The sequence below is a fragment of the Arthrobacter sp. NPDC058192 genome, assembly GCF_042883665.1.
Classification (GTDB): domain Bacteria; phylum Actinomycetota; class Actinomycetes; order Actinomycetales; family Micrococcaceae; genus Arthrobacter.
In genome coordinates this window covers 1-56412 of the sequence record NZ_JBHVVJ010000003.1, presented here as the reverse complement: position 1 = coordinate 56412, position 56412 = coordinate 1, and the positions used below count along the sequence as shown (strand labels likewise).

At 68.7% G+C, this 56412-nt stretch carries 54 protein-coding genes and 1 riboswitch (1 of these 55 only partly in view); of the genes, 23 read left to right on the top strand and 31 right to left on the bottom strand.

Annotated features, from left to right (window positions below; all coding sequences use genetic code 11):
* The 3 genes from ACFVVK_RS03935 to ACFVVK_RS03925 all read right to left on the bottom strand — a co-directional run.
* Window positions 1-1847: the 5' portion of an ATP-dependent helicase gene (locus tag ACFVVK_RS03935; RefSeq protein WP_390263734.1), read on the bottom strand. It extends 1711 nt beyond the left edge of the window; 1847 of the gene's 3558 nt are visible here — the first part of the coding sequence; its start codon is at window positions 1845-1847; its stop codon lies beyond the left edge, outside the window.
* Window positions 1844-5224: an ATP-dependent helicase gene (locus ACFVVK_RS03930; RefSeq protein ID WP_390263732.1), complete on the bottom strand. Its 3381-nt coding sequence runs from the start codon at window positions 5222-5224 to the stop codon at window positions 1844-1846. Before ACFVVK_RS03930 ends, ACFVVK_RS03935 begins: the two co-directional genes overlap by 4 nt.
* A gap of 65 nt (window positions 5225-5289) precedes the next feature.
* Window positions 5290-5706 carry an MGMT family protein gene (locus tag ACFVVK_RS03925; RefSeq protein WP_390263730.1) on the bottom strand — a complete coding sequence of 139 codons (417 nt, stop codon included), beginning with the start codon at window positions 5704-5706 and terminating at the stop codon, window positions 5290-5292.
* Window positions 5707-5843: 137 nt separating this feature from the next.
* On the opposite strand from ACFVVK_RS03925, the gene ACFVVK_RS03920 reads away from it, so the two are divergent.
* From ACFVVK_RS03920 to ACFVVK_RS03905, 4 genes are all read left to right on the top strand, one after another.
* Window positions 5844-6554 carry a 3'-5' exonuclease gene (locus ACFVVK_RS03920; RefSeq protein WP_390263727.1) on the top strand — a complete coding sequence of 237 codons (711 nt, stop codon included), beginning with the start codon at window positions 5844-5846 and terminating at the stop codon, window positions 6552-6554.
* 440 nt (window positions 6555-6994) lie between these two features.
* Window positions 6995-7930 (top strand): ABC transporter substrate-binding protein, encoded by a 936-nt coding sequence (locus ACFVVK_RS03915; protein ID WP_390264347.1) that lies wholly within the window; start codon window positions 6995-6997, stop codon window positions 7928-7930.
* 3 nt (window positions 7931-7933) lie between these two features.
* Window positions 7934-8698 carry an amino acid ABC transporter permease gene (locus tag ACFVVK_RS03910; RefSeq protein ID WP_377985429.1) on the top strand — a complete coding sequence of 255 codons (765 nt, stop codon included), beginning with the start codon at window positions 7934-7936 and terminating at the stop codon, window positions 8696-8698.
* Window positions 8695-9432, top strand: coding sequence for an amino acid ABC transporter ATP-binding protein (locus tag ACFVVK_RS03905; RefSeq protein ID WP_390263725.1), 738 nt, complete (start codon window positions 8695-8697; stop codon window positions 9430-9432). Before ACFVVK_RS03910 ends, ACFVVK_RS03905 begins: the two co-directional genes overlap by 4 nt.
* 158 nt (window positions 9433-9590) lie before the next feature.
* On the opposite strand, the gene hemL is transcribed toward ACFVVK_RS03905, so the two are convergent.
* The 10 genes from hemL to hemE form a co-directional block, all read right to left on the bottom strand.
* On the bottom strand, window positions 9591-10922 hold the full coding sequence (gene hemL / locus ACFVVK_RS03900) for a glutamate-1-semialdehyde 2,1-aminomutase (RefSeq protein WP_390263723.1): 1332 nt from the start codon (window positions 10920-10922) through the stop codon (window positions 9591-9593).
* Between the two features lie 18 nt (window positions 10923-10940).
* Window positions 10941-11993 (bottom strand): LLM class flavin-dependent oxidoreductase, encoded by a 1053-nt coding sequence (locus ACFVVK_RS03895; RefSeq protein WP_390264344.1) that lies wholly within the window; start codon window positions 11991-11993, stop codon window positions 10941-10943.
* A gap of 95 nt (window positions 11994-12088) precedes the next feature.
* On the bottom strand, window positions 12089-13072 hold the full coding sequence (gene hemB, locus ACFVVK_RS03890) for a porphobilinogen synthase (RefSeq protein WP_390263720.1): 984 nt from the start codon (window positions 13070-13072) through the stop codon (window positions 12089-12091).
* Entirely contained in the window at window positions 13069-14115 is a 1047-nt protein-coding gene (locus ACFVVK_RS03885; protein WP_390263718.1) for a uroporphyrinogen-III synthase, read from the bottom strand. The genes hemB and ACFVVK_RS03885 overlap by 4 nt, the downstream gene beginning before the upstream one ends.
* Before the next feature lie 19 nt (window positions 14116-14134).
* A complete protein-coding gene (gene hemC, locus ACFVVK_RS03880) occupies window positions 14135-15133 on the bottom strand; it encodes a hydroxymethylbilane synthase (RefSeq protein ID WP_390263716.1) in 999 nt (332 codons plus the stop codon).
* Window positions 15130-16413 (bottom strand): ferrochelatase, encoded by a 1284-nt coding sequence (locus ACFVVK_RS03875; RefSeq protein ID WP_390263714.1) that lies wholly within the window; start codon window positions 16411-16413, stop codon window positions 15130-15132. Before ACFVVK_RS03875 ends, hemC begins: the two co-directional genes overlap by 4 nt.
* Window positions 16410-17156: a hydrogen peroxide-dependent heme synthase gene (hemQ, locus tag ACFVVK_RS03870; protein ID WP_390263711.1), complete on the bottom strand. Its 747-nt coding sequence runs from the start codon at window positions 17154-17156 to the stop codon at window positions 16410-16412. Before hemQ ends, ACFVVK_RS03875 begins: the two co-directional genes overlap by 4 nt.
* 106 nt (window positions 17157-17262) lie before the next feature.
* Window positions 17263-18090, bottom strand: coding sequence for a hypothetical protein (locus ACFVVK_RS03865; protein ID WP_390263709.1), 828 nt, complete (start codon window positions 18088-18090; stop codon window positions 17263-17265).
* 142 nt (window positions 18091-18232) lie between these two features.
* Window positions 18233-19738, bottom strand: a complete 1506-nt coding sequence (gene hemG / locus ACFVVK_RS03860; protein WP_390263707.1) for a protoporphyrinogen oxidase — start codon at window positions 19736-19738, stop codon at window positions 18233-18235.
* A gap of 4 nt (window positions 19739-19742) precedes the next feature.
* Window positions 19743-20891 (bottom strand): uroporphyrinogen decarboxylase, encoded by a 1149-nt coding sequence (hemE, locus tag ACFVVK_RS03855; protein WP_390263705.1) that lies wholly within the window; start codon window positions 20889-20891, stop codon window positions 19743-19745.
* Window positions 20892-21049: 158 nt separating this feature from the next.
* Here hemE and ACFVVK_RS03850 point away from each other — a divergent pair, with 158 nt between their 5' ends.
* Window positions 21050-22426, top strand: coding sequence for a glutamyl-tRNA reductase (locus ACFVVK_RS03850; RefSeq protein ID WP_390263702.1), 1377 nt, complete (start codon window positions 21050-21052; stop codon window positions 22424-22426).
* Between the two features lie 39 nt (window positions 22427-22465).
* Here ACFVVK_RS03850 and ACFVVK_RS03845 read toward each other — a convergent pair whose 3' ends face one another.
* Both ACFVVK_RS03845 and moeB read right to left on the bottom strand, forming a co-directional pair.
* Window positions 22466-23488: an SDR family NAD(P)-dependent oxidoreductase gene (locus tag ACFVVK_RS03845; protein WP_390263700.1), complete on the bottom strand. Its 1023-nt coding sequence runs from the start codon at window positions 23486-23488 to the stop codon at window positions 22466-22468.
* A 73-nt stretch (window positions 23489-23561) separates the two neighbouring features.
* Window positions 23562-24776 carry a molybdopterin-synthase adenylyltransferase MoeB gene (moeB, locus tag ACFVVK_RS03840; protein WP_390263698.1) on the bottom strand — a complete coding sequence of 405 codons (1215 nt, stop codon included), beginning with the start codon at window positions 24774-24776 and terminating at the stop codon, window positions 23562-23564.
* 151 nt (window positions 24777-24927) lie between these two features.
* Between moeB and ACFVVK_RS03835 the strand changes: the two genes are divergently transcribed.
* From ACFVVK_RS03835 to ACFVVK_RS03825, 3 genes are all read left to right on the top strand, one after another.
* Window positions 24928-25575 (top strand): TetR/AcrR family transcriptional regulator, encoded by a 648-nt coding sequence (locus ACFVVK_RS03835; RefSeq protein WP_390264342.1) that lies wholly within the window; start codon window positions 24928-24930, stop codon window positions 25573-25575.
* 58 nt (window positions 25576-25633) lie between these two features.
* Complete coding sequence (locus ACFVVK_RS03830; RefSeq protein ID WP_390263695.1) at window positions 25634-25858, top strand: DUF3107 domain-containing protein; 225 nt, start codon at window positions 25634-25636, stop codon at window positions 25856-25858.
* Between the two features lie 69 nt (window positions 25859-25927).
* Window positions 25928-26230: a hypothetical protein gene (locus tag ACFVVK_RS03825; RefSeq protein WP_390263692.1), complete on the top strand. Its 303-nt coding sequence runs from the start codon at window positions 25928-25930 to the stop codon at window positions 26228-26230.
* Between the two features lie 20 nt (window positions 26231-26250).
* Here the strand turns inward: ACFVVK_RS03825 and ACFVVK_RS03820 are convergent, their stop codons facing one another.
* From ACFVVK_RS03820 to thiO, 4 genes are all read right to left on the bottom strand, one after another.
* Window positions 26251-26937 carry a 4a-hydroxytetrahydrobiopterin dehydratase gene (locus ACFVVK_RS03820; RefSeq protein WP_390263689.1) on the bottom strand — a complete coding sequence of 229 codons (687 nt, stop codon included), beginning with the start codon at window positions 26935-26937 and terminating at the stop codon, window positions 26251-26253.
* A 90-nt stretch (window positions 26938-27027) separates the two neighbouring features.
* A complete protein-coding gene (locus ACFVVK_RS03815; protein WP_390264339.1) occupies window positions 27028-27786 on the bottom strand; it encodes a thiazole synthase in 759 nt (252 codons plus the stop codon).
* Window positions 27787-27872: 86 nt separating this feature from the next.
* On the bottom strand, window positions 27873-28109 hold the full coding sequence (thiS, locus tag ACFVVK_RS03810) for a sulfur carrier protein ThiS (protein WP_390263687.1): 237 nt from the start codon (window positions 28107-28109) through the stop codon (window positions 27873-27875).
* Window positions 28106-29398: a glycine oxidase ThiO gene (thiO, locus tag ACFVVK_RS03805; RefSeq protein WP_390263684.1), complete on the bottom strand. Its 1293-nt coding sequence runs from the start codon at window positions 29396-29398 to the stop codon at window positions 28106-28108. The genes thiS and thiO overlap by 4 nt, the downstream gene beginning before the upstream one ends.
* Window positions 29392-29513: riboswitch (TPP riboswitch) on the bottom strand. It overlaps the preceding gene by 7 nt.
* Before the next feature lie 26 nt (window positions 29514-29539).
* Between thiO and thiE the strand changes: the two genes are divergently transcribed.
* The 4 genes from thiE to ACFVVK_RS03785 all read left to right on the top strand — a co-directional run bounded on the left by thiE (window position 29540) and on the right by ACFVVK_RS03785 (window position 34736).
* The gene (thiE, locus tag ACFVVK_RS03800) at window positions 29540-30235 is read left to right on the top strand and encodes a thiamine phosphate synthase (RefSeq protein ID WP_390263681.1); all 696 of its coding nucleotides are present in this window, start codon (window positions 29540-29542) and stop codon (window positions 30233-30235) included.
* A 77-nt stretch (window positions 30236-30312) separates the two neighbouring features.
* A complete protein-coding gene (locus ACFVVK_RS03795) occupies window positions 30313-31812 on the top strand; it encodes an RNB domain-containing ribonuclease (protein ID WP_390263678.1) in 1500 nt (499 codons plus the stop codon).
* A gap of 305 nt (window positions 31813-32117) precedes the next feature.
* Entirely contained in the window at window positions 32118-33851 is a 1734-nt protein-coding gene (locus ACFVVK_RS03790) for a DEAD/DEAH box helicase (protein ID WP_390263676.1), read from the top strand.
* Window positions 33852-33860: 9 nt separating this feature from the next.
* Window positions 33861-34736 carry a DNA-methyltransferase gene (locus ACFVVK_RS03785; RefSeq protein WP_390263673.1) on the top strand — a complete coding sequence of 292 codons (876 nt, stop codon included), beginning with the start codon at window positions 33861-33863 and terminating at the stop codon, window positions 34734-34736.
* 72 nt (window positions 34737-34808) lie between these two features.
* Here ACFVVK_RS03785 and ACFVVK_RS03780 read toward each other — a convergent pair whose 3' ends face one another.
* On the bottom strand, window positions 34809-35654 hold the full coding sequence (locus tag ACFVVK_RS03780; RefSeq protein WP_390263671.1) for a PHP domain-containing protein: 846 nt from the start codon (window positions 35652-35654) through the stop codon (window positions 34809-34811).
* A 126-nt stretch (window positions 35655-35780) separates the two neighbouring features.
* Here ACFVVK_RS03780 and ACFVVK_RS03775 point away from each other — a divergent pair, with 126 nt between their 5' ends.
* Window positions 35781-37364, top strand: coding sequence for an aminopeptidase P family protein (locus tag ACFVVK_RS03775; protein WP_390263668.1), 1584 nt, complete (start codon window positions 35781-35783; stop codon window positions 37362-37364).
* Window positions 37365-37481: 117 nt separating this feature from the next.
* Here the strand turns inward: ACFVVK_RS03775 and ACFVVK_RS03770 are convergent, their stop codons facing one another.
* Complete coding sequence (locus ACFVVK_RS03770; protein WP_390263665.1) at window positions 37482-38375, bottom strand: general stress protein; 894 nt, start codon at window positions 38373-38375, stop codon at window positions 37482-37484.
* Between the two features lie 77 nt (window positions 38376-38452).
* On the opposite strand from ACFVVK_RS03770, the gene ACFVVK_RS03765 reads away from it, so the two are divergent.
* Genes ACFVVK_RS03765 through ACFVVK_RS03755 form a run of 3 tightly spaced genes read left to right on the top strand, consistent with a single transcriptional unit; the run spans window position 38453 to window position 41659 of the window.
* Window positions 38453-39736 carry a magnesium transporter MgtE N-terminal domain-containing protein gene (locus ACFVVK_RS03765; RefSeq protein ID WP_390263662.1) on the top strand — a complete coding sequence of 428 codons (1284 nt, stop codon included), beginning with the start codon at window positions 38453-38455 and terminating at the stop codon, window positions 39734-39736.
* Complete coding sequence (locus tag ACFVVK_RS03760; RefSeq protein ID WP_390263659.1) at window positions 39717-40520, top strand: DUF1003 domain-containing protein; 804 nt, start codon at window positions 39717-39719, stop codon at window positions 40518-40520. The genes ACFVVK_RS03765 and ACFVVK_RS03760 overlap by 20 nt, the downstream gene beginning before the upstream one ends.
* Window positions 40521-40531: 11 nt before the next feature.
* The gene (locus ACFVVK_RS03755; protein ID WP_390263657.1) at window positions 40532-41659 is read left to right on the top strand and encodes an Mrp/NBP35 family ATP-binding protein; all 1128 of its coding nucleotides are present in this window, start codon (window positions 40532-40534) and stop codon (window positions 41657-41659) included.
* Window positions 41660-41661: 2 nt separating this feature from the next.
* Here ACFVVK_RS03755 and ACFVVK_RS03750 read toward each other — a convergent pair whose 3' ends face one another.
* From ACFVVK_RS03750 to sigE, 3 genes are all read right to left on the bottom strand, one after another.
* Window positions 41662-42057 carry a twin-arginine translocase TatA/TatE family subunit gene (locus ACFVVK_RS03750; RefSeq protein ID WP_390263654.1) on the bottom strand — a complete coding sequence of 132 codons (396 nt, stop codon included), beginning with the start codon at window positions 42055-42057 and terminating at the stop codon, window positions 41662-41664.
* 81 nt (window positions 42058-42138) lie between these two features.
* Window positions 42139-43209, bottom strand: coding sequence for a hypothetical protein (locus ACFVVK_RS03745; protein WP_390263651.1), 1071 nt, complete (start codon window positions 43207-43209; stop codon window positions 42139-42141).
* 119 nt (window positions 43210-43328) lie between these two features.
* Window positions 43329-43976: an RNA polymerase sigma factor SigE gene (gene sigE, locus ACFVVK_RS03740; RefSeq protein WP_390263648.1), complete on the bottom strand. Its 648-nt coding sequence runs from the start codon at window positions 43974-43976 to the stop codon at window positions 43329-43331.
* A gap of 285 nt (window positions 43977-44261) precedes the next feature.
* Here sigE and ACFVVK_RS03735 point away from each other — a divergent pair, with 285 nt between their 5' ends.
* Entirely contained in the window at window positions 44262-44894 is a 633-nt protein-coding gene (locus ACFVVK_RS03735; protein ID WP_390263645.1) for an O-methyltransferase, read from the top strand.
* A gap of 108 nt (window positions 44895-45002) precedes the next feature.
* Here the strand turns inward: ACFVVK_RS03735 and ACFVVK_RS03730 are convergent, their stop codons facing one another.
* The 4 genes from ACFVVK_RS03730 to ACFVVK_RS03715 all read right to left on the bottom strand — a co-directional run bounded on the left by ACFVVK_RS03730 (window position 45003) and on the right by ACFVVK_RS03715 (window position 47788).
* On the bottom strand, window positions 45003-45170 hold the full coding sequence (locus tag ACFVVK_RS03730; protein WP_390263642.1) for a DUF3117 domain-containing protein: 168 nt from the start codon (window positions 45168-45170) through the stop codon (window positions 45003-45005).
* Window positions 45171-45414: 244 nt separating this feature from the next.
* Entirely contained in the window at window positions 45415-46647 is a 1233-nt protein-coding gene (locus ACFVVK_RS03725; RefSeq protein ID WP_390264337.1) for a hypothetical protein, read from the bottom strand.
* Between the two features lie 50 nt (window positions 46648-46697).
* Window positions 46698-47045, bottom strand: coding sequence for a DivIVA domain-containing protein (locus ACFVVK_RS03720; RefSeq protein WP_390263639.1), 348 nt, complete (start codon window positions 47043-47045; stop codon window positions 46698-46700).
* Between the two features lie 35 nt (window positions 47046-47080).
* Window positions 47081-47788 (bottom strand): TIGR00730 family Rossman fold protein, encoded by a 708-nt coding sequence (locus ACFVVK_RS03715; RefSeq protein ID WP_390264334.1) that lies wholly within the window; start codon window positions 47786-47788, stop codon window positions 47081-47083.
* A gap of 364 nt (window positions 47789-48152) precedes the next feature.
* Here ACFVVK_RS03715 and ACFVVK_RS03710 point away from each other — a divergent pair, with 364 nt between their 5' ends.
* The 4 genes from ACFVVK_RS03710 to ACFVVK_RS03695 all read left to right on the top strand — a co-directional run bounded on the left by ACFVVK_RS03710 (window position 48153) and on the right by ACFVVK_RS03695 (window position 51430).
* Window positions 48153-48908 (top strand): amino acid ABC transporter ATP-binding protein, encoded by a 756-nt coding sequence (locus ACFVVK_RS03710; protein ID WP_390263636.1) that lies wholly within the window; start codon window positions 48153-48155, stop codon window positions 48906-48908.
* A gap of 59 nt (window positions 48909-48967) precedes the next feature.
* Window positions 48968-49852: a glutamate ABC transporter substrate-binding protein gene (locus ACFVVK_RS03705; protein WP_390263633.1), complete on the top strand. Its 885-nt coding sequence runs from the start codon at window positions 48968-48970 to the stop codon at window positions 49850-49852.
* 97 nt (window positions 49853-49949) lie between these two features.
* Window positions 49950-50600, top strand: a complete 651-nt coding sequence (locus tag ACFVVK_RS03700; protein WP_390263630.1) for an amino acid ABC transporter permease — start codon at window positions 49950-49952, stop codon at window positions 50598-50600.
* The gene (locus ACFVVK_RS03695) at window positions 50597-51430 is read left to right on the top strand and encodes an amino acid ABC transporter permease (protein ID WP_390263628.1); all 834 of its coding nucleotides are present in this window, start codon (window positions 50597-50599) and stop codon (window positions 51428-51430) included. Before ACFVVK_RS03700 ends, ACFVVK_RS03695 begins: the two co-directional genes overlap by 4 nt.
* A gap of 98 nt (window positions 51431-51528) precedes the next feature.
* Here the strand turns inward: ACFVVK_RS03695 and dapE are convergent, their stop codons facing one another.
* Window positions 51529-52719, bottom strand: a complete 1191-nt coding sequence (dapE, locus tag ACFVVK_RS03690) for a succinyl-diaminopimelate desuccinylase (protein ID WP_390263625.1) — start codon at window positions 52717-52719, stop codon at window positions 51529-51531.
* A gap of 148 nt (window positions 52720-52867) precedes the next feature.
* Here dapE and dapD point away from each other — a divergent pair, with 148 nt between their 5' ends.
* Window positions 52868-53890 carry a 2,3,4,5-tetrahydropyridine-2,6-dicarboxylate N-succinyltransferase gene (gene dapD / locus ACFVVK_RS03685; protein WP_390263622.1) on the top strand — a complete coding sequence of 341 codons (1023 nt, stop codon included), beginning with the start codon at window positions 52868-52870 and terminating at the stop codon, window positions 53888-53890.
* A 99-nt stretch (window positions 53891-53989) separates the two neighbouring features.
* Window positions 53990-54841, top strand: a complete 852-nt coding sequence (locus tag ACFVVK_RS03680; RefSeq protein WP_390263619.1) for a hypothetical protein — start codon at window positions 53990-53992, stop codon at window positions 54839-54841.
* Window positions 54842-54921: 80 nt separating this feature from the next.
* Here ACFVVK_RS03680 and ACFVVK_RS03675 read toward each other — a convergent pair whose 3' ends face one another.
* Window positions 54922-55533, bottom strand: a complete 612-nt coding sequence (locus ACFVVK_RS03675) for a hypothetical protein (protein WP_090950596.1) — start codon at window positions 55531-55533, stop codon at window positions 54922-54924.
* Window positions 55534-55591: 58 nt separating this feature from the next.
* Window positions 55592-56260 (bottom strand): TetR/AcrR family transcriptional regulator, encoded by a 669-nt coding sequence (locus tag ACFVVK_RS03670; protein WP_390263616.1) that lies wholly within the window; start codon window positions 56258-56260, stop codon window positions 55592-55594.
* Window positions 56261-56412: the final 152 nt, after the last annotated feature.

The following is a 56412-nucleotide window of genomic DNA, read 5'->3' as shown; positions in this document are numbered from 1 at the left end:
GCGTCCGTGATGTCGCCCTCTATGACGGCGTCGTCGCCGGCCACATCTGTGTCATCGGCGGGGGTGTCGGCCCCGCCGCCGGTGCTTCCGGGGCGGCCCCGGCGCCGGGCGAGGTGACTGGACCAGTCCCTCAGGGCCATCAGGTCCGCCGGGCCGATCCGCCACCGCGCGCCAGCCAGCAGGCGCATGAGGGAGTCCGAACGGCCGGGGTCGGCCAGGACCCGGAGGGTGGCGACGAGATCGATGATTTCGGGCGTGTCCAGGAGACCGCCGAGCCCGACGATTTCATACGGAATGGCGCGGAGCTCGAACTCACGCCGGATGCACTCCATCTGGGCCCGCCGCCGGCAGAGAACGGCCATGGCAGGCGGCGGCGCGTCGGCGGCCTGCCCGGCGTCGAAGTCCGTCACGCGGAACTTCAGCACGTCCCCGGCGATCGCCGCGGCTTCGGCTTCGTCCGTGGCGAACCGTCCCATCACTACCCTGCCCTGAACCGCGGCCGGGCTGGGCTGCAGGGGCGGGACCTCGACGGTGTCGGTGGTTTCCCTGGCGCCGGCGGCACCGCGGTTCGCCGAGGCCTTGCTCAACGGCGCCGAAATCAGGTTGGCCGTGGCAAGGATGTTGCGCCCGTTGCGCCACGCGGTGGTCAGGTACGACGTCGGCGCCACGGCAAAGCGCGCGGCCGTGCCTGCCGGGCCGTTACTTTCACCGTCGCTGCTGTCTCCGTCAGTGTTTCTAGGGCTGGCGCGTTCTCCGCTGACGCGGACCGGGAATTCGCGGACGAAGTGGAACAGCTGCCCTGCGGACGCTCCCCGGAAACCGTAAATGGACTGGTTCGGGTCCCCCACTGCGGTGACGGCATGGCCGTCGCCGAAGAGCCGGGAGAAGAGCACCAGCTGGGCGTGCGACGTGTCCTGGAACTCATCGAGCAGCACAACTTTGTAGCGTTGACGCTCGGTCTGGGCCGCCACCGGAATCTCGTTGGCCACCCGCGCCGCCAGTGCCACGAGGTCGCCGAAGTCCAGGGCGCCCCGGGCCCGTTTCGCCTCGGCATAGCGGCCGACCATCTCCGCGACGCTCGCCCGGGTGCGCAGCATCGTACTGAGGTCAGCCGCCGCCTGGGTGGAATTCTTCTTGGCGTCGGCGACGTACGGAAGGGACTCGAACGCCGCGATCCGTTCCAGCAGCCAGCCCCGGACCTGGGCCGGGTCCTGCAGGTGCTCCGCGCACTCCCCTGCCAGCTGGATCACGGCCTTCACGAGGGTCGATTTCGCGGACCGGAAGTGTTCGTAGTCGCCGTCAAAGGCCTCCACAACCTCGCTGGCGAGCTGGAACGACTGGGCACCGCCAAGGAGCACGACGTCACGTTCGACGCCCAGGCGAAGGCCGTAGTCGGAGACAATGCCGCTCGCGTACGAGTGGTAGGTGGAGACCTTCGGCTCAAGCGCATCGGTGCTGAGCAGCCCCGCAGGGAAGACGGTGTTTCCGGTGTCGGCGGCCGCAATGCGCTGCAGCGCGGCCAGTTTGGCCCGGATTCGGGTGGCGAGTTCCCCGGCGGCCTTCCGGGTGAAGGTGACGCCGAGGACTTCCTCGGGCCGTACCCAGCCGTTGGCCACGAGCCACACCACCCGGTCCGCCATGGTGGCCGTCTTCCCCGAGCCGGCCCCCGCGATCACGAGCCGCGGCGTGAGGGCGGAGGAAATGATCAGGGACTGCTCGGCCGTGGGGCTGTTCTTCTCCCCCAGCATGCCAGCGAGTTCCTCCGGACTGAACCGCGGACCGGGCAAGGGCCCGGCCTTTGATGCCGGCGGGACTGCTTGGCCGGTTGAGGGTGCCTCCGGGGTCATTCAGTAACCTGCTTTCCCCGCACGCACAGCGGGCAGACTTCGGGGAGCCGACAGCCGTGGCCGCCGTGGCCTCCCTTGGACGGATCATGCCGGGCCTGGAAGGTGCTGCCGGACATCACACGGGCCGCGTCGCCGACCATCTCCAGCGCCCAGTTATCCTGCGGCTCCAGGGGGGCCTGGGCCTGGATGCCGGGGCTCTTGGTGCTGGTGCCCAACTGGGCCAGGACGGCCCCGCCCGGCAGCGGCGGCGGCCCGTCGTCAGATCCCGCAAAGCCCCCGGCCAGCACGGCCGCCTGGTAGGCGCCGAGCTGCGGATGGCGCTCCAGATCCGCTTTGCCGGGCTGGCGCTTTCCGGTCTTCAGGTCCACGACCACCAGGCGGCCCTCGGCGTCAATCTCCAACCGGTCCACCTGGCCGCGGAGAACCGCGGGCCGCGCCGGACCGGCGCTTCCGCTGTCGCCGGACTCGGGTCCGGCCGTTCCGGCGGCCGCCTCCGCCGGAAGATCCGGCAGCTTTACCTCGAAGTCCTGCTCGACGCCGACCAGGCTCCGGCCCTCGCTGCGCATCACGAGGACATACTGGGCGAGCTTGCGCACCATGGCCTCAGCACGCTGGAAGTCCAGCTTGCCCTCCCAGTTGTCTTTCATACCCAGCGTGGGCCAGCGCCGGACCAGTTCGGCGACATATTCGCCTCCCGAGGCGTCCGGGAAGTCCTGCGCGATGGCATGGACCAAGGTTCCCAGGCTGCGGGCAAAATCCGTGGCAGCTTCCCCGCCGGCGGCCTGGACGAACCAGTCCAGCGGGGATTTCTGTACCGTTTCGACCTTCGAAGGCGACACGAAAACGGTGCCGCCCGGCGGAACCACCGGCGCCTCGGAGGACAAGCCCGCCAGACCCCACCAGCTCGCCGGGTGGGCGCCCGGAACCGGCGGCTGCACGGTGGCCAGGACACCGAGCACGGCCGCGGCCTCGGCCGATTCGGCGCTCCGGGGGTCGAGCTGGGCGTGCTGGCGCAGTTCCGCGACGAGGGCCCGGAGCGTCAGCGGGCGCTCGACCGTGGTGAATCCCCGGCGGTCCTGTCCAGGGTCCAGCGGCGACACGTAGTCCAGGAAGGAGGACGGCTGCTCGTCCTCGGAGGACACCGCCGTGCAAATCAGCACCTCGCGGGCGCGGGACACCGCAGTGGAGAAACTCCGGAGTTCGTCGTAGCGGATTTCACGCAACCGGCTGAGCGGGTCCAGCTGCAGGGCGTACTCCACGCCATGTTCGACGGCGTCGGCAAACAGGGTGCTGCCGAGCAGCTCCCCGCGCAGCCGGGTGTTGGGCCATACGCCTTCCTGGAGGCCGGGCACTATCACCACAGGCCACTCCCGCCCGGCGGCGCTGGCAGGCGTCATGAGTTCCACGGCGTCTTCCACCTGGGCCCTGGCAGCCAGGGTGTCCATGGGGAGTTCCTGGCTGACCAGGTATTCAAGGAACTGCTCCGGGCCGGAACCAGGAAGCTGGTCGACGAAGCGTTCCGCCGTGTGGAACAGCGCCATCATGGCATCGAGGTCACGGTCGGCGCGGGCACCGGCCGATCCTCCGGCCAAGGCGGCCTCGGTCCATCGACCGGCCAGGCCCGTGGAATGCCAGAGCGCCCAGAGCATCGTCTCGGCGTTGCCCCCGGGGGCCCCGGCCGCGTCCCGTCCGGCCCGGATCATCCGTGCGACGCGGCGTGCCGAGTGTCCCTCGATGCCGAGCGTCGCCAGTCCTCCGGGCTCCAGCAGGGCCTCGACCAGGAGCGTGTCGCTGGTGCGTCCGCCGCCGCCCAGGAGTTCCTCGCGGCGGAGCGACTGCCGCAGCCTGCGCAGGTCAATCGAGGTGGCGCCGCCGATCCGGGACGTCAGCAACGACACGGCGGACTCGGGCGTCAGCGCGGACGGGTCCAGGGCCACGGCGTAGGCGTCCAGCAGCGGACGGACCGCGACCTCGTCCCGGACCGCGGATTCGGCCACGGGAACCCGCACCGGAATGCCTTGGCCTGTCAGATACCGCTGCAGCTGGCTAAGCTGGCCGCCGTTGCGCACGATCACGGCTATGTCCCCAAGGTCCCGGGCATCGTTCAGCTGGGCCTCGAGGATCCGCTGTGCCACATACCGCAGCTCATGGACCGGGGACGGCAGCAGGTGCGCCTCGACAGTCCCCGAACGGCCGTCGCCGCCGCGGGGCGGCACGTCCGGCGGCGGCGTCGGCCCGGGCTGGATCGGTCCGGGTTGATCCAGCCGGCGTGCGTCCTGTCCGCCGGAGCGGCGGGAGATGCGCCCGGCCACGGACAGCCACGATTCCGCCACGGCGGGCGCGTGCCGGTGCGCGACCCGAAGCGGACGCTCCAGGATCGCTCCGTCTGCGGCCAGGAGGCGGGGAAGCTCGGCAACCAGATCGGGCCGTGCGCCGCGGAAGCCCTGGACCACGGTGTCCGGTGAGGCTGTGATGATGGCGTCCTTGCCGGCTGCGATGTCTGCCAGCAGCTCGAAGACCGCCGGGTTCGCCTCCTGGATGTCGTCGACGAGGATCAGCTGCAAACGCGCGCGCTCGGCGGCGAGGAAATCGGGTGCGTCCTGAAAGATCTGGCGGGCCGCGGTGATGATGCCCGCGGGGTCGAAGGCCTCGGGCATGCGCAGGTCCAGGACATCGCGGTATTCGGCATACAGTGCGGCGGCCGGAACCCAGTCCGGCCGGCCGCACCGCCGGGCCAGGGTCACGAGGTCCTCGGCCGTCCGGCCGGATTCGATGATCCGGTCAAAGAGCTGGCGCACTTCCTGCCGAAAACCACGGGTCTGCAGGGCGGCGTTCAGATCCTCCGGCCACGGCAGTTCGAGGCCCGGCAAGGCGTGTCCTTCTAGCAGTTCCTTGATGATCAGATCCTGCTCGGGGCCGGAAAGCAGCTTCGGCGGCCGCGGAAGCGGCAGGATTCCTTCCGCTTTGGCGCGGCGGATCAAATCGAACGCATATGACGCCCAGGTGCGGGCCGGCGTCGTGCTTAGACTCCGGTCCAGGCGGGCGGTGAAGCGGTCGCGGAGCGTATCGGCGGCGAGCCTGCCGGGGGCCAGGATGAGCATCCGTTCCGGGTCGAGGCCGTCGCGTTGGGTGCGGCGGACAGCGGCTTCGACGAGAACCGTCGATTTCCCGGTGCCGGGCGCTCCAGCCACGAGCACGGGCCCCGATCCGGGCGGTACGTCGAGCACGGCGAGCTGGTCCGACGACAGCACTGGGACGGCGCCGTGGTGGGTCCGGGGCGGCAGCAGGCGCAGGGCGGTGCCCGCCGGCTGCCTCGTCCCCGTCGGGGGAACCGGCCCGGATCCCTGCACGCTCAGTTCAGGGTCGGGATGCTGCATAGGGCTTTCCGGTTGCTGCACAAGGCTTTCGGGGTGCTGCGTAAGCTGGCGTTGGCTGGGGGTACTCACACGGTCATTTCATCATCGGGCACCGACAATTTATGCAACTCGCGGTCGAGCCGCTCGGCGATGACATCAATCCTGTCGAAGTCGGCGTCGGTGGGCGCCCACCGGCCGGAGGCCAGGTCGACCCGCCAGCGTCCCTCACCGGTCCGGAGAAATTCGGTGTACCGCCCCAGCAGCGGTGTGCCTTCCCGCAGGTAGAGCGCCAGAGCCTCGTGCTCGTGGCCCGGGGGCGCCTCCCCGCTGGACTTCAGGACCCGCCACCAGGGCACGCCGTTGCCGTAGTGGCTCATGACGGAACCGACCTGGCGGGGGCCGCCGGCGCCGAGGAGTTCGGCGACGTCTCCGTAGGCAACTGCTGTGCCGGCGGGGATCAACGCCACCAGCTCCAGCACCGCCTCCACATACTCCGTTCGCATCGATCCAGCCTAGCCGCTGCGAATCGCAGCGCGGCGCCGCGTAGTGCCAATGCCGGCCCGGATTGGGCCAAAACTGGCCCCGCGTGGTGGTGTGCCGGTGGCACTTTTTTGTCGGAGCGTGCAGGTAGCGTTGAAGCATGAGCACCTGGAACAGCCTTCCCCGCGCAGCCTTTGACCTCGAGACGACGGGACGCAACTCCCGTTCGGCGCGGATCGTTACAGCCTCGGTCACCGTCGTGGACACCAGCGGCGAAGTGATCAAGGAACACGAATGGCTCGCCGACCCCGGCGTTGAGATTCCCACCGAGGCCAGTGACGTCCACGGCATCACCACCGAGCAGGCCCGCCGCGACGGCCGGCCTGCGGCCGAGGTGACGCGCGAACTCGCCGCCGTACTCCAGGAACTGTTCGACGCCGACGTGCCCGTCATCGCGTTCAACGCCAGCTACGACTTCACCGTCCTCGCTGCCGAGTCGGCCCGCTACGGGGTCCCCCAGTTAAGCCGCTTCCCCGTCCTTGACCCGTACATCATGAACAAGCAGGTCGACCGGTACCGCAAGGGCAAGCGCACGCTCACCGCCCTCTGCGAGGAATACGGCGTGAACCTGGACAACGCCCACACCTCAGCAGCCGACGCCTTGGCCACCCTGCGCATGCTCGATGCCATGGCCGGAAAATTTCCCAAGCTCAGGATGCCGGCGGGCAACCTGCACCAGCTCCAGATCGAATGGGCGTCGGCCCAGGCCGCGGATTTCCAGAGCTACCTGCGCAAGTCCAAGCCGGCCGCTGTGATCGAAGGCGACTGGCCCGTCCTGCCCCCGGAAGACGCGAGCCGCGGCGACTTCTAAGCCCGGGACTCCCCCGATTCCGGACCTGCAAAGCTCCGGAACCGGGGTCGGAGGACCTGGTGGGAGGACCTGGTGGGAGGACTTCTTAATACGAAACGTTGCCGCCACAAAGCGTTACGTAGACCTCAGCAGGACCCAATTCCAGTCATTGGGATGCAAGTCACAGGGCCTGCGGCCTCAACGGACAGTTACGTCGCGCGCCGATGATTCCGTTGCGGGTCGCCGCGTCGGGCAGTTCACTGCCCCCGGCCCGGGAACCGTGAAGATCCTTCGGGTAGTGAGGACCCCAGGGTGAAGTAATTCGGATTGAAGCGACGTCCGGGTGTGATGACACAATTAACTTTCGCGGCTTGCCTGCCCCACCGGCGCCCAAGCCGGCAGCCGGGACCCCGACGAGGCTCCCCGCGGCCCACTGAACTTCAGACGAAAGTGATTGCGTGATGAAAAGCAAAGCCTTGAAGTGGCTGACAACCGTTCCCGTGGCCCTAGCCGTGGCGGTCTCCCTTGCAGCCTGCGGCGGCGGGTCGGCGCAGACAACGGCGTCATCGACCGATGCCCTCCAGGGCAGCGACCAGAAATCCTTGGACAAATACACCACCAAGGACGTCACTCCCCTGGACAAGATCGACAAGTCCAAGCTCGGCCTGCTGACTGAGGGAACCCTGACTGTGGGCACCCTTTCGGACGCCCCGCCGAACATCTACATCGACAAGTCCGGCAAATTCACCGGCTACGACAACGAGCTCCTGCGCGCTATTGCCGACAAGCTGGGCCTCAAGGTGGAGTTCAAGTCGACCGGCTTCGCGTCGCTGCTCGCCCAGGTCCAGAACAAGCAGTTCGACCTCGGCTCCTCCTCGATTTCCACGACTGACGCCCGCCGCAAGACCGTTGGCTTCACCAACGGTTACGACTTCGGCTACATGGCCGTGGTCGCCAAGAAGGACTCCAACATCAAGGGGTTCAAGGACCTGACCAAGGACACGCGCATCGCCGTGGTCCAGGGCACGGTGCAGGATGACTACGTCACCAACACGCTCCAGATCGAGCCCGTCCGCTTCGAGGACTACAACACCGCCTACGCCAACTTGAAGAACGGACAGGTTGACGCCTGGGTCGCTCCGTCCCAGCAGGCCACCGGGCAGGTCAAGGAAGGCGACGGCACGGTCATCGCCGAATCGGTTGTGAACACCCAGAACTTCACCGCGTACGCCGTGAACAAGGAAAACCAGCCGCTCATCGACGCGCTGAACTCCGGCCTCGACGCCGTGATTGCCGACGGGACCTGGTCCAAGCTGACCAAGGAATGGTACCCGGACCGCGAGACCCCGGCCACGTGGTCCCCGGGCTCCAAGGCCGTCACCGTTCCGAAGTCCTAGTCCATGGATGCACTCGATCAACTCGTAAAGACCTTCTTTGACTGGGAGGCGATGGCAGCCGTCCTGCCGAACATGATTATGTTCGGCCTGCCCAACACCCTGATCCTGGCGGGTTCCGCGGGCGTGCTCGGGTGCATCCTGGGCATGGTCCTGGCCGTCATGGGCACGTCCCGGATCACTGCGCTGCGTTGGCTCTCCCGGATCTACACGGATGTGTTCCGTGGCGTCCCGGCGATTGTGATCATCCTCCTCATCGGCCTCGGGCTCGGACCCGTGATCCGGGTGACGACCGGTTCCACGAACCCGTTCCCGCTCGCCATCTTCGCCCTAACCCTCATGGCGGCGGCCTACATCGGCGAGATCTTCCGCTCAGGCATCCAGAGCGTGGAAAAGGGCCAGTTGGAGGCTTCCCGCGCCCTGGGCTTCAGCTATGGCTCGTCCATGCGCCTCGTGGTGATTCCGCAGGGCATCCGACGGGTGCTCCCGGCACTGGTCAACCAGTTCATCGCGCTGATCAAGGACTCGTCCCTGATCTACCTGCTGGGCCTGATCGCCAGCCAGCGCGAGATCTTCCGGATCGGTAACGACGCCGCCGCCAACACGGGCAACCTTTCTCCGCTGGTTGCCGCGGCGTTCATGTACCTCATCCTGACCGTTCCGCTCACCCACTTGGTCAACTACATCGACAACCGCCTGCGCACCGGCCGTCCGGAGAAACGCCAGCCGGACGACGCCGCGGCCCTGATCGGGAAGGGAGCACAGCCATGAGCGAGTTTGCCTCCGGTTCGCTGACCGGCAAGAACCTGCACCTGTCCTTCGGCTCGAACCACGTCCTGCGCGGCATCGACCTGCACGTCGAGAAGGGCACCACCGCCTCGGTGATCGGCCCCTCCGGCTCGGGCAAGTCCACGCTGCTGCGGGTCATGAACCGGCTGATCGAACCGGACCAGGGCGACATCCTGCTCGATGGCCGCTCGGTCCTGAAGGACAACCCGGACGAGCTGCGCCAGCGGATCGGCATGGTGTTCCAGCAGTTCAACCTGTTCCCGCACAAAACGGTGGCGGACAATGTTTCGCTCGCGCTGCGGAAGCTGCGCAAGCTGCCGGCCGAGCAGGCCCGGGCCGAGGCGCTCGAGCAGCTCGACCTGGTGGGGCTCAAGCACAAGGCCGACGCGCGTCCTGCAAACCTTTCCGGCGGCCAGCAGCAGCGTGTCGCCATTGCACGCGCCCTGGCCATGAAGCCGGAGGTGATGTTCTTCGACGAGGCCACCTCCGCCCTCGACCCGGAACTCGTCAAGGGTGTCCTGGCGCTGATGACCGACCTCGCCAAGGGCGGCATGACCATGGTGGTGGTGACCCACGAGATGGGCTTCTCCCGCAACGTCTCGGACACCGTCACGTTCATGGACGCCGGCGTCGTCGTGGAGTCCGGTCCGCCGGACCAGATCTTCACAAGCCCGGAGACCGAACGGCTGCAGGGCTTCCTTTCGGACGTGCTCTAGTCCGCCGACCGCCCCATCCGCAGGATAAAAGCAAGACGCAGCATAAACGACTGATGGCACCCGCCGCTGCGGGTGCCATCACTCGTTTAAGGGATCTCGTAAAGGATCGCCGCCGCAGTTAATGGACGACGGCGGCCGGATCCTTGGAGCCGAACGGCCTAGGCCGTCGCCGCGGCCGCCGCCTTCGCCGCCGCCGGCAGGGCGTCGAAGATCCGGTTCATCGCGGCGTCGTCGTGCGCGGCGGAGAGGAACCATGCCTCGAAGACCGACGGCGGCAGGTAAACCCCGGAATCCAGCATCGAGTGGAAGAACGGGGCGTAGCGGAACACTTCCTGGCCCTGGGCGTCGTCGTAATTGTGCACACCGCGGGCGCCAGTGCCGAAGGCCACGGAGAACAGGTTGCCGGCGCGCTGGATGGAATGGTCCACCCCTTCCGCGTCCAGGGCGGAAGCCAGCGCCGCGGAGAGTTCCAGGGAGCGGGCGTCCACGAAGGAGTAGACGTCGGGTGTGGCGTGGGTCAGGGTCGCGACGCCCGCAGCCATGGCCACCGGGTTACCGGACAGGGTGCCCGCCTGGTAGACCGGACCCACGGGCGCCAGGTAGTCCATGACCTCGGCGCGGCCGCCGAGGGCCGCCGTCGGCATGCCGCCGCCGATCACCTTTCCGAACGTCAGCAGGTCCGGGGCCCACGGCTCGGCGGCGTCAGCCGCCCCGCCGGTCAGGCCCCAGTACCCGGAGTAGCCGGTGCGGAAGCCGGTGAGGACCTCGTCGAGGATCAGCAGGGCGCCGTGCTCGCGCGTGATCCGGGACAGGCCCGCGTTGAAGCCCTCGCCCGGGGTGACGACGCCCATGTTGGCCGGGGCGGCCTCGGTGATGACGGCGGCGATGCTGTCGCCGTGCTTGGCGAAGGCGGCTTCGACGGCGGCGAGGTCGTTGTACGGCAGGACAAGGGTTTCGGCGGCAGTCGCGGCCGTGACGCCTGCCGTGCCGGGCAGCGCAAGGGTCGCCAGGCCGGAGCCCGCCGCGGCGAGGAGGCCATCAAGGTGGCCGTGGTAGCAGCCGGCAAACTTGATGACGAGGTTCCGGCCGGTGAACCCGCGGGCCAGCCGGATGGCGGTCATGGTGGCCTCGGTGCCGGTCGAGACCATCCGGACGCGTTCGGCGGCCGGAACGCGCTCCTTGACGATGGCGGCGAGGTTGGCCTCGTCCGGCGTGGAGGCGCCGAAGGACAGGCCCCGGTCGACGGCGGCATGGACGGCGGCGAGGACCTCCGGGTGCGCGTGTCCCAGCAGCGCCGGGCCCCAGGAGCAGACGAGGTCAACGTAGTCGGCGCCGTCAGCGTCGGTCAGGTAGGCACCCTTGGCGGACACCATGAACCGCGGCGTCCCGCCCACGGAGCCGAAGGCACGCACGGGTGAGTTCACACCACCGGGCATCAGCTGGCGGGCACGGTCAAAGAGTTCCTCGTTGCGAGGCATGCTGGAAGTCATGGTTCCTATTCTTTCAGGTCAGCCGGCCGACGAGGCGGCCAGCAGTGCGGCGACGCGGGGCGCGACCTCGGTGCCGAACAGTTCGATGGAGCGCATCATGGCCGCGTGCGGCAGGGTGCCGTTGCTGTACTTGAGGTCAAAGCGGTCCACGCCGAGGTTCTTCTTCAACAGGGCAATCTTTTCGGCCACGGTTTCCGGGGACCCCACGTAGAGCGCCCCCTCGGAGGTGCACAGGGCGTCGAATTCGGCCCGGCTCCCCGGACCCCAGCCCCGCTCCGCTCCCAGCCGGTTGCGCATCGCGATCCAGTGCGGGAAGAACTCCTCCCTGGCTTCCTCGTCGGTGGCAGCCACGTGACCGGGTGAATGCGTTGCCATCTGCTGCATCGCGTGCCCGTACTTGGCCATGGCCTCGCGGTAAAGGCCGGCGAGCGGGGCGAAGGCCCGCGGCTGCCCGCCGATGATCGCGAAGATGACGGGGTAGCCGTACTCGGCGCAGCGCAGCACCGACTCGGGCGTGCCGCCGACGCCGATCCAGGCTGGCAGCAGGTGGTATTCCAGCGGCGGATAGACGCTCAGGCCGTTAAGGGCCGGCCGGGTGCGTCCCTCCCAGTGGACCGGCTTCTGCGCCCGGACCTTGTCGAAGAGCTCGAGCTTTTCCTCGAAGAGGACCTCGTAGTCGGCCAGGTCGAGGCCGAACAGCGGGAAGGATTCGATGAAGGAGCCGCGGCCCAGCATGACCTCCGCCCGGCCGCCGGAGATGGCGTCCACCGTGGCGAACCGCTGGAAGACGCGGATCGGGTCATCGGAACTGAGCACCGTCACGGCGGAACCTAGCCGGATGTGCTTCGTGCGGGCCGCCGCCGCGGCCAGGAAGACCTCAGGGGCGGACACGGCGAAATCGCGGCGGTGGTGCTCCCCCACCGCGAAGGCGTGCAGGCCGACTTCGTCCGCGAGCTCGGCCTGCTCCAGGAGCTGCCGGAGGACCTGGGCGTGCGGGACCGGATGACCGTCCGGGAATACGCCGACGTCGCCGAAGCTGTTCAGCCCCAGGAGGATGCGGTCCGGCCCCACCGGGGCCGTGGGCGTGGGGGCCGGGCTCCCGGGGGCGCCCGCGGGAACGGCCGTGCCGGCCGGGGCCGCCGATTCCGGTCCCACCGGCGCCGTGCTCACCGGGATTCCCTCAGCCAGCCGGCGAGCTCACTCGCCCAGTACGTCAGCACCATGTTGGCGCCGGCGCGTTTGATGCCCAGCACCGATTCGGTGATGGCTGCCCGGCGGTCGATCCAGCCGTTCGCGGCGGCGGCCTCGATCATCGAATACTCGCCGGAAATCTGGTATGCGGCCACGGGGACCGGGCTCATGGCGGCGACGTCGGCCAGGATGTCCAGGTAGCTCATGGCCGGCTTCACCATGACCATGTCGGCGCCTTCGGCCAGGTCCAGGTCGACCTCGAGGATCGCCTCCCGGCGGTTGGCGGCGTCCATCTGGTACGTCCGGCGGTCGCCGGTCAGCTGCGAGTCGACGGCCTCGCGGAACGGGCCGTAGAACGCGGAAGCGTACTTCGCGGCGTAGGCCACGACGGCGGTGTTGGAGTGGCCGGCCTCCTCCAGGGCCTGCCTGATCACGGCGACCTGTCCGTCCATCATGCCGGAGGGACCCAGGACGTGGGCTCCGGCGTCGGCCTGCGCGACCGCCATCCGGCCGTAGATTTCCAGGGTCGCGTCGTTGTCGACGTAGCCGTTGGCGTCGAGGACGCCGCAGTGGCCGTGGTCGGTGAATTCATCGAGGCACACGTCGCTCATGATCACGAGTTCGTCGCCCACCTCGGCCCGGACGTCCCGGATGGCCTTGTTCAGCACACCGTCGGGGTCCAGCGAGGCGGAGCCGCGGGCATCCCGGACGGCGGGGACGCCGAACAGCATAATGGCGCCAACACCGAGCTGCACGGCCTCTGCCGCGGCACGCTTGAGCGAATCGGTGGTGTGCTGCTGCACGCCGGGCATGGAAGCGATCGGGTTGGGCTCGGTGAGGCCTTCACGGATGAAGGCCGGAAGGACCAGCTCCGCGGCGGAGAGCCGGTGTTCAGCGGTGAGCCGCCGCATGGCGGGGGTGGTGCGGAGACGGCGGGGCCGGTGGGTCGGAAAGCTCATGTGTTGTCCTTCGCTGGATGCTCTGTTGATAGAGGATCGGCCGGTAAACGGTCTTCGGGGAAATGCTGTGCGGGCGCATGGCCGGACCCCGGGCCGTCGGGTGAATGGCCATGGGATGACGGAGGGGACAGCGGCGGCGGCTGCGGCTGCTGCAGCGACTGAGCGCGGACGACGGCGGCGACGAGCCCCGAGGCGGTCGGGGCTTCGGCGACGGCTGCGACCGCGAGTCCAAGGGCGGCCGCCTCCCCCGCCGTCGACCGGCCGATCGCCACGAAGCGGCAGCCGCCGAGCGGGGCGAGCTCCGTGTGGATGCGGCGCGCCGCACTTGGGGACGCGGCGACGACGGCGTCCAGCCGTCCGGCCTCGATCTGCCGTTTTGCTTCCGCGGTGGTCAGGACTTGGGCCGGAGGCGCGGCGTCGGCCGCTTCCAGCGGGGGCTGGTATGCCGGGAGGCTCAGAGCCGGGTCCGCCGGGTAGTCCACGGTCCGGTAGGCGGTGACGGCCTGCACCGAGGCGCCGCGGGCCTCCAGGCCGCGGCGGAGCCGGGAATCGGCGATGTCCGCCTGCGGGAGCAGAACACTGTAGTGGCCTTCGGGCCAGACGCCGAGGAGCCCGCTCCCGGACTGCAGCGCTGTGGGGGCGAGGTCCACGCTCACCCCCCGGGACTGGAGGACGTGACGGGTGGCCGGGCCGATCGTGGCCACCTGGACATGGCCCGGCAGCCAGGCGACCAGGGTGGAGCCCCGCTCCGCGGCCATGGCCTCGAGCACCTGAACGGTGGTCACACTGCTGATCACGAGCCAGTCGTACGCCCCGGCGCCGAGGGCATCGAAGGCGACGTCCAGGGAGTGCTGGTCCGTTGCCACTTCGAAGTCGATCAGCGGCAAGAGCACCGGTTCGGCCCCCTGCCGGCGCAGGGCGGCGACGAGGTCGCCGGCGCGGTCCGGGCTGCGGGCGATCAGGACCCGGGCGCCGCGCAAGGCTTCCGCGTAGTGGCCGTCCGGCCCGCCGCCGCCTTGGTTGCGGGCGTCATCTCGTCCCATGATGCGCTGGATTCCGGGTTCAGGAAGCGGTCAGGTCCGCGATGTCCGCGGCGCCTCGGGCCAGCAGGACCTCGGCCAGCTCAATACCGAGCAGGGTCGCCCCGACCTCGGTGAGACCGTCGGTGGCCTTCCGCTCCCGGACGCTCGCTGTGCCGTCGACGGCGCAGACCACGGCCTCAAGGTGCAGCATGCTTCCCTTGCGGTAGGCGTAGGCGCCCACCGGCGCGGCGCAACCGGCCTCAAGGCGGGCCAGAAGGGCCCGTTCCGCGGTGACGGCGAGCCGGGTGTCGGCGTCGTCGAGGGCCGCGAGAGCCTGGGCGAGGACGCCGTCGGATCCTTCCGTGGACCCTGCCTGGCGCGGGGCGTCGGCCGTCCGGCATTCGATCGCAAGGGACCCTTGCCCGGCAGCGGGCAGCATGACGTCCGTCTCGAGGTACTCGCTGACCGCGTCGAGCCGGCCGATGCGGGTCAGGCCGGCAGCGGCGAGAACGACAGCGTCGAGATCGCAGGATTTGCCGGCGACGACGGCGTCGGTCGTGTTGCCGGGCAGCCCGGGGACACGCCCGAGCCGGGTGTCGACGTTGCCGCGGATATCCCGGATGTCCAGGTCGGGCCGGGCGGCGCGCAGTTGGGCCGCGCGGCGCGGGGAACCGGTGCCGACCGTCGCCCCGGCGGGAAGGTCCGCGAGTTTCAGCCCGTCCCGGGCGCACAGGACGTCGCGGACGTCGACGCGTTTGGGCGTCGCGGCGAGGGTCAGCCCGAGGGCAGGCCCGGTGGGCAGGTCCTTCAGCGAATGGACCGCCACATCACACACGTCCCGCAGTAGGGCGTCGCGCAGCGCCGCCACGAACACTCCGGTGCCGCCCATCTGGGACAGCGAGCCGGTGAGGACGTCGCCGTCGGTCCGGATGTGGACGAGCTCCACGGGGAAACCGCCGACGGCGGCCAGCTGGTCCGCGGCCTGCTGGGTCTGGGTGAGGGCCAGCGTGCTGGCGCGGGTTCCGATCCGGACGGTCACAGCGCCGCCTGCCCGGCTGCCGGGGTGGCCGTATCCGTTGCCGCGGGTGCAGTGGCCGGGTAGGGATCGTGTCCGGTCCCGACGGTGGTGTCCGCGCCCGCGATGGTGGGCTTTTCGCCGCGGAAGTTGGCGCAGCAGCCTGGCCGGCAGACGTCGAACCAGGGGCCGAGCGTGGTCAGGTGCGGTCGGTCGGCGATGTTGTTCGCCGCGGTCCGCTCGCAGATCAAGTCCACGACGCCGGCCACGAACTTGCGGTGCGTTCCGGGCGTGGGGACGCGGGTGGCCATGATGCCCAGCTTGGCGCAGGTCTCCAGCGCCTCGGTGTCAAGGTCCCACACCACTTCCATGTGGTCGCTGACGAAGCCCAGCGGCACGATCACGATGCCCTTGACGCCCTGGCTGGCAAGGTCATCGATGGCGTCGTTGATGTCGGGTTCGAGCCACGGCACGTGCGGGGCGCCGGACCGGGACTGGTAGACGAGGGACCACGGGGCGGTCAGGCCGGCGTCGGCTTCGACCCGGCGGATGACCTCGGTTCCGGCGGCCAGGTGCTGGGCCACGTAGGCGGAGTCTTCCTCGAAGCGGCGCGGTTCGCCCTCAGAGCGGCCGGCGGCCTCGGCGTCGCGGGTCGGGATGGAGTGGGTGGCGAACAGGACGTGGACCGGGGCATCGGGGGTTCCGGCCGCGGCGAGCCGGGCGCGGACTTCGGCCAGGCCGGCGGCGGTGCCCTCGATGAACGGCTCCACAAAGCCCGGGTGGTCGAAGTACTGGCGCACCTTGTCCACTTCGAGTTTTCCGTCCAGCCCGGTTTCGGTCAGGGCCATGCCGATGTCCTCGCGGTACTGGCGGCAGCTGGAGTAGCAGGAGTAGGCGCTCGTGGTGAGCATGAGGACCTTGCGGTGTCCGGCGTCGTAGATGTCCTGGAGCGTCTGCGGGATGAAGGGGTCCCAGTTCCGGTTGCCCCAGAAGACCGGCAGCCCGATGCCGCGGGCCGCGAGCTCGGCCTCCATGGCGGCCTTGAGCGCGCGGTTCTGCCCGTTGATGGGGCTGATGCCGCCGTTGGCGCGGTAGTGGTGCGAGACCTCTTCGAGCCGCTCGTCCGGGATGCCGCGGCCCCGGGTGACGTTGCGGAGGAAGGGGATGACGTCCTCCTGTCCTTCCGGACCGCCGAAGGAGGCGAGGAGGACGGCGTCGTATTCCTTGGGGGCCATCCGGCCGGTTTCCGTGACGGGATTCACCGCGGCCACGGTTGCGGTCTCCCGGGGATCCAGCGGACTCATGCAAGGACCTCCACGATCTCGGCGGCACTGACGCGCCGGCCGGTGTAGAAGGGGACTTCCTCCCGGACATGGTGGCGCGCTTCGGTGGCGCGCAGGTGCCGCATCAGGTCCACGAGGTCCACGAGCTCGGGTGCTTCCAGGCCCAGAATCCATTCCCAGTCGCCCAAGGCGAAGGACGAGACGGTGTTGGAGATGACCTGCGGGAAATCGCGGCCCAGGAGGCCGTGGTCGCGGAGCATCGCGCCGCGCTCGGCGTCCGGCAGGAGGTACCACTCGTAGGAGCGGACGAACGGGTAGACGCACAGCCACTCGGCCGGTTCCACGCCGCGGGAGTAGGCGGGCGTGTGGTTCTTGGCGAACTCCGCCTCGCGGTGCACGCCCATGGCGGACCAGACGATCTCGGTGCCGGTGAAGAGCTTGCTGCGGCGGATGTCCCGGACGGCACGCTGCAGGGCCTCAGCCTTCGGCCCGTGCAGCCAGACCATGATGTCGGCGTCCGCGCGCATGGCAGAAACGTCGTAGCTGCCGCGGTGGATGACGCCCTCGCCGGCGAGGCGTGCCAGTAGGGACTCGAAGTCCTCGACGGCCTCGGCGTCGCGGAGGACGTCAGCGGACCGCTTGAAAACGGTCCACAAGGTGAAGAACTGCTCGGTTGAATCCTGGGGCGCCGATGCCCCGGCGACTGACTCTCCGGGGGTGGGCGTTCCGGTTTTAGTGACAGATTCGGCAGAAGTGTGGCTCATGCATACCAGTCTGCCCCCTCCGTTCAGCTAAGTCGAAATAAAGCACTTCTACAAGGCGTAGAAGTGCGCGATTTCACATGTGCGGGCCCGCCGTCCGGCGGAGGCGTCAGCTCCTGCGCAACCGCACGACGGCGACACCGGCTCCGGCCGACAGTGCCACCAGCCCGATGCCCCACCCGACCAGCGGGGAGATCCCCTGGGGCTCCACCTCCGAGGCCTGCAGTGACGTGCTGCCGGAGTGACCTTTGGCGGCCGCGGCCCTGGTCGAACCGCCGGAGGAGGACGTGGGAGCGTTCGACGGCGACACCGGCGCGCCGGTCGCGGCAGCCGCGGCAGGCGCGGCATCTCCGGAGTCGGGCTCCGCCGCGGAGCTCGCGCCGCCCGGGCCGGGCTGGCCGGGAGCCCCTCCGATAGCCGGAGCGGACGGAGCAGGCGCGGTTCCGTCCGTGGACGCGCCCGGCACCGGCGCGGCGGGCGTCGTGCGGGGGCTTTGCGGCCCGGAGGGCTGGGAAACGCTGGCGCTCGGGGTGCCTGACGGGGTGGCGGACGGCGGGTTGCTGGTGCGCGGAGTGGTGGGCTCGGGGCTCGTGGGTCTGCTCGGCTCAGGGTCGCTGGGTTCAGGATCGCTGGGCTCCGGGCTGCTGGTACGGACCGGGCCCGGAGTCGGCGCACTCGATCCGGAGGACGGCGACGGAGCCGGTGTGTGCGAGGAGCCCAACAGCGTGTCCAGCACGTTGCCGAGGCCGAGAGTGAGAGAGCTCTGGGCGGACCGCGGGGTGGACGCTGCCGCCGACAATCCCGTGGCTGCGTGCGAAGCGGGAACCCCTGCCGTCACAGCCAAAACCGCAGCTAGCGCGGCGGTTGCCGCTCCGCGCCGAAGGCCCCTGTCGCGTCCGATCTTCTTTGTTGCCGCGCTGGACCCGAAAATAAACATGATTATCGAGCCTAGCCGGAATCGGGCGGCATGAAAAACCGGCTGGATCCGGGGGAATGGGGACCGCAGCCCGTGTTATCCGGGGATACGGAAGGCAGCTGGGGCCGCTGTGATTCCTGTGACTGAAGGGGTTGCAGATCCCTCAGGGCAACAGCGGGCGGACCTGAGGCGCGGTGTCGGCGACGATCGCGGCCAGGCCGTTGCCGGACAGCCATCCGCCCACGACGGCCAGCGTTCCGTCGGCGGCACAGGCGCTGCGGACGGCGGCAACGCGCTGTTTGTGCCCGAGGGAGGCAAAGGGCAGCGCACCGGCCCAGCGGACCACGTCCCAGCCCACCACATCCGCGGCGGTGACGGGGACCGAGAGCAGGGCCGAGGCGTCGGCCAGCGCTGCGCGGAACAGTTCCTCGTCGGAGCGCGGCACCGCGGCAGCCGCTCCTTCGCGGGACAGCGGTGCCGTGCCGGGGCCTTCTGCCCGGCCGTAAGAGAGCCGGAGGACATGCCTGCCCGGTCCGGCCCGCTCGGCCAGCCACGCCCACTTGGCGGTGCCGTGCGTCAGGGCCTTGGCGTGCACGCCGGGACTCTGCGGAGCGACGAGCACGCCGGTGCCCCGCGGCGCCGCATCCAGCGCCGGGCGGTCCACCACCAGGGTGACCAGGCTGACGTCTGGTCCGGCGTCCGGGCGCAGGCCCGCGATGTCCGGCAGGGAAGCTTCGAGCAGCCCGACGGCGGCCGGCCCCTCGACCGCGACCGCCAGCAGGCCGGCGTCGTAGGTGGGTCCGTCCGTGGTGACCCGCCAGCCGGTTGCCGTGCGCTGCACGGACCGGGCGCGGGTGCCGCTGAGCAGGGTGACGTCCTGCTTGCGCAGGTCGGCCAGCAGGGCGGTCACGAGGAGGTGCATCCCGCCACGCAGGCCGGCGACGGCGGAGCCTGCCTTTTGCAGTCCGGCGGTCGGCCCCGGTGCGGGGAGGGAGGGTGTTGTGGCTCCTCCCCTGCGCTGGGCAGCGACGGCGGCGGCGAGGGAGCCGTGCTGGCGGATGCCGGCCCGCAGTCCGGGGGCCACCGTGTCGACATCCAGCACTGAGGGATCGGCGGAATGGACGCCGCCGACCACCGGTGCCACGAGCCGGTCCAGCACGCGCCTGCCCATGCGCCGCCGGACCAGCGACGCCACACTCGTGGCCCCGGCGGCGGTGCCCACCGAGGCCGGCAGGGCGGCGTCGATGGAGGCGCGGAGGGAGCCAAGCAGGCCAAGGGAACGGCGGACCTCCGGGTCCCAGGGGTTGGCCGGGATGCCCAGCACCCCGGTCTTGGGCAGTTCGCGCGGGCCGTCGGGCAGTTGGACCCAGGCGCCCCCGGGGTTCGGCGCGACGATCTCGCCGCCAATGCCCAGCTCGGCGGCGAGGTCGGCTACCGCGGAGGTGCGGGTGGCGAAGGACTCCGCCCCGCTGTCCAGGGTCAGTCCGGCCACGGCGTGGCTGCCGACGCAGCCGCCCCAGGCATCGGTGGCTTCCAGGACCGTGGTGCGGACGCCGGCCCGGGCGAACTCCCGGGCCGCCAGCAGGCCGGAGATTCCTCCCCCGATCACGACGGCCGTCCCCGGCGTAGCGGTGCCGGGCGCGGGTGTTGCGGCGGTGCCTGCGTCCATGCCCTTACTCCGGGGAGATGGAGTGGATGAGTTCGACGACGCGCGTCAACACCTCGGGGTCGGTTTCCGGGGGCACGCCGTGGCCAAGGTTCAGGACGTGGCCGGGCGCCGCCGAGCCGGCCGCGATCACGTCGCGGACATGCGCTTCCAAAATCTCCCAGGGTGCCGCGAGCAGCGCGGGGTCAATGTTGCCCTGCAGCGGGACGCTCCCGCCCAGGCGGCGGTTGGCCTCATCCAGCGGCAGCCGGTAGTCGACCCCCACGACGTCGACTCCGACGTCGCGCATGGCCACGAGCAGTTCCGACGTGCCGGTGCCGAAGTGGATGAGCGGTGCGCCGAGGTGGCGGACATGGTCCAGGGCGCGGGAGGAAGCCGGCGCCACATATCGCTGGTAGTCGGCCAGGCCCAGCGAACCGGCCCAGGAGTCGAAGAGCTGCCCGGCGGAGGCGCCGGCTTCCAGCTGCGCCCGAAGGAACATGCCGGAGGCGTCGGCGGCCCAGTTGGCCAGCGCCGTCCAGGTTTCCGGATCGGCATGCATCATAGTGCGGGGGCCAAGGTGGTCGCGGGAGGGCTTGCCTTCCACCATGTACGCGGCGAGGGTGAACGGTGCGCCGGCGAAGCCGATCAGCGGGGTGCTGCCGAGCTCGGCCACGGTCAGCCGGACGGCTTCACGGATGGGTTCCAGGGCCTCCCATGTCAGGCGCGGCAGGGCCGCGACGTCCGCGGCCGTGCGGACCGGCACGTCCAGGACGGGGCCGACGCCCGGCACGATGTCCACGCCGACGCCGGCCAGCTTGAGCGGGATGACGATGTCGGAGAAGAAGATGGCGGCATCGACGTCGTGGCGGCGGACCGGCTGCAGGGTGATCTCGGACGCCAGTTCCGGCCGCAGGCACGAGTCCAGCATGGCCACGCCTTCGCGGACCTTAAGGTATTCGGGCAGCGAGCGGCCGGCCTGGCGCATGAACCAGACGGGACGGCGGGAAGGCTTGCCGCCGCGGTACGCGGTGATCAGCGGGGAGCCTGCGGTGCGGCCGTCCATCAGCGGGTGTGCGGCGTCGAGGCCGTCCGCGCCGTTTACTGCTGCGCCGTTGCCGCGTTCGGACGGGCTGGATTTTGTCGCGCCGGCACTTGCCGCAGAGCTTCGAGTCATGAGTTCGATTGTGCCCAAGTTTGTGCGCAAAAGATAACGACAGCCTGTCACCCGTCGCGCCAAGGGAAGCGGCGTGGCGGGGATCACGGACCAGGGTGCCTGAGGCCACGCCCGATAGTTGTTCTACACGGACGCGAAAAAGCTATGATGGTCGTGCTGTGGTTCTTTTCTCATTGGTGGCTACACACGCCGACATCGACCTCGAAACCGTTGCTCAACTGAGCACCGGCGCTTCCGGGCTTGCCACGTCCGCCCTCGCCGGATCGCCGGCTGTGGCCGGCGCCGTTGTCCTTTCCACGTGCAACCGCTTCGAAATCTACGGTGAAGCCCCGGATCCGGATGCGGTCGACGCTGCCCGGGCGGCCCTCATTACGCAGATCAGCGGAGCAAGCGGACTTAACGACCAGCTCGTCTCGCGCGCTTTTAGCACCCGCACGGGCGCCGAGGTCAGCCAGCATCTCTTCGCGGTCAGTTCCGGGCTGGACTCCGCGGTGGTGGGCGAACGCGAAATCGCCGGACAGGTCCGCCGCGCCCTGATCACGGCCCAGCACGAGGGCACCGCCAGTTCCGGCCTGGTGCGGCTGTTTCAGGCCGCGTCCAAGACCGCCAAGGACGTGGGCGCGCAGACGGCGCTCGGATCCCGCGGCCTCTCCATCGTCTCCGTGGCGCTGGATCTGGCCACGGACCTGTCGGAAAACCCGGACTGGTCCACCAAGAAGGCCGTTGTCTTCGGAACCGGCGCGTACGCCGGCGCCACCATGTCACTGTTGCGTGAACGCGGCTGCACGGACGTCTCTGTCTATTCCTCCTCCGGCCGCGCCCCCGGCTTCGTCGCCACCCGCGGCGGCACGGCACTGGACGAGGACACTCTTCCGGCCGCCATTGCCGCGGCCGACGTGATGATCGGCTGCAGCGGCTCGGACAGCAGGGTGGAAGCCGAGGACCTGGGCCGGATCAGGGCCACCGCTCCCCAGCCGCTCATCGCGATCGACCTCGCCCTGACCCACGACTTCGACCCCGCGGTCGGCGAGCTCGACGGCGTCGAACTCCTCACGCTGGAATCCGTACGGCTCGCCGCTCCCCAGGAACAGGCCGAGTCACTCGTGCAGGCGAGCACCATCGTGTCCGGCGCGGCCAGCGCCTTCGAGCAGGAACGCGAGGCACGCTCCGTGGACTCGGCGATCGTGGCCCTGCGCCGCCATACGATGAACGTCCTGGACGCGGAAATGGAAAAGGTCCGTGCCCGGCACGGCTGCACCGCTGCCGCCGAAGAAGTCGAATTCGCCCTGCGCCGCATGGTGAAGCAACTGCTGCATATCCCCACCGTCCGGGCGCGCGAACTGGCCGCCAACGGACAGCAGGAAGATTACGTTGCCGGCCTGGAGGCGCTCTACGGCATCACGGTTGAGCCCTCCCCCGCCGCGGGCGCCCCGGGGCCTGCGGCTTTCGGAGCTGCAGGATCCGCGGCCGCCTGCCCCGTGGAGAACGGCCTGGCTGAAGACGGCCTTGCCGGCGGCATCCGCGACACCGCGTAGCCGCCTGCTGCTAACGGCGGTTTACCCGCTAGGAGCTGTTTACCCGGTGAAGGCGTTGATCCCGGTCATTTCCGCGGACACTTGCCACAGCCGTGCGGCGGCCTCCCGGTCCAGTGCATGCGCATCTACGCCCCTGACCCTGGCTTCGGGAGATCCCGGCACCGTCGGTTCGGCGATTTCGCAGTCCTCGCAGTAGACGCCGCCCTTGCCCTCAAGCGCCGGTGATGTCGCAGCCCAGACCGAGGTGGCCGCGCCCTGCTCAGGTGACTTGAACCGGGAGTCGACCTTGCCGTGCTCGTCCATCCAGCCCGAGGCGATCATTTCCTCCCTCGGCAGGTGCCGTTGGAGTTCTGTCATGATGCCGCCGGGATGCACGGCGAAGGCCCGGACTGCGCGGTCCCGGCCCAAGGCGTCGAGCTGCACGGCGAAGAGCGCGTTGGCCGTCTTGGCCTGGCCGTACGCCCGCCATTTGTCGTAGCCGGTGTCGAAGTTGATGTCATCGAAGCGGATCCCTGAGAGCTTATGCCCGGTGGAGGACAGCGAGACCACGCGGGCCCCCTCCCCCGCACAAAGCGATGGCCACAGCAGGTTGGTGAGGGCATAGTGGCCCAGGTGGTTGGTGGCGAACTGTGATTCCCAGCCGGGGCCCACCCTCTGCTCCGGGCTTGCCATGATGGCGGCGTTGTTGATGAGGATGTCCAGGCTGGGACGAGTGCCGGATGCTTCACCGGCCAAGAAGCGGGCTGCGAACTCCTTGACGCTGGCCTGGTCCGCAAGGTCCAGCGCCGCAACGCTGACCCCGCCTCCGCGGGTGCCGGGCAACAGCCCGGCCGCAGCGAGGACTTCCCGAGCGTGTTCAGGCCGCCGCGCCGGCACCAAAACAGCGGCCCCGGCGGACGCAATTGCCCGCACGGTCTCCAGGCCCAGCCCTGAGTATCCGCCGGTGACGATCGCATTCTTCCCGCGCAAGTCGATGCCGGCGACAACCTCGGACGCCGTCGAATCCCGGCCGAAACCGGAGCCGATTTTATGCTGGGGTGTCAGGGTGTTTTCCTGGCTCATGACGTGCCTTTCGCTGGAGCGCCGTTCGTCGGGCTAGCTTCGGTGTCCCGGTTCGCAGGGCAGGGTGGCGTCCTCAGTACACCGGCTTCCCGGGTTCCACGTCCCGGACCCAGGCGAGGATCCCGCCGTCGAGGTGGCTGACGCGCTCGTACCCGGCGGCGCGGGCGGCGGACAGGACTGCGGCGGACCGTGTTCCCGCCTTGCAGTGGAAGACGATGTCGGCGTCCTGGGGAAGTTCCGGCCACGCTTCCCCGGCCAGGATGCGGCCTTGCGGGATCAGCACTGATCCGTCGATATGGACAATGTCGTATTCTCCGCTCTCCCGCACGTCCACCAGCTGGAACTCCCGAAGTCCTGCCTTGCGCGAGGCCAGCATGGTGGCGAGCTGGGTGGCCGTCACGGTGTGTTCGGTTCCGGCATCCGCCGCGGGGGCAATGCCGCAGAACGCCTCGTAGTCGGTCAGTTCCGTGATGCGCTCGGCTGCGGGGTCCCGGGCCACCTTGATCTCGCGCCAGGTACCGCCCAAGGCGTCATAAAGCGCCAGCCGCCCCAACAGGGACCGCCCGACGCCGGTGATCAGTTTGACGGCCTCGGTCACCATCAGCGATCCGACGGCGGCGCACAGCATGCCGAACACGCCGCCTTCACCGCAGGAGGGCACGGATCCGGCCGGCGGGGCTTCCGGATAGAGGTCCCGGTAGGTGGGGCCGTGCTTTTCCCAAAAGACGCTGACCTGGCCGTCGAAGCGGAAGATCGATCCCCAGACGTACGGCTTGCCGAGGATCGCGGCGGCGTCGTTGACGAGGTAGCGGGTGGCGAAGTTGTCGGCGCCGTCGAGGATGAGATCGTAGCCGGCGAAGAGTTCCAGGGCGTTGGACGCGTCAAGGCGGACGTTGTGCAGCCGCACGTCGACGAGCGGGTTCAGGGCCGAGATGGCATCGCGGGCGGACTCGATCTTGGGCCGGCCCACGTCCGCGACGCCGTGGATGATTTGCCGCTGGAGGTTGCTCAGGTCGACGTCGTCGTCATCGACGATGCCCAGGGTGCCCACGCCGGCGGCCGCGAGGTACAGCAGGGCCGGAGAACCCAGGCCCCCGGCGCCGATCACCAGGACTTTGGCGTTCTTGAGCCGGCGCTGGCCGATCGCGCCAATCTCCGGAATGATGAGGTGGCGCGAATAGCGTTCCACCTCATCGGGGCTGAGGTCCGGCGCCGGGTCAACCAGCGGCCCGGGCATCGGATCCGGCTGGGCGGTCGCGGCGGCTGTTGCGGTGAACTTGGAAGCCATACTTCAATCTATGCCCGAAGATACTGCCAGGTCATATTACCCGCGCGTAGAGTGTAGTTCAGTGCAATATCGTGGAGTCTGCACCGCGTGCAACGGTGCATGCAATCGTGTGAAGAGGGAAAGAAGGCCGACAGTGGTCCATCAGGCGCCGTTGGAGCGGGACGAGACCGGCAAGCGGCCGGCCGGGCAGACTCGGAGCGGACAGCGCTCGGCACGCCTGCCCCGGGACGAACGACGGGCGCAGCTGCTGGCGGCCGCTCATGAGGTCTTCGTGGCCAACGGTTACCACGGTGCCGCCATGGACGAGATCGCCGAGACCGCCCATGTCAGCAAGCCGGTGCTGTACCAGCACTTCCCGTCCAAGCGGGACCTGTACCTGGCCTTGCTGGACAGCCACCTCAGCACGCTGATCGAGCTCCTGCTGGGCGCCCTGAATTCCACCACCGACAATGATGAGCGCGTCCAGGCGGTCATGCGGGCCTACTTCCAGTTCATCGCCAATGATGACCAGGCGCACCGGCTCGTCTTCGAGTCGGACCTGATCAACGACGTCGACGTCAGTGCACGGCTGGAAGCGTTCAACAAGACCTTCGCCGACGCCGTCGCGCGCGTTATCGCGGAGGACACGAAGCTGCCGGAGCTGGAGGCGCAGCTACTGGGCCGCGGACTGGCCGGACTCGCCCAGGTGAGCGCGCGGTACTGGCTGGAAACGGACGGAAACCTGGATCTCGATGTGGCCAGCGACCTCATCTACCGTTTAGCTTGGCGCGGAATCTCCCGCTTCCCCAAGGAGACCTAGGCTACAAATAGAGATTGACAGACATTTCTGAGACGTTGACTGGCTGGGAGGCCTTGCTGTGGAAGTAAAGATTGGGATTCAGAACGTTGGCCGCGAAATTGTGCTCGAATCGGCCCAGGACGCGGACTCCGTGGCCAAGGTCGTGGGCGAGGCGATTGCCAAGGGCAGCGAATTGCGGCTGAAGGACGACAAGGGCCGCCTGGTGATCGTCCCCGCCAGTGTTCTGGGCTACGTGGAAATCGGGGCGGAAGAAGCCCGCCGCGTCGGTTTCGGCGCACTCTAGCCCCGGCCTCCGCCGCACACCAGAGCCGTTTCTTCAAGTCGTTTTCTTCCCTATCGCGAGGTGCCCTGAATGCTTTCCCTGATTGTGGTTGCGCTGGTGACCGTTGCTGCGGGCTTTGTGGTGTGGGCCAACGACAAACGGCACACGAAGTACGGCATCAGCGTCCCGGCGGGGGTCGCCGCCTCCGTCGGGATGCTGAGCTGGATCATCTTCATGGCGGCCGGGTTCGGCTACCAGCCGGGCCTGACGTGGATTCCGTGGATCCTGCCGATGTTCCTGGGCTCGGCGGCCGCCGTCGCGGCCGTGGCGTACCTCGGCAAAACCCGGACCCGGCAGGATACTGAAAGGCTCACCGCCATCCTGAGGCTCTAGGGGTCAGCCCGCTTCCGGGGTCAGCCCTCCGGCGCCTGTTCCGGCAGGTCCGGCTCGTGGTTTTCCTCGGTGCACAGGCACAGCCGGTTTCCCTGCGCATCTGTGACCACCACCCAGTCGGGTGCGTGGTCACGGTTCATTAACGCTCCCGTGGCGGCCGTCTTGTCCAGGACGGCGGCGGATTCGGCCTTGCCCCGGTGGATGTCGAGATGGAGGCGGTTGACGTTCGGCGTGTTCGTTTCCTGGAACCACAGCCCGGGCCCGCGCCCGTAGGGGTCCACAAGATCCCCGAACCTGCCCTTACGGTAGCCCAGGGCCACCCGCCAGACCTCCGAAATCCCGGCGGGGTCCTCAGTATCGATGCCGATCTCGACCGACCGGTACAGCCCAGGCTCCGCGGCGGCACCGGCGTCCGCGGCGGCTGCGCTGGCCGCCGCCGCCGCCCGGACGTCCTGGGCCGTGACCTCCGAGCCGGCGTCGTGGGAGGTGAAGCGCAGGAACACCCGGTTGTAGCGCCAGTCCAGGTCCGGGTGGTGGTCCAGTTCCTCGGCCACGCGCCCGACGGCGGCAACCAGCTCCAGCGCCGCCGCGGACGTCGCTGTTTTGTAGACCGTCACCAGAGCGCCCAGCCGGTACCTCCAGTCCGGAAGGCCCGCGAGGGCGTCGTCGATCTGCGGCCGGGTGAGGACGGGGTCCGTGGCTGCCACTGCAGGCTCCTTGCTTGGGGACTTGCTCTGTGAACCGGATCAACCGCCGCACCGACCCGCCGAACCACCTGGCCGAGCCAGGCGGATCCGCTAAAGGAACTCGGCCCTGCCTTCCATGGCCGAGGACGCCAAGGCATGTTCGCGGCGTGGGATTCTGCCGGCCTTTTTCGCCAGCCTACCGGCCCGGACGGCGTGTTTGAAGGCCTCCCCCATCAGTGCTGGGTCCTGGGCACGGGTCACGGCCGTGGCCAGCAGCACGGCATCGCAGCCGAGTTCCATTGCCAGCGCCGCGTCCGAGGCCGTGCCGATTCCGGCGTCGAGCACCACGGGCACGGAGGCCCGCGCGACGATCAGCTCGATGTTGTGCGGGTTCAGGATGCCCAGGCCGGTGCCGATCGGGGCGCCCAGCGGCATCACGGCCGTCGCCCCGAGGTTTTCCAGCCGGAGGGCCAGCACGGGGTCGTCGTTGGTGTAGGCAAAGACCTTGAATCCGCGGGCCACGAGCTGCTCGGTTGCTTCCACGAGTTCGACGGCGTCCGGCAGTAACGTGTGCTCGTCGGCGATGACTTCGAGCTTGACCCAGTCCGTTTCCAGGGCCTCCCGGGCCAGTTCGGCGGTAAGAACAGCGTCCCGGGCGGTGAAGCAGCCGGCCGTGTTGGGCAGCACCCTGATGTTGTGGTCCGCGAGCAGCTGGAACAGCGACCCCGTTTCGGCCGGCGAATACCGGCGCATCGCCACGGTGGTCAGTTCCGTCCCGGAGGCCACGAGCGCCGCCCCCAGTCCGTCCAGGCTCGGTGCGCCGCCGGTGCCCATGATGAGGCGGGAGCCAAGCGTCACGCCGTCGACCACGAAGCGGTCCGCGGGCGCCGGAGGGGCCGCGGGTGCCGGAGCACCCGGGTCGCTCGGGACTCGACTAAATGTTGTCTCGCTCACCGTCATCCTCCTTGGACTGCCGTGACAAGTTCGACGTCGTCGCCGTCGGCGAGCGCGGTGGCGTGCCACTGGCTGCGCGGCACGACTTCGGCGTTGCGGGCCACCGCGACGCCGAGTTTACGCCCGTCGGCGGCCTGCCCATCGGGGCCGATGCTGCGGCCGGTGAGCTGGCTGACGAGCGTGCCGACGGAGGCGCCGTCGGCGACCCTCTGCTCCGTTCCGTTAAGTCTGATGTTCATGCTGCTTCCTTGGTGGGACTGTCCCCGGACGCACCGGGGACGCGGGAAAAACGGTCGGGACGGAATCCTTCCCAGCGCGGGTCGGATGTTCCGTCGATGAGCTGCCGGGCGACGGCGGCGGCCGCGGGAGTCAGCAGGACGCCGTGCCGGAAGAAACCTGTGGCGATGATGAGCCCCGACACGTCCCCGCCGTCCGGGTCCGCGGCCCGCCCCAGCAGCGGGGCGTTGTCCGGCGTGCCGGGCCGGGCCCGCGCCGTGGCTTCGAGCAGCTCCAGCTCCGCCACCGCGGGCACCAACTGCTGCGCGTCCCGGAGCAGCTGGTAGATGCCGCCGGCGGACACGGCGTGCGGATGGACCGGACCGTCCTCGCGCTGGGTGGCACCGATCACCACCGTGCCGTCCTGCCGGGGCACGATGTACACCGGCACCCCCCGCACCATGCCACGCACAGTGGCCGTGACCAGCGGCCGCAGGTGCCCGGGCACACGGAGCCGGAGGATGTCGCCGTAGACCGGGCGCAGCGGCAGCACCAGTCCCGGGGGCAGACCGTCGAGTGTGGCGGCGCCCAGCCCGTTGGCGACCACGGTTTCCGTAGCCCGCACGGAACCGCCGCCGGTCAGCCGGACCCCGGCGACGCGGCCGCCTTCCCACAGCAGCCCGGCCGCGCGCCGCCGGACGAAGCTGTTGCGGCCCTCGGCGTCGAGCAGTTCGCCGAGCCGGGCGACCAGCAGTCGCGGGTCCACCTGGTGGTCGGCAGGGATGTCGAAGGCGCAAGAGATGGCGGGGCTCAGCAATGGCTCGCGGCCGCGGGCCTCGCGCACTGTCAGGGGTTCCACGGTGAGGCCGCAGGCCTGCTGGGCAAGCCGCAGGTCCGCGAGCGCGCGCCGGTCCGCGGCGTCGGCGCCGACGGCGAGGGTCGGCGTCGTCACGTAACCGGTCCCGGTTGCCGAGCCGGGCGCAGTGGTTTCCAAGCTGGCGGCGGCGTCGATCGCGGCCGCGAACGCGGGCCACAGCCGGGAGGACTCCAGCATCAGCTCCAGGAGCTGCTCCTCCTGGTAATGCAGTTCGCTGACGGGAGCCAGCATGCCGGCCGCGGCCCAGCTGGCTCCGCTGCCGGGCGCGTCATCGATCAGGACCACGGACCGGCCGGCACGGCTGGCCTCGAAGGCGATGCCGTGGCCGATCACGCCGCCGCCGATCACGGCAACGTCGGCCGTGATGTCGGCGTTGACGGCGACGTTGACCGCGTCATCTGCGGCTTCGGCTTCATGGCTGGTTCTTGTGCCCATGGAAAATTCCTTCCCTACGCCGGTACTAGCCGGATCAGGTCAAGCGGTCGGCTCTGACGCCCTCTCAGCCATGCAGCGCCGACATGGCGGCTGCGGGGCTCCCGCGGTATCCGCCCAGTTTAGAGGAACTAGGCTGGTGCCATGAGCCAGGACTCCCTCCACACAACTGCCCGCCTCTATCTGTGCACCGACGCCCGACGGGACCGCGGAGACTTCGCGGACTTCGTGGACGCCGCTTTCGCCGGCGGAGTGGACATCATCCAGCTGCGCGACAAGTCGCTCGAGGCGGCCGAGGAGCTGGAGCTTCTGGAGGTTCTGCACGCCGCAGCCGCGCGGCACGGCCGGCTGTGGGCCGTCAATGACCGCGCGGACATCGCTTCACTGTCCCGCGCGCCGGTGTTCCACATCGGTCAGAAGGACATTTCCCTCGGCGCAGCCCGCGGCCTGCTCGGCAAACACACCGTGGTGGGCCTGTCCACGCACAGCCCGGAGCAGGTAGACGCCGCCATCGCGTCCTCGCCGGGCCGCAAGGGCCTCGACTACTTCTGCGTGGGACCGGTGTGGGCGACTCCCACCAAGCCCGGACGTGCCGCAGTCGGCCTGGACCTGGTGCGTTACGCCGCGCAGGCGATCAGCCGCGCCGAAGCGGAGGGGACCGGCAAGGTCGAGGGCGTCGTGCCCTGGTTCGCCATCGGCGGGATCGACCTCGGGAACGTGGAGCAGGTGGTGGACGCCGGGGCCCGGCGGATCGTCGTGGTCAGGGCCATCACTGACGCGGATGATCCGGCACACGCCGCGGGCGCACTGCTGGCGGCACTGGACGCCGCAGACTCCTGAGCCGGTTTGGCGGGCGCCGTCCGGGGCCGGGCTGCTGATCCAAGACTATTGGCGGAAATCGGGCTAACCTGATTTTCGTGTCCCATCATCGCCTGACCCCGAGCGTTCACGAGCAGAAGAACCAGCTCGCCGGAGCGCTCAAGGCGCTGCGCACCGAGCTCGAGCTCCCGGGCCCGTTCCCGGAGGACGCGCTCCGGGACGCGGAGGCGGCGGTCGCCGAGCACAAGTTTCCGGACCTGGATCTGACGCATGTGGAGTTCGTGACCATCGATCCGGCATCCTCCACCGACCTGGACCAGGCGCTGCACATCGAGCGCTCCGACGGTGGCTACAAGGTCTTCTATGCCATCGCGGACGTTCCGTCGTTTGTCGCCCCCGGCGGGGCCCTCGACGCCGAAACCCGCCGCCGCGGCCAGACTTTCTACACCCCAGACGGGCGGATCCCGCTGCATCCCGAGGTCATCAGCGAAGCCGCCGGCAGCCTCCTGGCGGACCAGCTGTGCGCGGCGTTCGTCTGGGAGTTCGACCTTGACGCCGCCGCGGAGGTGACCTCGGTGCTCGTGCGGCGCGCGCAGGTGCGCAGCCGGGCCAAGCTCAGCTACAAGGGTGTGCAGGCAGAGCTCGACGCCGGCACCGCGGCACCCGTGCTGCAGCTTTTAAAGGAGGTCGGCATCAAACGGGTGGAGCTGGAACGGCTCCGCGGCGGTGCGAGCCTGAACATGCCGGAGCAGGAGATCCAGCAGCTGCCCGACGGTGGCTACCGGATTGTGGCGGTCCCGCCCCTGCCGGTGGAGGACTGGAACGCCCAGATCTCGCTCATGACCGGGATGGCGGCCGCGCAGCTGATGCTTGAGGGCAAGGTCGGTATCCTGCGCACCATGCCCGCCCCCGACGAGGCGTCACTGCGCCACTTCCACCGGCAGACCCACGCGCTCGGCAAGCCCTGGGACGGGGAGATGCGCTACGGCGAATACCTGCGGACCCTGGACCCCATGGATCCCCAACAGCTGGCCATCGTGCACTCTGCCGGCATGCTCTTCCGCGGCGCCGGCTACACGCCCTTCGACGGCACCGTGCCGCCAGCCGCCGTCCAGTCCGCCATCGGCGCGGCCTACGCCCATTCCACGGCGCCGCTGCGGCGGCTGGTTGACCGGTTCGTGCTGGTGATCTGCGAGGCCTTGAGCAACGGCACCGAAGTTCCGGCCTGGGCGCGGGCGGCCCTGCCATCCCTTCCTGCCATCATGGCCACCTCGGACCAATTGGCCGCCAAGCTGGAGCGGCTCGCCCTGGACACAGTGGAGGCCGCGCTGCTCGTCAACCACATCGGCCAGGAATTCGACGCCGTCGTCCTCTCCGGCCCCAAACCCGCCAAAGGCAGCAACGGCGGCACCAACGGCAACGGGAACGGCGGGAAGGCCAACGGCAACGGGAACGGGCCGTCCGGGATAGTCCAGATCGCCGAGCCCGCGGTGACCGCACGGTGCCCCGGGGAGCTCGAGCCGGGCACGCAGGTCCGGGTCCGGGTGGTCGCCTCCGACATCGCCACGCGTGAAATCCTGCTGGAACTGGTGCTCTGACTGCCGGCTGCGGGGGCGCCCCGGCGGCGCGGCCGGGGCCTAAGTCGAGGATCGGGGCCCCGTACAGCTAGACTGGAGAGGTAGAAATGGATGCCCGGTCGTTGATTTCCATGATTTTCGAATTCAACAAGCCCGCCCCTACGCGATCTTGAGATACACCCGCTGGTCCCCAGTGCCAGCATTTAGATAGCCCGCGATCGGCTTCCACTGGATTTGCTTGCGCGCCTGAGCGTGCTCCGGAACGGCCTCCCCGGCCGGCCCCGTTGAGCAAGCAGCGCAGCCCAAATGAATAAGGAAACTCCCCTGTGAGTGAATTGCATACGCACCAGCTTCTGACCGATGAGTCCGGCACGGAAACCATCGAGCCTGAAGAAACCATCATCTCGGACGAAAAACCGCACGAGATTGCCGAAAAGACCTTCGCCGACTACAACGTCCGGGCCGACATTGTGGCGTCCCTTGCCGACGCCGGCATCACCCACCCTTTCCCGATCCAAGCGATGACGCTGCCGGTCGCCCTGTCCGGCCATGACATCATCGGCCAGGCCAAGACCGGCACCGGCAAGACCCTTGGCTTCGGCATCCCGGCGCTGCAGCGCGTCGTCGGCCGCGACGACGCCGGGTTCGACAAGCTGGCCGTTCCCGGCGCCCCGCAGGCCCTCGTGATCGTGCCCACCCGCGAACTCGCCGTCCAGGTGGCGGCCGACCTCGAGACCGCTGCCCGGAAGCGCAACGCCCGCATCGCCACCATTTACGGCGGCCGGGCCTACGAGCCGCAGGTCGAGGCGCTGAAGAACGGCGTCGAAGTTGTCGTCGGTACGCCCGGACGCCTGATTGACCTCTACAAGCAGAAGCACCTGAGCCTGAAAAACGTCAAGGTCGTCATCCTCGATGAGGCCGACGAAATGCTGGACCTCGGGTTCCTGCCGGACGTCGAAACGCTGATCGCCGCCACCCCGGCCGTCCGCCAGACGCTGCTGTTCTCGGCCACCATGCCCGGCCCGGTCATCGCCATGGCCCGCCGCTACATGAGCCAGCCCACCCACATCCGCGCCGCGGACCCGGATGACGAAGGCCTGACCAAGCGCGACATCCGCCAGCTCATCTACCGTGCCCACAGCATGGACAAGGTGGAGGTAGTCGCCCGCATCCTGCAGGCCCGCGGACGCGGCCGCACCATCATCTTCACCAAGACCAAGCGCACCGCCGCGAAGGTGGCCGAGGAACTCGTGGACCGCGGCTTCGCCGCGGCCGCCATCCATGGCGACCTCGGCCAGGGCGCCCGTGAACAGGCACTGCGTGCCTTCCGCAACAACAAGGTCGACGTCCTCGTGGCCACCGACGTCGCCGCCCGCGGGATCGACGTCGACGACGTCACCCACGTCATCAACTACCAGTGCGTTGAAGACGAAAAGATCTACCTGCACCGCGTCGGCCGCACTGGGCGCGCCGGCAACAAGGGCACCGCCGTGACCTTTGTCGACTGGGACGACATGCCGCGCTGGGGACTGATCAACAAAGCCCTGGGACTGAGCGTCCCCGAGCCCGTGGAGACCTACTCCTCCTCGCCTCACCTCTTTGAGGAACTCGACATCCCCGAAGGCACGAAGGGCCGCCTCCCCCGCGACAAGCGCGTGCTGGCCGGCGTCGACGCCGAAGTCCTCGAAGACCTGGGGGAAACCGGCAAGAAGCCCACGCGCGCCGGCGCAAAGGACAGCGGACGTGACAGCAGCCGCAGCGGCGGCCGCGACAGCGCAAAGGGCGGTGCCCGCGAAGCGCGCCGCAGCGGCTCCGAGGCTGGCGGACGGTCCGGCAGCCGCCGTCGCCGTCCCGCCGATGCCGGGGCCGGCACCCAGGCAGCAGCCGCAGCCCCCGCGGCCGGCGGCCCGGACGCAGCCGCAGCCGCAGCCGCTGCGCCGTCGAAGGCCCCAACCGAGGTGGACCGGGCAACCCGTGCCCGGCGTCGCACCCGCACCCGCCGCCGCAACGGCGAGGTGGTCGCCGGCGGCGACGCACAGCCGAGCAACGCCGAGGCCTAACCCCTGACGATGACTGAGACCGTCTGGGCGCCGGACGGCAGCAACCTGGTGGTGCACGCGGACAACGCGGAGTACCTCCCAATGCTGCCGGACGGCGCCTTCACACTGATTTACGTGGACCCGCCCTTCAACACCGGACGGGTCCAACGGCGCCAGGAAACCAAGATGGTGCTCAACGCCGGGGGCGAGGGCGACCGGGTCGGGTTCAAGGGCAGGTCCTACGACACCATCAAGGGCGCACTGCACAGCTACGACGACGCCTTCAGCGACTACTGGTCCTTCCTCGAGCCCCGGCTCGTGGAAGCCTGGCGGCTCCTGGCCGATGACGGGACCCTGTACCTGCACCTGGACTACCGCGAGGTGCACTACGCGAAGGTCATGCTGGATGCCATCTTCGGCCGTGAGTGCTTCCTGAACGAGATCATCTGGGCCTACGACTACGGTGCGCGGGCCAAGTACCGCTGGCCCACGAAGCACGACAACATCCTCGTCTACGTCAAGAACCCGGCGAAGTACCATTTCGACAGCGCCGAGGTGGACCGTGAGCCGTACATGGCGCCCGGGCTGGTCACGCCCGCCAAGCGCGAGCTCGGCAAGCTGCCCACGGACGTGTGGTGGCACACGATCGTCTCCCCCACCGGCCGGGAGAAGACCGGCTACCCGACGCAGAAGCCCGAGGGCCTCATCCGGCGCGTGGTAGCGGCCTCGAGCCGGCCCGGCGACTGGTGCCTGGACTTCTTCGCCGGCTCCGGCACGCTCGGCGCCGTGGCCGCGAAACTCGACCGGAAGTTCGTGTGCGTGGACCAGAACCAGGCCGCCGTCGACGTCATGGCCAAGCGCCTGTCCGCGAAGGCGCAGTTCACCACGTTCGAGCCGCCCAAGTAGCTCGCAGCAGGGGCCGTTCTGGACGTCCAGAACGGCCCCTGCTGCCAGTTAGTTGGGAATGAGGACGCCCGCTCAGCGGACCACGGAACAGCCGGTGCCCTGCTCCTCGATCCGGGCCAGGACCTCCGAGGAGGTCACGTTCTCCCCCAGCAGGTTCGGCTTCCCGGCGCCGTGGTAGTCGGACGAGCCGGTGACCAGCAGGCCATAGCGCTCGGCCAGGCGGCGGAGGAACGTCCTGCCCTCCTCCGGGTTGTCACGGTGATAGATTTCCAGGCCGGCCAGTCCGGCGTCGATCATCTCCCGGTAGGTCTCTTCACCCACGATCCGGCCTCGGGCAGACGCAACGGGGTGCGCGAAGACTGGAACGCCGCCGGCGGCACGGACCAGTTCGACGGCGACCGCCGGCTCGGGCGCGTAGTGCTGAACCCAGTAGCGCGAGCGCGAGGTGAGGATGGAGCTGAAGGCCTCGGTCCGGTCCTCCACCACACCTGCGGCGACGAGCGCGTCGGCGATGTGCGGACGGCCGAGAGTGGCGCCCGGCGCGACGTGGTGGATCACGTCGTCCCAGGTCAGCGGATAGTCCTCGGACAGCAGAGTGACCATCTTTTGGGCCCGCGTGTGCCGGGCATCCTTGGCTTTGGTGATTTCCTCGAGGAGCCCCGGGTGGGCGGGGTCGTGGAGGTAGCTCAGCAGGTGGACGCTGATGCCTTCCGCCGTCCGGCACGAGATCTCCATGCCCGGGACCAGGGCCACCCCGGTTTTCCGGGCCGCGGCGGCGGCCTCCGCCCACCCGGCCGTGGAGTCGTGGTCGGTCAGGGCGACGACGTCGAGCCCGGCAGCTGCGGCGGACTCCATGACGTCGGCCGGCGCCTGGGTGCCGTCGGATACGTTCGAGTGCGCATGCAGGTCAATCCTCACCTCACCAGCCTAGTAGATGGCCGGATCCAAAGCCCCGCCCGCGCGCTGACCGATGCACCGCCGTTGGCCTAGGCCGCGGGGGCGCGCCGTTGGCCTAAGCCGCGGCGCTGGTGAGACGATGGGACCGTGAACGATGCAGATAGCACCCAAGTCTCCGCTTCCCAGCCCCTCGAAGAGCGCGTCAGCAACCGCTCCCAGCGTCCCAGCTCCGATGCCTTCAAGGCGTTTATGGCCAGCAACTGGGCACCGGCCACGCAGCAGCTCCCCGAACGGGACGCCGTTGCAGGCCACGCCGCGGCCCGGCGCCGGGCCATTTCCGTGCAGTTCAAAGGTGAACGCCTGCTCATCCCCGCAGGCCCGCTGAAGATCCGCTCCAACGACTGCGATTACCGTTTCCGGCCGCACTCGGCCTTCGCGCACCTCACCGGCCTCGGCCTGGACCACGAGCCGGATGCGGTTCTGATCCTGGAGCCGGTGGCGGAGGGCACGGGCGACGACGGCGGAAACCACCACGCCACGCTCTACTTCCGGCCCCTGGCCGGCCGCGACACCGAGCAGTTTTACGCCGACTCCCGCTCCGGCGAGTTCTGGATCGGTGCCCGCCCCACCCTCGCCGAGTTCAACGCCAGGCTAGGACTGGACACCGCGGACATCCGCGAACTCGAACTGGCCATCACCAAGAACGTCGGCGCTCCCGAGATCGGCGGCATCTCCGTCCGGCTGGTCCGCAAGGTTGACGAGAACATCGACGCCCTCGTGGACACCGCCCGCTACAACACGGCCAAAGATCCGGACAACCTGGACCTGAGCGTCCTGGACGCCCTGGACGACAAGCTCACCGAGGCCCTCTCCGAACTCCGCCTGCTCAAGGACGAGTGGGAAATCGAACAGATGAAGGTCGCCGTCGACTCCACCGTGGCTGGGTTCACGGATGTCGTGAAGGCGCTGCCGCGGGCGCTGACCCACCAGCGCGGCGAGCGCGTCGTGGAAGGGGCGTTCTTCGCCCGTGCCCGCGAGGAAGGCAACGAGCTCGGCTACGACACCATCGCCGCTTCCGGCAACAACGCCACAGTGCTGCACTGGACGCGGAACACCGGCAGGATCAACGCCGGAGAACTGCTGCTCCTGGACGCCGGCGTGGAGGCCGACTCCCTGTACACGGCGGACGTCACCCGCACGCTGCCGGCCAACGGCACGTTTTCCGAGATCCAGCGCAAGGTCTACGAGGCAGTGCTCGACGCCGCCGACGCCGGCTTTGCCGCCGCCCAGCCCGGCACCCGGTTCCGGGAGATTCACACGGCGGCCACCACGGTGCTGGCCGAACGGCTCGCCGAATGGGGCCTCCTGCCCGTCTCCGTGGAGGATGCCATCAGCCCCGAAGGCCAGCAGCACCGCCGCTGGATGCCGCACGGCACGAGCCACCACCTCGGCCTCGACGTCCACGACTGCGCCCAGGCGAAACGGGAACTGTACCTCGACGGTGTGCTCACGCCCGGCATGGTCTTCACGATCGAACCCGGCCTGTACTTCAAGAACGAGGACATCGGCATCCCCGAGGAATACCGCGGCATCGGCGTCCGGATTGAGGACGACATCCTCATGACCGCCGACGGCCCGGTGAACCTCAGCGCCGCCCTGCCGCGGAAGGCCGACGACGTCGAGTCCTGGATGGCGGGCATCTACCTGGAAGTCGACGCCCAGACGCCGTAGACCCTGCTGTAGGACAAAAACGCACTACAGAAAACACACTAAAAAAGGGAGCGTTCCGGTTGTCCGGGACGCTCCCTTTTGTGCTAAATCCGCGCACCAAATTCAGTGCCGCTAAAGTCAGGGCTGCTGGCCGTCCTGGCCCGGGGCGGCCTTGTCGCCGTCCGTGACCCTGACGCCGTACTGCGGACGGCCGTCCGGGAGATCCGGATAACTCACTCCCGAAACGCGGCCGCCCTGCCGGGCCGCCTCGTCGGCAGTGCCGGGCGCGGCCGGGGCGTGGCTCGGCGCCCCAGCCTGCTCACCGCCGGACGGCTCGTTGCCCGACCGCTCACTGCCGGTCCCCGGCGTCCTCTGGCCGTACGGGTCATTCCAGCCCGCGGGGCGCTGGGGTGCCCCGCCCTGCTGTCCCGGCTGCTGGGATTGGGGCTGCTGCGGCTGCTGTTGCCGGTAGTCGTGCTGCGGGTAACCGGCAGCATGACCACCGGCAGCCGGAGCCGCGTCATGCGGCGTCATGGGCAGCTGGTGGAGCAGGCGCCGGGCTTCGCCCGCGGCCTCGAAGGACACCACGACGTCGTAGTTGCTCGCCACCACCTGGCTGGTTGAGGTGAAATCACGCTTGCCGCGCTGCATGGCGTACGTGACGATGCCAAACAGCATGAAGAACGCCGCGCCCATCAGCACGGACGTCACGATCGAGAAATACCCCGGGGTCGTGGAGAAGAAGGACAGCATGACGCCGACGAAAAGGCCGAACCACATGCCGCTGAGCGCGCCGGACAAAGCGACACGGGGGTACGTGAGCCTGCCGGTCACCCGTTCCACCATCTTCAGCTCGTTGCCGACGATCGAAACCATCTGCACGGGGAACTGCTGATCTGCCAGGTAGTCCACCGCCTTCTGGGCATCCAGGTAGGAGTTGTAGGAACCGACGACGTCACCTCTCGGGACGGCGCGCGCCTCGTCCGGGCCATTGGGGGCACCGGCCCTGGGGGCACCAAAAATGTTTGACATACGCCCATTCTTCCCCATCCGGCCGGTGTGCGGCTGGAAATTCAGCTAAAAGAGAGCAGACTCGGTAGCCTGTAGGAGTGAGCACGAATCTTTCGCGGGTGTTTGTCGCGCGCCTTCTCGGACTGGACGTCTTCGACCCGCTGGGCGACCGTCTGGGCCGCCTGCGCGACGTCGTGGTGCTCTCCCGCGGGACCAGGGGCGCCCCGCACGTGGTGGGCATCGTCGTCGAGGTTCCGGGCAAGAAGCGCGTGTTCGTGCCGATGACACGGATTACCTCCATCGACCAGATGCAGGTCATCTGCACCGGGCTGGTCAATCTGCGCCGGTTTGAACAGCGCGGCGCGGAGACCCTCGTGGTGGCCGAACTGTTCGACCGCCGGGTCACCCTTGCGGACGGCAGCGGGGATGCGACCATCGAGGACATCGCGATGGACCGGCACCGTTCCGGCGACTGGTTCGTCAGCAAACTCTTCGTCCGCCGCGGCCACTCCCTTTCGCCGCTGAGCAGGCTGCGCCGCAACGAAACCCTGATTATCGACTGGACCGATGCCCGGCAGGGCGCCAAGACCGAACCCCAGGCCGCCACCCAGTTCGTGGCCACCCATGAGGACCTCAAGCCGGCCGACTTCGCCGAAGCCCTCCAGGAGATGAGCGACAAGCGCCGCTTCGAGGTCGCGAGCGAACTCCAGGACGAGCGGCTCGCCGACGTTCTGCAGGAAATGCGCGAAGGCGACCAGGTGGAGATCCTCTCCGCCCTGGACGTCAACCGCGCCGCCGACGTCCTGGAGGAAATGGATCCCGACGACGCCGCCGACCTCCTCGCCGAACTCCCCAGCGCCCAGGCCGAGGAACTCCTGCAACTGATGGAGCCCGAAGGTGCCGAGGACGTCCGCCGACTGCTCGAATACGACGAGGACACCGCTGGCGGTCTCATGACTCCGGTTCCGGTCATCCTTCCCCCGGAGGCCACCGTGGCCGAGGCCCTGGCGCACGTCCGCCGGGAGGAGCTCTCCCCGGCCCTGGCGTCCTCGATCTTCGTAGCCCGGCCGCCGCTGGAAACGCCCACCGGGCGCTTCCTCGGCGTCGTCCACATCCAGCAGCTCCTGCGCTACCCGCCGCCGGAGCCGCTGGGCAACCTCGTGGACAAGAACCTGGAACCGGTCTCCGACCAGGCCCACATCAGCGAGGTGGCCCGGGCGCTGGCCACGTACAACCTTAATTCCCTTCCTGTTGTCAACGACGACGGACGGCTTGTGGGGGCGGTGACTGTTGACGACGTGCTGGATCACCTGCTGCCAGATGACTGGCGCGCCCACGAGGACGACGCCCCGATAAGGAAACTTGGAGGCCGCATTGGCTGATATGAGCACCCCCCGGGGTTCCGGCAGCACCCGCCCGGGCAGCAAGGCCTCCGGCGCCCTGGATACGCCGCTGAGCGGCCGGCAGCGGATCTTACCCAATTTCCGTCCAGACCCGGACGCCTTCGGCCACGCCACCGAGGGCTTCGCCCGGTTCATGGGCACACCCCAGTTCCTGATGTACATGACCGTGTTCTGTGTGTTCTGGCTGGGCTGGAACACGTGGGCCCCAGAGGCATGGCAGTTTGACTCGAGGGCGCTGGGCTTCACGCTGCTGACCCTCATGTTGTCCCTGCAGGCCTCATACGCCGCGCCGCTGCTGCTGCTGGCCCAGAACCGGCAGGATGACCGAGACAAAGTCTCGCTCCAGCAGGACCGCCAGCGGGCCGAACGCAACCTCTCGGACACCGAGTACCTGACCCGTGAACTGGCGTCCCTGCGCATCGCGCTGCGCGAGGTCGCCACCCGCGACTACGTCCGCGCCGAGCTGCGCAGCCTGCTGGAGGACATGCTGGAGGCCCAGGAGGAACTGCGCGCCCATGATCCGTCGGCCGGCTCCCACGAGCCACCGCGGGACAAGGTCAAGGAGAAGCTGAAGGACCGGCGCGACAAGCAGCGCGGCCCGCGGACCCAGCAGATCCCCCGCGTGAAGCCCGGCGGCAAGCGGGGCGTCCCGCCGGCGGATGCGCCGTCGACCCCGTCGGCAAATTCCCCGGCAACCCCCGCCGGGGGAAATGACGCCGGCCCCACCCGCCTGCCTGCACACCGCACCTCCCCCGAAAGCTGAGCCTCGCCCGCATGAGCACCCCGCTGGAACAGGCAGTGCACGCAGCACTGGCCACCGTGATCGACCCTGAACTCCGCCGGCCCATCACCGAACTCGGCATGGTGGAGTCCGTGGAGATCTCCGGCAGCGGCGGAGTGCGGATTGCGGTCCTGTTGACCATCGCCGGCTGCCCGCTGCGCGGCACTATCACCGCCGACACCGAGGCCGCATTGTCCACCGTGCCCGGTGTCACCGGCGTCGAGGTCGACCTGAAGGTGATGACCCAGGCTCAGCGGGACGCCCTCAAGGAGATGCTGCGCGGCTCGGGCGGCCAGCGCGGCATCCCCTTCAACGCGCCCGGCTCCCTGACGAAGGTGTACGCGGTGGCCAGCGGCAAGGGCGGCGTGGGCAAGTCGTCCGTGACGGTCAACCTGGCCTGCGCGCTGGCGGCGCAGGGGCTCCGTGTGGGGATCGTGGACGCGGATGTGTACGGGTTCTCCGTCCCGGCACTGATGGGCATCAGGCAGGCGCCAACCCGGGTGGACGACATGATCCTGCCGCCGGTGGCCCACGGCGTCAAGGTCATCTCCATCGGCATGTTCGTTACCGGGAACCAGCCCGTGGCGTGGCGCGGGCCGATGCTGCACCGGGCGCTCGAGCAGTTCCTGACGGACGTCTACTTCGGCGACCTCGATGCCCTCTTCCTTGACCTCCCGCCGGGCACCGGCGACATCGCGATTTCCGTCGCGCAACTGCTGCCCAAGGCGCAGATCCTGGTGGTGACCACCCCGCAGGCGGCCGCGGCCGATGTCGCGGAGCGGGCCGGGGCGATCGCCACCCAGACCGGGCAGACCCTGGCCGGCGTCGTGGAAAACATGTCCTACCTGGAACTGCCCGACGGCGGCAGGATGGAACTGTTCGGCAGCGGCGGCGGCGCTGTGCTCGCCGAGCGGCTCTCGGCCACAGTCGGTGAAGACGTGCCGCTGCTGGGTCAGATTCCGCTCGAAGTGCTGCTGCGTGAGGGCGGGGATGCGGGCGTGCCGCTGGTGCTGGGTCGTCCGGAGACACCGGCGGCGGTGGCCCTGGCCGGGATCGCCGGGAAGCTGGCGGCGGTTCCCCGCGGGCTCAAGGGCATGCACCTTGGCCTGCAGCCCCGCTGAACCTAGGTCGCCTCTGAATCGAAGGGCGCCGGTTCACCCTCGGGCAGCCGCTCAACCGGGCGGGCGGGGCGGTGTTCCGCGACGGCCGTAGCCGCAGCCGCCGTTGACACCGCGGCGGGTGCTCCCGCGCTGACCGGCTTGGTGTCGTCCTCCAGGAGGGCTTCCTTGATGATCCGGCGCGGGTCGTACTGCCGGGGATCGTACTTCTTCCAGTCGACCTCATCGATATCGATGCCGACTTCTTCCTTGATCTGTTCCCGCGCCCCGGACGCCATCCGGCGCACTTCCTTGACGATATTGGCCAGTTTCTGGGTGTATTCCGGCAACCTGCTGGGACCAATCACCAGAAGGCCGATGATCAGCAGAAGTAAGAACTCCGGTCCATTGATTCCAAGCACTTTAGGAAGATTACCCTCTCGTTCGGGCTGGCGACGACTTCGCGAAGCCCTGATGCATACGATGTCGGGCCCGCCCTCGCGTCACGGGGCCAGGCTCGCCAGGATGCGGCTCAGCCCGCGCTCCATCCGTTCCGCGATCCCGCCGCGGTGCGCCGATACCGGGGTGGCGTCGCCGGCCCGGGCAAGGGCGGTAACGGCGCCGCCGGCCTGCTCGGCCGGCAGGTCCGAGATGTAGGTGAAGGTGGCTCCCGCGGTCTGGTAAATCGCCCGGAAGGGCGGTGCAGCGTTGAGCCAGAGCGCGCCGTTCCGGGCGTCCGGGACGGCCGGCGATGCGCCGGACCGGCCGGGAGTGAAGCCGTCCGCCACGGCTGTGTGGCCGGTCAGGATGTTGATCGGCGAAGTGTCTGCCGGCCGCTCCGGAACCCCGCCAGGCGCCAACGGCGTGCCCGGGGCGTGTTGACCGGGTGCGTGCTGTTCGAGGACCGTGGCGAAGTGGCGGCCGTCCGTGAGGTGCAGCTCCAAGACCTCGTCCCCGGACAGGGCGCCGGCGCGGGCCCAGACGAGGTGGAAGCCGAGCTCCTGCAGTTCCGGACACGCCCATCCCTGCGACCGGAAGGCGGCGAGCTGACCGGCGCTGAGGGCACCGGCCGGAATGAAGTCCGGCTCGCCGACCAGGCCGAACCCGATGCGAGTCCCGCTTCCCGCCGCGACCCGGGGGTTGCTGGCTCCTTCCTCACCGGGCTGGGCCTGAACGAGAGGCCCGGCGATCTCCGGCCGCGAGAGCGCAGCGGCCTCCGTTCCGTCGGCGGGGACCCCGGCGTCGCCTCCCATGAGGTAAGCGGTACCGGCCATGAGAGCTAGCGCGGCGACCGCACCGCCTGCGGCCAGGGCCGGGGACAAGGAGCCGTGGCGGCCGCCACGTTCCGCGTCCGCCGCCGGGGTGTCGGGCCGCGCTGTACCAATCGGTTGTGGGCCGGCCGGCTGCGGGCCGGGCCGCTGTGAATCCTGCGGTTCAGCGGCCAACTGCTCGGTCCGCGCCAGGAGCCGTGCGGTCAGGTCGTCGCTGGCCTCGGGCACGGCGGCGCCGCGGAGCCGTTCGAGATACTGGCGCTCGCGCTGCTGCCGGCCGCGGCACTCGGGACACGACTCCACGTGCTCATGACGGTCGGCAGACCGCTGCCGGATAGAGCGGAGGCGGCCCCGGCCGGTCCGTTGGGAGAACCTGCACCCAGAGCCTCCCAGTAAACGTTGCAGCAGACCCATCGACCGGATCAGAGCAGGCCGGCGATGCGGGGCATCTTGAGCCGCGGCTTGAGGGACTGCTTGCCCGCCTGCGCCGGGCGGGGATCCCGGTGCGCGAGCTTTTCACGCAGCATCGTCCGGCCGCGGTGGATCCGAGACCTGACCGTCCCCAGTTTGATGTCCAGCGCCGCGGCGACTTCGTCGTAGGACAGACCCTCGAGGTCGCACAGCACGACGGCGGCGCGGAAGTCTGGGGGAAGCTCTTCGAGCGCCGCCTGAACGTCAATGTCTAGGTTGTTTAATTCGAAGCTCTGCTCCGGACCGGGATCCCGGCCCGGAATTCTCGACTCGGCGTCGTCGGCCAGCGCGTCAAAGCGGATCCGACTCTTGCGCCGCGCCTGATCCAGGAACAGGTTGGTGGTGATGCGGTGCAGCCAGCCATCCAGCGTGCCCGGCTTGAAGTTCTCCAACGAACGGAACACCCGGACGAACACCTCCTGGGTGAGGTCTTCGGCGTCGTACTTGTTTCCGGTCAGCCGGTAGGCGAGACGGTAGACCTTGGCGGAGTGGTTCGTCACCACTTCCTCCCAGGTGGGCCGCACCCATTCGGCTTCCGCCGCGGACCGGGCGGTTGGATCAGATTCCCCAGTTGCCGGGACAGGTGTCAGAACCGACATCGTCCGCTCCCCTCATGGATGGTACCTACGCCTCAATGGTGCCTGTTTGCACAGGTTCGTGCACCCTTCATTCGACGCCGATCACCACGCGGATGAGCGGATATCCATCATTTCAAAATAATCTGGGAATTTCCTGACGCCTTGCACTCTTCAGCCCAAGGCGGAACGCGTCCGCCCCGGCGGGACTCCTGCCGGGCCGCGGCGCCGCCACCTCCGTGTCCCGTCCCGCCCAACACAGTACGCTGTAGTGAGAACTCCCCCCTGCCGCCCAGAAAGCGATTACCCATGAGCGCCGATAAGTCCACGAGCTGGTCCTACGCAGAAGATCTGCCTGCCGAGGATGAGGTCCTGTTGCACGCGCGCGAACGGTCCTTCGAGCTTGGCGTGACGCCGATCGGCCCCGGCGTGGGGGCCGTGCTCACGGTGCTGGCGGCCGCGTCGAAGGCGCAGACGGCGGTGGAAATCGGCACGGGCGCCGGGGTGTCCGGTGTGTGCATCCTGCGCGGCCTGGGTCCCCACGCCGTCTTGACTACCATCGACGTCGACGTCGAACACCTCAGGGCAGCGCGCGAAGCCTTCCAGGAGGCCGGCAGCCCGGCCAACCGCACGCGCACCATTTCGGGCCGCGCCGGCGACGTGCTGCCGCGGCTGACCGACGGGGCCTACGATCTCGTCTTCATCGACGCCGACAAGCCGAACTACCCCAGCTACGTGGAGCAGGCCGTCCGGCTCCTCAAGTCCGGCGGCCTGCTGGTGGTCAACGACGCCCTTGACAAGGACCGCGTGGCGAACCCTGCGGCCCGGGACGCCACCACCGTGGTCCTGCGCCAGATCGGCAAGTCCATCCGCGACGACGACCGTCTTGCCTCCGCCATGCTGCCCACCGGCGACGGCCTGCTCATCGCAGTCAAGAAGTAAAAGCCAAGAAGCAGGAGTCCGGAACGGCAGCCGGAGCCCGACGGAAAAGGGCGGGGCCCGCAGCCTGTGGCCGGGACCCCGCCCTTTTGCGAAGCTCTTGGTGTGAAGCTATTCGGTGACGCCGACGAGGCATTCCCTGAGGTTGGTCGCCTCGGCAGCATTGAGTTCGACCACCAGCCGTCCCCCGCCTTCGAGCGGAACACGCATGATTAAGCTTCGTCCCTCTTTCGTCACTTCCATAGGGCCGTCGCCGGTGCGTGGTTTCATTGCCGCCATAAGGAATATCCCCTCCATTAGTCCCTGACATACCAGCCCGGCCGGGCTGCGTCCGCTTAGTCAATTAAGTCGCCCGGCAGCGCCCCGGGAGGCGGCCGGGACAGACTCGCCCACAGACAAACTCAGTGTGCTTCTTGTCCTTGCTTATCCTCTATTATCGCGTAACAACGCGCCCGTAGCTAATCGTTGGACTTTCCAGCGCGCCCCGCAAAGCCGGGCCGGGACCGGGACCTTGTGCTGCGGGTCACGGCGGATAGTCTCCTCCGCCGGGCAGTTGCGCCCACGCCCACAACCAGACAATCCAGACGATCTGCAGCAGGACGAACATGACCACCACGGTCCCGCGGTAGGCGCGGGAGCGTGAAACCAGGGCGGTGCTGAGGGCGAGCGGGAAAAGCGGCAGCAGCATCCGGAACGTGCTGGTCTGGGGGTGCAGGAAGACCAGCAGGTAGCCCATGTAGCAGCAGCACCAAAGCCTCAGCTCGGTGCCCAGTGCCACGACGGGCTTGGACATCATCAGCAGGGTGAAGCCGGCTACGAAGACGAAGGGCGCCAGCACGCCGAACGTCGGCCCGAAGAGCAGAATGCCGGTATCGAACCACGGTTTGAACGGCACCAGGTCATCGCCGCGCCAGGCGGTTTCTGTCTTGGTATAGGCTCCCGGATCGCCGGTCACCGCCCAGGCAACCGCCGGCCACACAAGCGCACCGACCCCGCTCACGGCGGTCAGCCCGGCCAGGGACCAGAGCTGGGCGTTGCCATGCACGGTACCCGGCTCGCCGGGCTTCGCGGCCACGCGCTCCCGGAGACGGTAAAGGAACAACACGCCCACCATGACGGCAAACGGAACACCGGTGGGCCGGGACAGGCACATCAGGAGCACCGCGGGCATGGCCCACACGTACCGGCGCTCCAGGACGAGCAGGAGCGCGGCCGCCAGCAGCAGCAGGTTGAGGGATTCGGCGTACGGCACCTGCAGCACCGGTGCCACCGGAAACATCGCGAGGAACACTGTCCCCCAAAGCGCCGTCCCGTGGGCGGCCCGGTGCCGGAAAATCCTGTACGCGACGAGGGCTGCCGCGGCCCCGCAGACCAGCGCGATGGCCGTCAGCGACCACGCGGGCCCGGTGCCCGTGAGTCCGGACAGGACCCGGCCCAGCACGGGAAACAGCGGATAGAAGGCCCACGCGTTCTCCTGGACGGCGCCGGAAGCATCCGTCGGCAGCAGCGCCGGATACCCGTTCAGCAGTGCTTCGGCGTACCAGCGGGCGTCCCAGATATTGATGAAGTTCCAGTAGTCAGGCTTGGCGGGAAACCACGGATTCACCCCCTGGTGAAGGGCGGCCGCCATGAAGATGCAGGCGCTGACCAGCCGCGCGGTGACATAGATGCCGGTCACCTGGATCCACCAGGGCCACCGCGACATCCGGGCGCCGGCGGCGGCAATCCGGTTCCACGCCGCGGCATTCAGTCCCATCGGCCCTCGCGCGGCGGGCGCGGCAATGGTCTCGGGGTCTTCCGCGTGGTTCACGAGGGCTGCTCAGTCGGCGGCCGGAGGCGTTCCAGCTCCTCCCCGAGTGCCTGGATCTTTCGGTCTTTGGCGCTGATCTGGTCGCGCAGGTCATCAAGGACCTGGTCCACCTGGTCCATCCGGTAGCCGCGGAGCCCCACAGCGAAGCGCAGGTGGTCGATGTCCGCCGGGGCGGCGTGCTCGGGCAGGAGGACCGGCGGCAGGGAGGCGACGGGTTCGTCGAAGCCGTCGTCAAAGCGCCTTTCACCGCTGCCGCGCCGGAAAACTTTCGGCGCCAGGCCGGTACCCAGGAGGACGGCGGCGCCGACCAGCACAATCGCCACGAAAACCAGGAAAAGACTCACTAGACCATCGTGCCAGACGCGGGCGGCCGGGCGCTTCAGCCCCGCGTTCCGCTGCCGTTTGCGCCGTTCGGGTTCCGGTGCCGGGCAGCACCGGCCACGACGAGTTCGACGGCCAGCGAGGGGTCGTCCACCACCTGCAGGAGGTCAAGGTCTTCCGCAGAAACCATCCCCTCGGCCACGAGGGTGTCCCGGACCCAGTCGAGCATCGGGCTCCAGAAGGTGGTTCCCACCAGCACGATCGGGAACGACGTCACCTTGTGGGTCTGCACCAGGACCATGGCTTCGAAGAGTTCGTCCAGGGTGCCCAGGCCCCCGGGCAGCACAATGAAGCCTTGGGCGTACTTGACGAACATGGTTTTGCGGGCGAAGAAGTACCGGAAGTTGATGCCCAGGTCGACCCACTGGTTCATGCCCTGCTCGAAGGGCAGCTCGATTCCGAGCCCCACCGAGACACCGTTGCCCTGCACGGCGCCCTTGTTCGCGGCCTCCATCGATCCGGGGCCGCCGCCTGTGATCACGGCCAGCCCGGCCTCGGCCAGTTTGCGTCCCACCTCGACACCAAGCTCGTAGTTCGGACTGCCCGGCACCGTGCGTGCGGAGCCGAAAACGCTGACCGCCGGGCCGAGATCGGCAAGCGCACCGAAACCTTCCACGAACTCGCTCTGGATGCGCAGGACGCGCCAGGGGTCGGTGTGGACGAACTGGCCTGGCCCCTTCGTGTCCAGCAACGTCTGGTCGGACATCGTTACTCTCGCGGCCTTGCGGCGCAGCTCCAGCGGACCCTTGTGCCGGATCCCGTTGGCCGCCGGGGCGCTGCGGACTTCACGGGACGGCTTTCCGGCCGGGTTCTGGTCGGCGTTCTGGTTCGGGCCGTGCTGCGGATCGCTACTCATCCCCATAGGCTAGCGCGGAACGCCGCCGCTGCCGCTCCGGCGCGTCGGGGACCACCCGGGCACCGGACGGCGCCACGGACTGCGGTGCCGCCGGCGGCGCGGGGCTGGCGGCGGCCCGCAGGGGACCCTGACGTGCAGGTATCTCTTGAATTACGATCTGCGGTAATCCCAGTGATTACGGTCATATCCCGTCAATCTTCGCTAGATTCTTTTTATGACTACTCAAGTGCCCGGCGATGCGCTCGTCTCCCTGAAGGCCGTGAACAAGCACTACGGCCAGCTGCACGTCCTCAAGGACATCAACCTGAATGTCCGCAAGGGCGAGGTGGTTGTTGTCATCGGCCCCTCGGGCTCCGGCAAGTCAACGCTTTGCCGCGCCATCAACCGTCTCGAGACGATCGACGACGGCGACATCAAGATCGACGGCAAGGAACTTCCCGAAGAGGGCAAGGAACTGGCGAGGCTGCGCGCCGACGTCGGAATGGTCTTCCAGTCCTTCAACCTGTTCGCCCACAAGACCATCCTGGAAAACGTCACCCTCGGCCCCATCAAGGTCAAGGGCATCTCCAAAGGCGAGGCCGACAAGGACGCCATGGCACTGCTGGAGCGCGTCGGCGTCGGGCACCAGGCCCCCAAACTTCCGGCCCAGCTCTCCGGCGGCCAGCAGCAGCGCGTTGCAATCGCCCGCGCCCTGGCCATGAAACCAAAAGTGATGCTCTTCGACGAGCCCACCTCCGCGCTCGACCCGGAAATGATCAACGAGGTCCTGGACGTCATGGTCCAGCTCGCCAAGGAAGGCATGACCATGATCGTGGTCACGCACGAGATGGGCTTCGCCCGCAAGGCGGCGGACCGGGTTGTGTTCATGGCCGACGGCCAGATCGTTGAGGACGCGACCCCCGACGAGTTCTTCAACAACCCCAAGAGCAGCCGGGCCAAGGACTTCCTGTCCAAGCTGCTGACACACTGACCGATCACGAGTTTCGCACCCTGGCCGCCGGATGGCGGCCGTCCAATGAAAGGAATGTCATGATGGCATTTTTGACCCGAAGGAAATCCCTTCTGGTTGCAGCATCCGCAGCACTGGCGCTGAGCCTGAGTGCCTGTGGCGGCAGCTCCTCCACGACCACCAACCCGCCTGTAGCCGAGAAGCCGAGCTTTGCCGCCGATTCCACCATGGCCAAGCTTGCATCCGCAGGCAAGATCACCATCGGCACCAAGTTCGACCAGCCCCTCTTCGGCCAGAAGGGCCTCGACGGCAAGCCTGTCGGCTTCGACGTCGAAATCGGCAAGCTGATTGCCGCCAAGCTGGGCATCCCCGCCGACAAGATCGAGTGGGTTGAAACTGTCTCCGCCAACCGCGAGCAGTTCATCAAGCAGGGCAAGGTGGACATGATCGTCGCCACCTACACGATCAACGACAAGCGCAAAAAAGAAGTCGACTTCGCCGGACCGTACTACGAGGCCGGCCAGGCTCTCATGGTGAACAAGGACAACAACACCATCACCAAGCCCGAGGACGTCAAGGGCAAAAACGTCTGCTCCGTGACCGGTTCCACCCCGGCATCCACGATCGTCGAGAAGTACGGAGCCGTCCTGGTGCCGGCCGCGACGTACTCCGCCTGCCTTGAACCGCTGCGGAACAAGCAGGTTGAAGCCGTGACCACCGACAACGTCATCCTGGCCGGTTTCGTATCCAAGGAGCCGGACGCCTTCAAGCTGGCATCGGATCAGACCTTCACCAAGGAGCCCTACGGCATCGGCCTGAAGAAGGACGACACCGCCTTCCGGATGTGGATCAATGACCAGCTGGAGGCTGCCGACAAGGACGGGTCCTACAAGAAGGCCTGGGAAGACACCGCCGGCACCGTCATCAAGACAACGCCCTCGCTTCCCACGATCGACCGCTACTAGCCGGCTGTGGCGGCCGCCGGGCAGCGGATCTTCCGCAGCCCGGCGGCCGCCACGTCCGTCTTTCGCTTGACTCCCCTCAACGCAGCTGAAGGAACTTATGGACGTCATCATTGAAAACCTCCCCCAGTATTGGGACGGTTTTCTCCGAACCCTCTTCCTGTCCCTGGTCTCGGGGATTATCGCCCTGATCTTCGGCACCATCCTGGCAGCCGCCCGCGTCTCGCCCGTCGCCGCCCTGCGGGGTTTCAGCATGGTGTACGTCGAGATCGTCCGGAACACCCCGCTGACCATCGCGTTCTTTTTCGCCGCCGTCGTTTTGCCCCGCCTCGGCGTCACCTTCCAGCAGTTCGAGGTCGCGGCCATCATCGCCCTGAGCGCCTACACGTCGGCCTTCATCGCCGAGGCCGTGCGCTCGGGCGTGAACAGCGTCCCGGTGGGCCAGGCGGAGGCCGCCCGCAGCATCGGCATGAAGTTCAGCCAGGTGCTCTCCCTCATCATCCTGCCGCAGGCCCTGCGCACCGTGATCCCGCCGTTGATCAACATCCTGATCGCCCTGGTCAAAAACTCCTCTGTGGCCGGCGCGTTCTATGTGCTGGAACTCTTCGGCCAGGGCAAGCAGCTGGCCAACGCCAACGGCGACGCCGTCGTGTGGGTCCTGGTCGGCGTCGCGTTCTTCTACCTGCTGATAACCGTCCCGCTTGGCCTCCTCGCCAACGTCGTTGAACGAAAGGTGGCAATCGCGCGATGAGCTCTGTTCTCTACGACGTCCCCGGCCCCAAAGCCCGCCGGATTTCGCTGATCGGCTCGATCATCGGAGTCATCGTGATCGGTGGCCTCCTCGTCCTGGCGGTGATGACCCTGGCCCAGCAGGGGATCTTCGACGCCAAACGCTGGGCGGTCTTCCAGATTCCCGATGTCTGGGTGCTGATCATCAACGGCCTCGGCGCCACACTCGCCGCCGCGGCCGTGTCCGCGGTGATTGCGTTCCCGCTGGGCCTTATCCTGTGCCTGCTGCGGATTTCGGATAACGCCTCGGTCCGGGTGCCCGTCCGGATCGTGCTGGAGTTCCTGCGCGGCATGCCCGTGGTGCTCATGATGCTGTTCGTTCTGCTTGTGTTCGCCACCAGCTCGTTCGTCGCCGTCGTGGCCGGCCTGGTCCTGTACAACTCGGCGATCTTTGCCGAGATCATCCGTGCCGGCGTCCAGTCGCTGCCCAAGGGCCAGCGCGAGGCGGGCCTGGCGATCGGCCTGACCAGTTTCCAGTCCCGGCTGACCATCGAGCTGCCGCAGGCCATCCGGCGCATGCTGCCCTCGCTGGTCGCGCAGCTGGTGGTGCTGCTGAAGGACACCTCGCTCGGCTACATCGTCGCCTATGGCGAGCTGCTCCGGGCCGTGCAGGTCATGGCCGACTTCCTCGGCCCGCAGTACCTGTTCCCGGTGTTCTTCGTGGCCGCTGCCATTTACATCGCGATCGACCTGGCCGTCTCCCGCCTCGCCATCTGGCTCGAACGCCGCGGCTCCAAGCGGGCCGCCGGCGGCGTGGCTCACGTGCCGGTCGCCGGGATCGCCGCCAAGTAGGTTCTTTCAATGCATGAAGGGTCCGGAACCTTTTAGGGGTTCCGGACCCTTCATGCATTTCGGAGGTCAGTCGCTGCGGCGCCCAGGCGCTGTGGCGTTCAGGCGCTGAGCCAGGTCCGGAGCGCCCGCAGGCATTCCCGGATCGCGTCCGCCTCGACGTGCTCGTTGTCCTTGTGCGCCAGCAGCGCGTCGCCGGGGCCAAAGTTCACCGCCGGGATGCCCAGTTCGCTGAACCGTGCGACGTCGGTCCAGCCGTATTTGGGCTTTGGCTCAGCGCCAACGGCAGCGACGAACGACGCGGCGGCCGGATGGTGCAGTCCCGGCCGTGCACCGGCGGCGCCGTCCGTGCGGACGACGTCGAATCCGTCCAGCAGGTCCCGGACATGCGCCTCGGCCCCCTCCAGTGACTTGTCCGGCGCGAACCGGTAGTTGATTTCGACGACACACTTGTCGGGGATGACGTTTCCGGCCGTGCCGCCGTGAATCTTCACGGCGTTGAGGCTTTCGCGGTAGTCGAGGCCGTCAACTGTGACGGTCTGCGGCTCGTACGCCGCCAGCCGATCCAGAATCGGGGCCGCGGCGTGGATGGCGTTGCTGCCCATCCAGGCCCGGGCCGAGTGTGCTGCCTCGCCCAGGGTGGTCACCTCGAAGCGGCTGGTGCCGTTGCACCCGCCCTCCACCGTCCCGTCGGTCGGCTCGAGCAGGATCGCGAAGTCTCCGCCCAGCAGGGATCCGTGGTTGCGGACCAGCCGGCCCAGTCCGCTCTTCACGGCCTCGACTTCCTCATGGTCGTAAAAGACGAACGTGACGTCCTTGTCGGGCTCCGCCCCGCCGTCGAACATGGTCGCTGCCAGCGCCAGCTGCACGGCGACGCCGCCCTTCATGTCAGTGGCGCCGCGGCCGTAAAGGACGCCCTCCCCCGGCGCTCCGGAGGGCCAGTAGGAAGGGACGGTGCCGAGGGAGCCTTCGGTGGTGGGGAGCGGGACCGTGTCCAGGTGCCCGGCGAGGATCACCCGTTCGGCGCGGCCGAGGTTCGTGCGGGCGATGATTGAGTCGCCATCGCGGACCAACTCCAGTTGGGGCAGCGTGCGGAGGGTTTGCTCCACGGCATCGGCCAGGACCTTTTCGCTGCCGGACACGCTGTTGATGTCGATCAGGGCCGCCGTGAGCAGGGCGACGTCCTGGCGAAGGTCGAGGTGGACGGCGCTGGAGGCCGCACCGGCGGGGGCGCCGGACGCGGCGCGGACGGTGTCGGCGCTGGTGGGGGTGCGGGGGTTCGTCGGGGTCACCGTTCCACTGTATCCTCCTGCCTCTCTCCGGAGCGGCTCCCACCGACTCCTAGCACGGGCCGTTCTGGGCGCCCGGAACGGCCCATGCCGCGACTCAGGCGGGCTGTCACGAGTTTCAGCGCGCGGACGCCCTCGTTAGACTTGGGACATGACTGAAACTGCTGCTTCCGCTGTGCCCGCCGACGCCCGCCCCGACGCCCGTTCTGCCTTCGGCTATGGGGTGGCCACCGTGTCCACCCGCAACGGTGAGGCCACCGTGCTGGACGTCTGGTATCCGGCACCGGCGCTGGGAATCGCGGCGGAACATCTCCGCGACGTGGCGAATGCGGACCAGTCGCTGATCGACGTCGCCGCGAACGGCACCGACCCGGACCGCGGGACGGAGCAGCAGGTCGTGTTCGCCCAGATCAACCTCGACGAGGCACCGGCAGACACGGCGGACGCCTACCTTCGCCTGCACTTGCTCTCGCACCGACTCGTCCAGCCCAACAGCATCAACCTCGACGGCATCTTCGGCAAGCTCCCCAACGTGGTGTGGACCAACTTCGGCCCCGCGGCCGTTGAGGACTTCGAGCTCACCCGTGCACGCCTGCGCAAGCGCGGCGCCGTCACCGTCTTCGGCGTCGACAAGTTCCCCCGCATGGTGGACTACGTGGTGCCCTCCGGCGTCCGGATCGCCGACGCCGGCCGGGTCCGGCTGGGCGCGCACCTTGCCGAAGGCACCACCGTCATGCACGAGGGCTTTGTGAATTTCAATGCCGGAACGCTGGGCACCTCCATGGTCGAGGGCCGGATCTCGGCCGGCGTCGTCGCCGGGGACGGGTCCGACGTCGGCGGCGGCGCCTCGATCATGGGCACCCTCTCCGGCGGCGGCAAGGAAAAGATCGCCCTTGGGGAGCGCGTCCTCCTGGGCGCCAACTCCGGCGTGGGCATCAGCTTGGGCGACGATTCCGTGGTGGAGGCCGGCCTCTACGTCACCGCCGGCACCCGCGTGCGCGTCATCAGCCCGCGGGATGCCGAGGGCGAGGACACCAGCCGGGTAGTAAAGGCCGTGGAGCTTTCCGGGGTTCCGAACCTGCTGTTCCGCCGCAATTCCACCACCGGGGCCGTCGAAGCGCTGCCCCGGAAGGGCCAGACCGTGGAACTCAACGCGGACCTGCACGCCAACTGACCGTACCGGCTGGTACGGTATGGCGGGCGGTGGGAACCGCCCGCCAGGGACAGTCCCGACGATGTAGCAGCCCGAAAGGGCCTGAGGGAGTTAGTTTTCGTGGCACGACGAGGGAGCTGGCGGCGCCGGATCGTCCTTCTGCTGACCCTGGCGATGGTCGCCGGTGCGATCTACACCGCGGTGGCGTTCCTGCAACGGTCGGAAACGCTGGTCACTGAACGCTGCACGGCCGCGGGCAGCGGAGGCGATGACCTCGCGACCGACCAGGCGGCCAATGCTGCTCTGATCACCGCCGTGGCGGTCCGCCGCGGACTTCCGGCCCGGGCCGCCAGCATCGCACTGGCCACCTCCATGCAGGAATCCAAGCTGCGCAACATCGGCCATGGCGACCAGGCCGGCCCCGACTCGCGCGGACTGTTCCAGCAGCGGCCCTCGCAGGGCTGGGGGACGACGGCGCAGGTGATGGACCCCTATCACGCCAGCAACGCGTTCTACGATGCGCTCGTGGAGATCTCGGGCTACCAGACGCTGGACATCACCGACGCCGCCCAGCAGGTCCAGCACTCGGCGTTCCCGGGCGCCTATGCCCGGCATGAGGGCCTGGCCCGCGCGTTCGCCTCTGCCCTGAGCGGCCAGACGCCCGCGGGCCTGGACTGCTCGCTGCGTTCCCCCGACGCTGCCGGGGATCCGGCTACTGTCGCGGAGGAAATGACCGCGGCGCTCGGCGTCGTCCCGGCCTCAACCGACGACCGGACGGTGCTGGTGGAGGCTGCAGGCGCCCAGGCGTGGTCGGTGGCGCAGTGGGCCGTGGCCAACGCCAAAGCGCTCTCCATCACCAGCGTCGACGTCGATGGCCACTCCTGGAACCGGCAGTCTCGCAACGGCTGGCAGCCTGCGCAGGTCCCCGCCGGGCTGGTCCGGGTGACCGTCGCCGACGCGCCCGGCAATTAGCCGCGCTCCCCTGGGATCCGTCCACACTCCGGAACACCAGCCGCGCGCCGCACCGCTGGGTCCAGGGAGCCCGCAGCGGCTCACACGAGCAGATCCACCACCGGCTGCACGTAGCTGCGGAACAGTTCCCGCTCGGATAACAGCTCGTGGCTCATGATCATCTTGTCCGGCTCGAGATACCACGCCCGCGGCTCCGCCAGCGGAAGTTCGATAATCGTCAGGCTGAAATCCCTCGCGGGGCGGCCAACATCCAGCAGGCGGTCCTCCACCATGTCCGCCAGCAGTTGGTTGTTGCTGTTGGCTTCACGTTCCGCCTCCAGGGCCACGTATTCCCCGCGGCGTTCCCGCGCCCACGTCAGCGCGGCGCCGAAGTGCGCCTGCAGCACCCGCCGGAGCGCCGGTGAATTGCTGAACGCTCGGAAGCCCGGCGGAGAAAGCTCCGGCGACATGTCGGGGTGGGCTTTCAGGAGCTGGTCCCACCATGCCTCCCACTCGGTCCTGAGCGCGGCGGCCCCTCCCACCTCGCCGATCAGATGCGTATGGTCCGCCGCCCGGATCTTCGGAGCCACGTGGCAGAGCGCCGGATGCCCCGCAGTGTCCAGTCCGGCGGCGTCACGAACATAAAGGGCAATGAGCATGGGACCAGAAGTATCCATGGTGATCCGCCAGCCAGGTCCGCCGGTGTGGTGCATCCAATTGCCTCCCTTGGCAAGCCGTACGATCCCAGTCTATTCCTGATGTTATTGCACGTTAACGGAGGGTCGGTCCGCCGGCCACCCTGCGGTAAAGGCCCTCCAGATGGGCCTCCAGCACGTCCCTGCACATCGCGGCTGTCATCCATTCCGACTGCAGGAGGACATGCATCGTCAGCCCGTCGAGGATGGCCAGCAGCAGTTCGGCTTCGGTAACGAGCACCTGCTGGTCGACGCCGCCCGCGGCGTCCCCGGCTGCGGCGTCAGCGCCGTCCGCGGCCAGGCCAAGGATGAGGCCGCCCACGACGGCAGCCACGGCGCGATGGCTTCGGTCGGCCTCCGCGGCCAAAAACGGCTTGGTCCGGGCGGCGTTCTTGAACGCCATCCAGACGCAGGCGTCGACCGCCCGCTCCTCATCCAGCGGGAGAAACTCCTCCAGGATCGCCACCACAGCACTGTGGCGCTCCGCCGACCGCGGCGTCAAATCGGCCAGCCGGGAGTCCGCGGCGGTAAGGCGACCCGTGATCCGGTCCACCACCACCGCGAACGCATGGGAGAGCAGCTCGTCGCTGCTGGCGAAATAGTGCCGCACCGATCCGACAGCCAGCTGGGCCTCATCGGCGACCTCCCGGAGGGAGGCCCGCTCCAGGCCATCGGCCGCGATGATCCTGAAGACCGCGTCAACTACTTCCTGGCGCCGGATTACGGCGTCGACAAATTTGGGCACTGGTCTTTTTTAGCACGTTCGTGTCACTGCCCGGGCGGGGCACACCGGCGCCGCCGGTGGCGTCGCGCACGTCACAGGGCATGCTCCCCAAGCACGACGCCGGCCGCGCACCTCAGCGGAGGTGCGCGGCCCGCGTCGTGCTCGCCATGAAG

Bases quoted from the DNA above. Each gene is read 5' to 3' on its own strand.
- ACFVVK_RS03905 (WP_390263725.1), top strand. From the start codon at position 8,695: ATGAGCGAGTTTGCCTCCGGTTCGCTGACCGGCAAGAACCTGCACCTG.
- ACFVVK_RS03865 (WP_390263709.1), bottom strand. From the start codon at position 18,090: ATGTTTATTTTCGGGTCCAGCGCGGCAACAAAGAAGATCGGACGCGAC.
- ACFVVK_RS03825 (WP_390263692.1), top strand. From the start codon at position 25,928: ATGCTTTCCCTGATTGTGGTTGCGCTGGTGACCGTTGCTGCGGGCTTT.
- ACFVVK_RS03715 (WP_390264334.1), bottom strand. From the start codon at position 47,788: ATGTCCGACCAGACGTTGCTGGACACGAAGGGGCCAGGCCAGTTCGTC.
- ACFVVK_RS03845 (WP_390263700.1), bottom strand. From the start codon at position 23,488: ATGAGCCAGGAAAACACCCTGACACCCCAGCATAAAATCGGCTCCGGT.
- ACFVVK_RS03920 (WP_390263727.1), top strand. From the start codon at position 5,844: ATGAGCACCTGGAACAGCCTTCCCCGCGCAGCCTTTGACCTCGAGACG.
- ACFVVK_RS03925 (WP_390263730.1), bottom strand. From the start codon at position 5,706: ATGCGAACGGAGTATGTGGAGGCGGTGCTGGAGCTGGTGGCGTTGATC.
- ACFVVK_RS03700 (WP_390263630.1), top strand. From the start codon at position 49,950: ATGGACGTCATCATTGAAAACCTCCCCCAGTATTGGGACGGTTTTCTC.
- ACFVVK_RS03755 (WP_390263657.1), top strand. From the start codon at position 40,532: ATGAGCACCCCGCTGGAACAGGCAGTGCACGCAGCACTGGCCACCGTG.
- dapD (WP_390263622.1), top strand. From the start codon at position 52,868: ATGACTGAAACTGCTGCTTCCGCTGTGCCCGCCGACGCCCGCCCCGAC.
- hemB (WP_390263720.1), bottom strand. From the start codon at position 13,072: ATGAGCTTTCCGACCCACCGGCCCCGCCGTCTCCGCACCACCCCCGCC.
- thiO (WP_390263684.1), bottom strand. From the start codon at position 29,398: ATGGGCACAAGAACCAGCCATGAAGCCGAAGCCGCAGATGACGCGGTC.
- hemG (WP_390263707.1), bottom strand. From the start codon at position 19,738: ATGGACGCAGGCACCGCCGCAACACCCGCGCCCGGCACCGCTACGCCG.
- hemQ (WP_390263711.1), bottom strand. From the start codon at position 17,156: ATGAGCCACACTTCTGCCGAATCTGTCACTAAAACCGGAACGCCCACC.
- ACFVVK_RS03710 (WP_390263636.1), top strand. From the start codon at position 48,153: ATGACTACTCAAGTGCCCGGCGATGCGCTCGTCTCCCTGAAGGCCGTG.
- ACFVVK_RS03705 (WP_390263633.1), top strand. From the start codon at position 48,968: ATGATGGCATTTTTGACCCGAAGGAAATCCCTTCTGGTTGCAGCATCC.
- ACFVVK_RS03875 (WP_390263714.1), bottom strand. From the start codon at position 16,413: ATGAGTCCGCTGGATCCCCGGGAGACCGCAACCGTGGCCGCGGTGAAT.
- thiE (WP_390263681.1), top strand. From the start codon at position 29,540: ATGAGCCAGGACTCCCTCCACACAACTGCCCGCCTCTATCTGTGCACC.
- ACFVVK_RS03695 (WP_390263628.1), top strand. From the start codon at position 50,597: ATGAGCTCTGTTCTCTACGACGTCCCCGGCCCCAAAGCCCGCCGGATT.
- ACFVVK_RS03770 (WP_390263665.1), bottom strand. From the start codon at position 38,375: ATGTCAAACATTTTTGGTGCCCCCAGGGCCGGTGCCCCCAATGGCCCG.
- ACFVVK_RS03675 (WP_090950596.1), bottom strand. From the start codon at position 55,533: ATGCACCACACCGGCGGACCTGGCTGGCGGATCACCATGGATACTTCT.
- ACFVVK_RS03910 (WP_377985429.1), top strand. From the start codon at position 7,934: ATGGATGCACTCGATCAACTCGTAAAGACCTTCTTTGACTGGGAGGCG.
- hemL (WP_390263723.1), bottom strand. From the start codon at position 10,922: ATGACTTCCAGCATGCCTCGCAACGAGGAACTCTTTGACCGTGCCCGC.
- ACFVVK_RS03730 (WP_390263642.1), bottom strand. From the start codon at position 45,170: ATGGCGGCAATGAAACCACGCACCGGCGACGGCCCTATGGAAGTGACG.
- ACFVVK_RS03885 (WP_390263718.1), bottom strand. From the start codon at position 14,115: ATGGGACGAGATGACGCCCGCAACCAAGGCGGCGGCGGGCCGGACGGC.
- hemE (WP_390263705.1), bottom strand. From the start codon at position 20,891: ATGACTCGAAGCTCTGCGGCAAGTGCCGGCGCGACAAAATCCAGCCCG.
- sigE (WP_390263648.1), bottom strand. From the start codon at position 43,976: ATGTCGGTTCTGACACCTGTCCCGGCAACTGGGGAATCTGATCCAACC.
- thiS (WP_390263687.1), bottom strand. From the start codon at position 28,109: ATGAACATCAGACTTAACGGAACGGAGCAGAGGGTCGCCGACGGCGCC.
- ACFVVK_RS03785 (WP_390263673.1), top strand. From the start codon at position 33,861: ATGACTGAGACCGTCTGGGCGCCGGACGGCAGCAACCTGGTGGTGCAC.
- moeB (WP_390263698.1), bottom strand. From the start codon at position 24,776: ATGGCTTCCAAGTTCACCGCAACAGCCGCCGCGACCGCCCAGCCGGAT.
- ACFVVK_RS03930 (WP_390263732.1), bottom strand. From the start codon at position 5,224: ATGCAGCATCCCGACCCTGAACTGAGCGTGCAGGGATCCGGGCCGGTT.
- ACFVVK_RS03725 (WP_390264337.1), bottom strand. From the start codon at position 46,647: ATGGGACTGAATGCCGCGGCGTGGAACCGGATTGCCGCCGCCGGCGCC.
- ACFVVK_RS03915 (WP_390264347.1), top strand. From the start codon at position 6,995: ATGAAAAGCAAAGCCTTGAAGTGGCTGACAACCGTTCCCGTGGCCCTA.
- ACFVVK_RS03735 (WP_390263645.1), top strand. From the start codon at position 44,262: ATGAGCGCCGATAAGTCCACGAGCTGGTCCTACGCAGAAGATCTGCCT.